At 61.5% G+C, this 44,565-nt stretch carries 48 protein-coding genes; 27 read left to right on the plus strand and 21 right to left on the minus strand.

What is annotated here, in order from left to right:
- Both AC07YV_RS24800 and AC07YV_RS24805 read left to right on the plus strand, forming a co-directional pair.
- On the plus strand, nucleotides 1–115 hold a 115-nt coding region (locus AC07YV_RS24800; RefSeq protein ID WP_494990360.1), incomplete at its 5' end, for a C1 family peptidase.
- 186 nt (nucleotides 116–301) lie between these two features.
- Nucleotides 302–457: a metallothionein gene (locus AC07YV_RS24805; RefSeq protein WP_007971983.1), complete on the plus strand. Its 156-nt coding sequence runs from the start codon at nucleotides 302–304 to the stop codon at nucleotides 455–457.
- 27 nt (nucleotides 458–484) lie between these two features.
- On the opposite strand, the gene AC07YV_RS24810 is transcribed toward AC07YV_RS24805, so the two are convergent.
- Both AC07YV_RS24810 and AC07YV_RS24815 read right to left on the minus strand, forming a co-directional pair.
- The gene (locus AC07YV_RS24810; protein ID WP_102701838.1) at nucleotides 485–763 is read right to left on the minus strand and encodes a hypothetical protein; all 279 of its coding nucleotides are present in this window, start codon (nucleotides 761–763) and stop codon (nucleotides 485–487) included.
- Between the two features lie 33 nt (nucleotides 764–796).
- Nucleotides 797–1,024 (minus strand): DUF6555 family protein, encoded by a 228-nt coding sequence (locus AC07YV_RS24815; RefSeq protein WP_102701839.1) that lies wholly within the window; start codon nucleotides 1,022–1,024, stop codon nucleotides 797–799.
- Nucleotides 1,025–1,170: 146 nt separating this feature from the next.
- Between AC07YV_RS24815 and AC07YV_RS24820 the strand changes: the two genes are divergently transcribed.
- The 5 genes from AC07YV_RS24820 to mnmH all read left to right on the plus strand — a co-directional run bounded on the left by AC07YV_RS24820 (nucleotide 1,171) and on the right by mnmH (nucleotide 5,538).
- Nucleotides 1,171–1,950: an AraC family transcriptional regulator gene (locus AC07YV_RS24820; RefSeq protein ID WP_102701840.1), complete on the plus strand. Its 780-nt coding sequence runs from the start codon at nucleotides 1,171–1,173 to the stop codon at nucleotides 1,948–1,950.
- Between the two features lie 105 nt (nucleotides 1,951–2,055).
- Nucleotides 2,056–2,229, plus strand: coding sequence for a DUF1427 family protein (locus tag AC07YV_RS24825; protein ID WP_007971979.1), 174 nt, complete (start codon nucleotides 2,056–2,058; stop codon nucleotides 2,227–2,229).
- A gap of 27 nt (nucleotides 2,230–2,256) precedes the next feature.
- Nucleotides 2,257–3,213: a quinone oxidoreductase family protein gene (locus AC07YV_RS24830; protein ID WP_102701841.1), complete on the plus strand. Its 957-nt coding sequence runs from the start codon at nucleotides 2,257–2,259 to the stop codon at nucleotides 3,211–3,213.
- Between the two features lie 187 nt (nucleotides 3,214–3,400).
- Nucleotides 3,401–4,435, plus strand: coding sequence for a selenide, water dikinase SelD (selD, locus tag AC07YV_RS24835; protein ID WP_102701842.1), 1,035 nt, complete (start codon nucleotides 3,401–3,403; stop codon nucleotides 4,433–4,435).
- Entirely contained in the window at nucleotides 4,435–5,538 is a 1,104-nt protein-coding gene (gene mnmH, locus AC07YV_RS24840) for a tRNA 2-selenouridine(34) synthase MnmH (protein ID WP_102701843.1), read from the plus strand. The genes selD and mnmH overlap by 1 nt, the downstream gene beginning before the upstream one ends.
- A 138-nt stretch (nucleotides 5,539–5,676) precedes the next feature.
- On the opposite strand, the gene AC07YV_RS24845 is transcribed toward mnmH, so the two are convergent.
- Nucleotides 5,677–6,348, minus strand: a complete 672-nt coding sequence (locus AC07YV_RS24845) for a histidine phosphatase family protein (RefSeq protein ID WP_102701844.1) — start codon at nucleotides 6,346–6,348, stop codon at nucleotides 5,677–5,679.
- Nucleotides 6,349–6,717: 369 nt separating this feature from the next.
- Between AC07YV_RS24845 and AC07YV_RS24850 the strand changes: the two genes are divergently transcribed.
- Together AC07YV_RS24850 and hemB are read left to right on the plus strand one after the other, a co-directional pair.
- Nucleotides 6,718–7,428, plus strand: a complete 711-nt coding sequence (locus AC07YV_RS24850) for a glutathione S-transferase family protein (RefSeq protein WP_102701845.1) — start codon at nucleotides 6,718–6,720, stop codon at nucleotides 7,426–7,428.
- 146 nt (nucleotides 7,429–7,574) lie between these two features.
- Nucleotides 7,575–8,549: a porphobilinogen synthase gene (hemB, locus tag AC07YV_RS24855; RefSeq protein WP_102701846.1), complete on the plus strand. Its 975-nt coding sequence runs from the start codon at nucleotides 7,575–7,577 to the stop codon at nucleotides 8,547–8,549.
- 123 nt (nucleotides 8,550–8,672) lie between these two features.
- Here hemB and AC07YV_RS24860 read toward each other — a convergent pair whose 3' ends face one another.
- Together AC07YV_RS24860 and AC07YV_RS24865 are read right to left on the minus strand one after the other, a co-directional pair.
- A complete protein-coding gene (locus tag AC07YV_RS24860; RefSeq protein WP_102701847.1) occupies nucleotides 8,673–10,208 on the minus strand; it encodes an FAD-dependent oxidoreductase in 1,536 nt (511 codons plus the stop codon).
- 433 nt (nucleotides 10,209–10,641) lie between these two features.
- Entirely contained in the window at nucleotides 10,642–12,852 is a 2,211-nt protein-coding gene (locus AC07YV_RS24865) for a TonB-dependent receptor (protein ID WP_102701848.1), read from the minus strand.
- A 280-nt stretch (nucleotides 12,853–13,132) separates the two neighbouring features.
- Between AC07YV_RS24865 and AC07YV_RS24870 the strand changes: the two genes are divergently transcribed.
- Nucleotides 13,133–14,227: a DUF1615 domain-containing protein gene (locus tag AC07YV_RS24870; RefSeq protein WP_102701849.1), complete on the plus strand. Its 1,095-nt coding sequence runs from the start codon at nucleotides 13,133–13,135 to the stop codon at nucleotides 14,225–14,227.
- A 492-nt stretch (nucleotides 14,228–14,719) separates the two neighbouring features.
- On the opposite strand, the gene AC07YV_RS24875 is transcribed toward AC07YV_RS24870, so the two are convergent.
- On the minus strand, nucleotides 14,720–15,199 hold the full coding sequence (locus tag AC07YV_RS24875) for a phage infection protein (RefSeq protein ID WP_102701850.1): 480 nt from the start codon (nucleotides 15,197–15,199) through the stop codon (nucleotides 14,720–14,722).
- A gap of 261 nt (nucleotides 15,200–15,460) precedes the next feature.
- Between AC07YV_RS24875 and AC07YV_RS24880 the strand changes: the two genes are divergently transcribed.
- A complete protein-coding gene (locus tag AC07YV_RS24880; protein WP_102701851.1) occupies nucleotides 15,461–16,084 on the plus strand; it encodes a glutathione S-transferase family protein in 624 nt (207 codons plus the stop codon).
- Between the two features lie 133 nt (nucleotides 16,085–16,217).
- Here AC07YV_RS24880 and AC07YV_RS24885 read toward each other — a convergent pair whose 3' ends face one another.
- The gene (locus AC07YV_RS24885; RefSeq protein WP_007976812.1) at nucleotides 16,218–16,658 is read right to left on the minus strand and encodes a CBS domain-containing protein; all 441 of its coding nucleotides are present in this window, start codon (nucleotides 16,656–16,658) and stop codon (nucleotides 16,218–16,220) included.
- 332 nt (nucleotides 16,659–16,990) lie between these two features.
- Here AC07YV_RS24885 and AC07YV_RS24890 point away from each other — a divergent pair, with 332 nt between their 5' ends.
- Complete coding sequence (locus tag AC07YV_RS24890; protein WP_173900854.1) at nucleotides 16,991–19,351, plus strand: DNA polymerase II; 2,361 nt, start codon at nucleotides 16,991–16,993, stop codon at nucleotides 19,349–19,351.
- On the opposite strand, the gene AC07YV_RS24895 is transcribed toward AC07YV_RS24890, so the two are convergent.
- Both AC07YV_RS24895 and AC07YV_RS24900 read right to left on the minus strand, forming a co-directional pair.
- Nucleotides 19,316–19,786, minus strand: coding sequence for a DUF1810 domain-containing protein (locus AC07YV_RS24895; RefSeq protein WP_102701853.1), 471 nt, complete (start codon nucleotides 19,784–19,786; stop codon nucleotides 19,316–19,318). The genes AC07YV_RS24890 and AC07YV_RS24895 overlap by 36 nt on opposite strands.
- A gap of 25 nt (nucleotides 19,787–19,811) precedes the next feature.
- The gene (locus tag AC07YV_RS24900) at nucleotides 19,812–20,633 is read right to left on the minus strand and encodes an aldo/keto reductase (RefSeq protein ID WP_102701854.1); all 822 of its coding nucleotides are present in this window, start codon (nucleotides 20,631–20,633) and stop codon (nucleotides 19,812–19,814) included.
- 282 nt (nucleotides 20,634–20,915) lie between these two features.
- Between AC07YV_RS24900 and AC07YV_RS24905 the strand changes: the two genes are divergently transcribed.
- Together AC07YV_RS24905 and AC07YV_RS24910 are read left to right on the plus strand one after the other, a co-directional pair.
- On the plus strand, nucleotides 20,916–21,665 hold the full coding sequence (locus AC07YV_RS24905; protein ID WP_102701855.1) for a hypothetical protein: 750 nt from the start codon (nucleotides 20,916–20,918) through the stop codon (nucleotides 21,663–21,665).
- Nucleotides 21,666–21,882: 217 nt separating this feature from the next.
- A complete protein-coding gene (locus tag AC07YV_RS24910; RefSeq protein ID WP_095967456.1) occupies nucleotides 21,883–22,668 on the plus strand; it encodes a sulfite exporter TauE/SafE family protein in 786 nt (261 codons plus the stop codon).
- A 20-nt stretch (nucleotides 22,669–22,688) separates the two neighbouring features.
- On the opposite strand, the gene AC07YV_RS24915 is transcribed toward AC07YV_RS24910, so the two are convergent.
- On the minus strand, nucleotides 22,689–23,057 hold the full coding sequence (locus AC07YV_RS24915; protein ID WP_102701873.1) for a VOC family protein: 369 nt from the start codon (nucleotides 23,055–23,057) through the stop codon (nucleotides 22,689–22,691).
- Nucleotides 23,058–23,237: 180 nt separating this feature from the next.
- Between AC07YV_RS24915 and AC07YV_RS24920 the strand changes: the two genes are divergently transcribed.
- Nucleotides 23,238–23,789, plus strand: a complete 552-nt coding sequence (locus AC07YV_RS24920; protein WP_102675653.1) for a DUF4174 domain-containing protein — start codon at nucleotides 23,238–23,240, stop codon at nucleotides 23,787–23,789.
- Nucleotides 23,790–23,977: 188 nt separating this feature from the next.
- On the opposite strand, the gene ampC is transcribed toward AC07YV_RS24920, so the two are convergent.
- From ampC to AC07YV_RS24935, 3 genes are all read right to left on the minus strand, one after another.
- Nucleotides 23,978–25,087 (minus strand): class C beta-lactamase, encoded by a 1,110-nt coding sequence (gene ampC / locus AC07YV_RS24925; protein ID WP_494990361.1) that lies wholly within the window; start codon nucleotides 25,085–25,087, stop codon nucleotides 23,978–23,980.
- Nucleotides 25,088–25,263: 176 nt separating this feature from the next.
- Nucleotides 25,264–26,607, minus strand: coding sequence for a glucarate dehydratase (gene gudD, locus AC07YV_RS24930; protein ID WP_102701857.1), 1,344 nt, complete (start codon nucleotides 26,605–26,607; stop codon nucleotides 25,264–25,266).
- 25 nt (nucleotides 26,608–26,632) lie between these two features.
- A complete protein-coding gene (locus AC07YV_RS24935) occupies nucleotides 26,633–27,979 on the minus strand; it encodes an MFS transporter (RefSeq protein ID WP_102701858.1) in 1,347 nt (448 codons plus the stop codon).
- A 280-nt stretch (nucleotides 27,980–28,259) separates the two neighbouring features.
- Here AC07YV_RS24935 and AC07YV_RS24940 point away from each other — a divergent pair, with 280 nt between their 5' ends.
- Nucleotides 28,260–28,970 (plus strand): FadR/GntR family transcriptional regulator, encoded by a 711-nt coding sequence (locus tag AC07YV_RS24940; RefSeq protein ID WP_007976831.1) that lies wholly within the window; start codon nucleotides 28,260–28,262, stop codon nucleotides 28,968–28,970.
- Between the two features lie 146 nt (nucleotides 28,971–29,116).
- Here the strand turns inward: AC07YV_RS24940 and AC07YV_RS24945 are convergent, their stop codons facing one another.
- On the minus strand, nucleotides 29,117–30,028 hold the full coding sequence (locus AC07YV_RS24945; RefSeq protein WP_102701859.1) for a DMT family transporter: 912 nt from the start codon (nucleotides 30,026–30,028) through the stop codon (nucleotides 29,117–29,119).
- A gap of 96 nt (nucleotides 30,029–30,124) precedes the next feature.
- Between AC07YV_RS24945 and AC07YV_RS24950 the strand changes: the two genes are divergently transcribed.
- Complete coding sequence (locus tag AC07YV_RS24950) at nucleotides 30,125–30,988, plus strand: LysR substrate-binding domain-containing protein (protein WP_102701860.1); 864 nt, start codon at nucleotides 30,125–30,127, stop codon at nucleotides 30,986–30,988.
- Between the two features lie 133 nt (nucleotides 30,989–31,121).
- Here AC07YV_RS24950 and trhP read toward each other — a convergent pair whose 3' ends face one another.
- Entirely contained in the window at nucleotides 31,122–32,447 is a 1,326-nt protein-coding gene (gene trhP / locus AC07YV_RS24955; RefSeq protein WP_102701861.1) for a prephenate-dependent tRNA uridine(34) hydroxylase TrhP, read from the minus strand.
- Nucleotides 32,448–32,607: 160 nt separating this feature from the next.
- Here trhP and AC07YV_RS24960 point away from each other — a divergent pair, with 160 nt between their 5' ends.
- Nucleotides 32,608–33,669 carry an AI-2E family transporter gene (locus AC07YV_RS24960; RefSeq protein WP_102701862.1) on the plus strand — a complete coding sequence of 354 codons (1,062 nt, stop codon included), beginning with the start codon at nucleotides 32,608–32,610 and terminating at the stop codon, nucleotides 33,667–33,669.
- Here the strand turns inward: AC07YV_RS24960 and AC07YV_RS24965 are convergent.
- The 3 genes from AC07YV_RS24965 to AC07YV_RS24975 all read right to left on the minus strand — a co-directional run bounded on the left by AC07YV_RS24965 (nucleotide 33,666) and on the right by AC07YV_RS24975 (nucleotide 35,075).
- Complete coding sequence (locus AC07YV_RS24965; protein ID WP_095967442.1) at nucleotides 33,666–33,857, minus strand: hypothetical protein; 192 nt, start codon at nucleotides 33,855–33,857, stop codon at nucleotides 33,666–33,668. The two genes, AC07YV_RS24960 and AC07YV_RS24965, sit on opposite strands and share 4 nt — an antisense overlap.
- Before the next feature lie 115 nt (nucleotides 33,858–33,972).
- Nucleotides 33,973–34,167 (minus strand): hypothetical protein, encoded by a 195-nt coding sequence (locus AC07YV_RS24970; RefSeq protein ID WP_007976845.1) that lies wholly within the window; start codon nucleotides 34,165–34,167, stop codon nucleotides 33,973–33,975.
- A 542-nt stretch (nucleotides 34,168–34,709) separates the two neighbouring features.
- Entirely contained in the window at nucleotides 34,710–35,075 is a 366-nt protein-coding gene (locus AC07YV_RS24975; protein ID WP_102701863.1) for a hypothetical protein, read from the minus strand.
- Between the two features lie 246 nt (nucleotides 35,076–35,321).
- On the opposite strand from AC07YV_RS24975, the gene AC07YV_RS24980 reads away from it, so the two are divergent.
- Both AC07YV_RS24980 and AC07YV_RS24985 read left to right on the plus strand, forming a co-directional pair.
- Nucleotides 35,322–36,140 (plus strand): shikimate 5-dehydrogenase, encoded by an 819-nt coding sequence (locus AC07YV_RS24980; RefSeq protein WP_102701864.1) that lies wholly within the window; start codon nucleotides 35,322–35,324, stop codon nucleotides 36,138–36,140.
- 9 nt (nucleotides 36,141–36,149) lie between these two features.
- Nucleotides 36,150–36,668, plus strand: coding sequence for a cupin domain-containing protein (locus AC07YV_RS24985; protein WP_102701865.1), 519 nt, complete (start codon nucleotides 36,150–36,152; stop codon nucleotides 36,666–36,668).
- Nucleotides 36,669–36,985: 317 nt separating this feature from the next.
- Here the strand turns inward: AC07YV_RS24985 and AC07YV_RS24990 are convergent, their stop codons facing one another.
- The gene (locus tag AC07YV_RS24990; protein WP_102701866.1) at nucleotides 36,986–37,630 is read right to left on the minus strand and encodes a YceH family protein; all 645 of its coding nucleotides are present in this window, start codon (nucleotides 37,628–37,630) and stop codon (nucleotides 36,986–36,988) included.
- A gap of 172 nt (nucleotides 37,631–37,802) precedes the next feature.
- Between AC07YV_RS24990 and AC07YV_RS24995 the strand changes: the two genes are divergently transcribed.
- From AC07YV_RS24995 to AC07YV_RS25025, 7 genes are read left to right on the plus strand one after another with little or no spacing between them, the layout of a single operon-like run.
- Nucleotides 37,803–38,975 carry an acyl-CoA dehydrogenase family protein gene (locus tag AC07YV_RS24995; RefSeq protein WP_102701874.1) on the plus strand — a complete coding sequence of 391 codons (1,173 nt, stop codon included), beginning with the start codon at nucleotides 37,803–37,805 and terminating at the stop codon, nucleotides 38,973–38,975.
- A complete protein-coding gene (locus AC07YV_RS25000) occupies nucleotides 38,972–40,165 on the plus strand; it encodes an acyl-CoA dehydrogenase family protein (RefSeq protein WP_102701867.1) in 1,194 nt (397 codons plus the stop codon). Before AC07YV_RS24995 ends, AC07YV_RS25000 begins: the two co-directional genes overlap by 4 nt.
- 13 nt (nucleotides 40,166–40,178) lie before the next feature.
- Complete coding sequence (locus tag AC07YV_RS25005) at nucleotides 40,179–40,961, plus strand: SDR family oxidoreductase (protein ID WP_095967437.1); 783 nt, start codon at nucleotides 40,179–40,181, stop codon at nucleotides 40,959–40,961.
- 2 nt (nucleotides 40,962–40,963) lie between these two features.
- Nucleotides 40,964–41,422, plus strand: coding sequence for a MaoC family dehydratase (locus AC07YV_RS25010; RefSeq protein ID WP_102701868.1), 459 nt, complete (start codon nucleotides 40,964–40,966; stop codon nucleotides 41,420–41,422).
- 29 nt (nucleotides 41,423–41,451) lie between these two features.
- Nucleotides 41,452–42,654, plus strand: a complete 1,203-nt coding sequence (locus tag AC07YV_RS25015; RefSeq protein ID WP_102701869.1) for an acetyl-CoA C-acyltransferase — start codon at nucleotides 41,452–41,454, stop codon at nucleotides 42,652–42,654.
- The gene (locus tag AC07YV_RS25020) at nucleotides 42,655–43,044 is read left to right on the plus strand and encodes a steroid Delta-isomerase (RefSeq protein ID WP_102701870.1); all 390 of its coding nucleotides are present in this window, start codon (nucleotides 42,655–42,657) and stop codon (nucleotides 43,042–43,044) included.
- The gene (locus AC07YV_RS25025) at nucleotides 43,041–43,475 is read left to right on the plus strand and encodes a nuclear transport factor 2 family protein (RefSeq protein WP_102701871.1); all 435 of its coding nucleotides are present in this window, start codon (nucleotides 43,041–43,043) and stop codon (nucleotides 43,473–43,475) included. The genes AC07YV_RS25020 and AC07YV_RS25025 overlap by 4 nt, the downstream gene beginning before the upstream one ends.
- A gap of 176 nt (nucleotides 43,476–43,651) precedes the next feature.
- Here the strand turns inward: AC07YV_RS25025 and AC07YV_RS25030 are convergent, their stop codons facing one another.
- Both AC07YV_RS25030 and AC07YV_RS25035 read right to left on the minus strand, forming a co-directional pair.
- Nucleotides 43,652–44,149: an SRPBCC family protein gene (locus tag AC07YV_RS25030; RefSeq protein ID WP_102701872.1), complete on the minus strand. Its 498-nt coding sequence runs from the start codon at nucleotides 44,147–44,149 to the stop codon at nucleotides 43,652–43,654.
- Between the two features lie 82 nt (nucleotides 44,150–44,231).
- Nucleotides 44,232–44,565, minus strand: a 334-nt coding sequence (locus AC07YV_RS25035) for an SDR family oxidoreductase (RefSeq protein ID WP_146025404.1), incomplete at its 5' end; no start/stop codon positions are given.

Below are 44,565 nucleotides of genomic sequence, written 5' to 3' on the forward strand. Positions count from 1 at the left end.
GGGGGAGGGTGGTTATATAAAGATGTCCAGGAATAAAGATAATCAGTGTGGAATTGCCTCTTACGCGTCATTCCCTGTTGTTAACAAACGGATAATTTATCAAGGACTCAAGTGAGCGATCGATCGTTCAGTAAAGAGTCGACGGCAACACCTCCCCCCCAATAAGTAACCATCAGTTCCTGCAGCGGCGCGGCGCTTGCATTGAGCGGCGTTCATTGCGCTGTGGCAGTCGAGCCCTACACTGAACAGCACGGGTTGTATTTCATCCCCCCGACGACCACCACTCACAGGAGTCAAACCCATGACTGAGCGTACATGCGATTGTCCGAAGTGTTCCTGCAAACTCGGTGAGCACCCGATCGTGCGTCACGGCAAGCACTATTGCTGTGAAGCCTGCGCCAAGCATCACGAGCATGGCGAGGAGTGCGCTTCCCAAGGCTGCAAGTGTGCCCACTGAACACCACGGCACACGTAAAAGTGGAGCCTAGTCCGGCTCCACTTCCAGTCTGAGGCTGTCATCCTCCAGGCGTTCGCTGTGGCGAACGGTGCCCTGCAAGCGCCGCCCTTCAACCCGCAGCACCAAGGTACTGGCTTGCTCAAGACCTTCCGGCAGTGGCGCCGGGACGCGTACGGCGAAGCAGAACGGGTCATTTTCAACCGCTTCCAGTCCGATCCGGCACTCGGCGCTTCTGGTGATGCGGCCGAACGGCGTGTCCAGGCCGTAGTCCAGCTGTGCAGGGCTGTTGACGGATGTCGCACTCATATCGCTTCCCCCGGACCTGACGGTTGCCAGTGATCAGTTCGCCGGCCGCCACTTGACGTTTTCCACGCCGAATTTTTCAGCCATCGGCTTGCTGGTCTTTTGCACCTTCTCGCGTCCAAAGCGGGGAATTCGCCCCACCCCCGCGTCACAGCTCGCCCAATGCCAGGCTTCTGCGTTATCCATTTTATCCAGTCGGATAATGAATGATTTCGGAGTGCCATGGAGTGTGTACTCGATGACGAATAATTTTGCACTGTTCATAAAGCCCCGGTTCCTCCCTGTTGTACATAAAAGGATCGCGTGCCATCAGGAAAATTCACTCGGATTGTCGGATGCCGCGGGTTGCTGGCGACAAGTTCGGCACCCCGTTACCATGGAATCCTCCCGAACCCCAATGAACATAGACCATGGCCCTCGCTGCACCGCCTGACCTGAGTGACACCGATGTGCCGGTGCAACCGCTGGCTCGCACCTATCCGCGCGGGTTGTACATCGAGCCTCACGAGCACGTCTGGGGCCAGTTGCTGTATGCGATGAGCGGGGTGATGTGGGTCGAGACGCCGCATGAGGCGCTGGTGGTGCCGCCGCAGCGGGCGGTGTGGCTGCCGCCGGGGGTGCCCCACGGGATTCGCGTGGTGTCTGACCTGCAAATGCGCAATATCTACCTGCGGCCGTCCCTGGCAGCGACCCTGGATGACAGTGTGCAAGTCATCGAAGTCGGCGGTTTGCTGCGAGAGCTGATCGTCGGGCTGGTGGAGCAGGGTAACGACGGAGCGCCCGAGTATTACGACGCGCTGGTGGGCCTGGCGCTGCTGGAACTCAAGCGGGCCAGGCGCTCGCTGCTGAAAATCCCGTTGCCGGACGATTCCGACCGGCGATTGATGAATGTGTGTCAGGCGGTCATGGCCTCGCCTTCACTGGATATTCCTTTCGAACACCATGCCGATAACGCCGGTGCCAGCGTGCGGACCCTGGCGCGGCTGTTCAAGGACGGTCTGGGCATGGGCTTCGCCGAGTGGCGGCGTCAGGTGCAACTGGCGACGGCGGCGGCCGGGTTGATCCAGGGCGTTGCGGTCAGCGCGATTGCCCGGGAGCTGGGCTATTCGCCGAGCAGCTTCAGTGACATGTTTCGGCGTGAACTGGGGATTGCCCCTTCGCAGTTTCCTGTGGCGCAACGCCAGGACTGAATTCGCCGACGCCATGCTTTGGCCGACATTCAGAAGCACTTGGCCGATGCTCGAAGGCGTCGGCCTCTAGACTCGGCGCATACCTCAATTGCTGCGGAATCTGCCATGAACTACCTCCTGTCACTGGCTATCGGCCTGGGTGTCGGTCTGCTCTACGGCGCCCTGGATTTTCGTTCCCCCGCACCCCCGGCCATCGCGCTGGTGGGCCTGCTCGGCATGCTCGCCGGCGAAAAGCTCTGGCCGATGGGCCGCGAGCTGGTGGCTGGCTGGATCTCCTGAACCCTTTTCGACTCGATGGATACGCCCATGAAAGCTCTGCAATTCGATAAAACCGGTGATCTCTCGGCCCTGCGCTACGTGGAGGTGCCTACGCCTGTTCCCGGCGCCGATGAAGTGCTGGTCGAGATCAAGGCCGCAGGCCTCAACCCCAGCGATGTGAAGAACGTGCTGGGACGTTTTCCCTACACCACCTTGCCGCGGATTCCCGGTCGGGATTTTGCCGGGGTGGTGGTGGCCGGCCCGCAGGCGCTGATGGGGCAGGAAGTCTGGGGCACGGGCCGCGAACTGGGCTTTTTCGCCGACGGTTCCCATGCCCAGTTCGTCAAGCTGCCGGCCAATGGCGTGGCGCTAAAACCTGCGCACCTGAGCTTCGCCCAGGCTGCCAGCCTCGGTGTGCCGTACACCACGGCGTGGGATGCGCTGGAGCGCAGCCTGGTGACGGCTGAAACCCGGTTGCTGGTCATCGGTGGCGGGGCGGTCGGCAGTGCCGCGCTGGCCTTGGCCAAGGTGCGCGGAGCCCGGGTACTGGCGGCCGCGCGGCGTCCTGAGCAGGTCAAGGACTTGCAGGATCAGGGCTATCAAACCCTGCAACTGGATAAACCCGAGGAGCTCGCGGCCCAGGTCAACGCGGTCTATGCCGGCGGTGCCGAGGTGATTTTCGACACCACCGGATTCTGGTTGCCGGCCTCGGTGCCAGCCCTGGCCGCGTTCGGTCGCATTGCGATCATCGCAGCGCCCGTGGACGGTCACGTGCAACTGCCGGCCCTGGCGTTGTATCGCAAGGGTGGCTCTGTCGTGGGGATCAACTCGCTGCTGTACGGCGTGCAGGCCTGTGCGGCGATGCTTGACCAGTTCGGCAAGTTCTTCGACCAGGACCTGTTGCCGTTGCCACAGGGCTTGTTCGAGTCGCCATTGGCCGAAGGGCTGGAGCGTTATGCCGAAGTGAATCAGGGCAGCGGCGACAAAGTGATTTTACTGCCTTAACTGCGATCAATGTGGGAGCGAGCCTGCTCGCGAAGACGGTCGCACATCCAGCAATGATGCGACTGGCACACCGCTTTCGCGAGCAGGCCCGCTCCCACAGGGGGGCAGTACCCACCACCGCATCTCCTGCAAAGAAAAAGGCTCGTTTGCTGTAGGATTGGTTACCTAGACTCCAAGAGGTGACCCTATGAGCGAGCCGATTCGCCTGACCCAATACAGTCACGGCGCCGGATGCGGTTGCAAAATTTCCCCCCAGGTGCTGGAAGTGATCCTGGCCGGCAGCGGGGCGCAGAATCTCGACCCGAAACTCTGGGTCGGCAACGCCTCGCGTGACGACGCGGCGGTGTATGCCATCGATGAAGAACGCGGTGTGGTCTCGACCACCGACTTTTTCATGCCGATCGTCGACGATCCCTTCGATTTCGGCCGAATTGCCGCCACCAATGCCATCAGCGACATCTACGCCATGGGTGGCGATCCCTTGATGGCGATTGCGATCCTGGGCTGGCCGGTGAACGTGCTGGCGCCGGAAGTCGCCCGGGAAGTGATCCGCGGTGGGCGTTCGGTGTGTGACGCAGCGGGCATCCCGTTGGCAGGCGGACACTCCATCGACGCACCCGAGCCGATCTTTGGCCTGGCCGTCACCGGTCTGGTGGAAAAGCGCCACATGAAGCGCAACGACACCGCCACCGCCGGTTGCCTGCTCTATCTCACCAAGCCCCTGGGCATCGGCATCCTTACGACGGCCGAGAAAAAGGGCAAGTTGCGCCATGCCGACATCGGCCTGGCCCGGGACTGGATGTGCACCCTGAACAAGCCCGGCAGCCGGTTCGGCAAGCTCGATGGCGTGACTGCGATGACCGACGTCACCGGTTTCGGTCTGCTCGGGCACCTGGTGGAAATGGCCGACGGCAGCCAGCTCACGGCGCGCATTGAATATGACCGTGTACCGCGTCTGCCGGGGGTCGAGTATTACCTCGAACAGGGTTGCGTACCGGGCGGTACGTTGCGCAACTTCGACAGCTACGCCAGCAAGCTCGGACGCCTTCAGGAGCTGCACAAACGTGTGCTCTGCGACCCGCAGACCAGCGGCGGCCTGCTGATCGCCGTAACGCCGCAAGGTAACGAGCAGTTTCTTGCCGTGGCCGCCGAACTGGGACTGAGCCTGGAGCCGATCGGTGAACTGATCGAGCGACAGAGCAACGCGGTCGAGGTGTTTTGATGTTCGTCGACTGCACCGATTACCGCGACATCTTCCTCAACGACCGGCCCATGATGGACGCGCGCGCGCCGGTCGAATTCAACAAGGGTTCGTTTCCCGGTGTGATCAACCTGCCGTTGATGAATGACCATGAACGCCAGCGGGTCGGCACGTGCTACAAGCAGCACGGCCAGCAGGCGGCCATCGTGCTCGGGCATCAGCTGGTATCAGGCGCGGTGAAGGCCGAACGTATCCAGGCCTGGGCCGATTTTGCCCGGGCGCACCCCGACGGCCTGCTGTATTGCTTCCGCGGCGGCCTGCGCTCGCAGATTGTCCAGCAATGGCTCAAGGATGAAGCCGGCATCGACTATCCACGGGTGGGCGGCGGCTACAAGGCCATGCGAACCTTCCTGCTGGACACCCTCGATCAAGCGGTTACCCAGTGCGATTTCGTCCTGCTGGGCGGGATGACCGGTACCGGCAAAACCGAGGTGCTCACGCAACTGGGCAACAGCGTGGACCTTGAAGGTCATGCCAACCACCGCGGCTCCAGTTTCGGCAAGCGCGCCACCGGCCAGCCTTCGAACATCGACTTCGAAAACCGTCTGGCCGTGGATGTGCTGAAAAAACGCGCCCGGGGTATCGAGCAGTTCGTATTGGAAGACGAAAGTCGTGCGGTGGGCAGTTGCGCGTTGCCGTTGCCGCTGTACCAGGGCATGCAGCAGTTCCCGATGGTCTGGCTGGAAGACAGCCTGGAAGGTCGGGTCGAGCGGATCCTGCGCGATTACGTGGTGGATCTGTGCGCCGAATTCATCGAGGTGCATGGCGAAGACGGCTTTGCACTGTTTTCCGAGCGATTGCTGGCGAGCCTGAACAATGTGCAGAAACGCCTGGGCGGCGAACGTCATCGGCGCATGCTGGTTTTGATGGAAGAGGCGTTGGCGGAGCAGGCCCGCAGTGGCGCGGTGGATCTGCACCGGGGCTGGATCGAAGGGTTGCTGAGCGAGTATTACGATCCGATGTATGCGTTCCAGCGGGAGAAGAAAGCTGCGCGGATCGAGTTTGCCGGGGAGCGGGGGGCGGTTCTCGAGTATTTGCGCGAGCGGGGCAGTCAGCGAGGGTGATGTAGCTTGTGCCGGCCCCATCGCGAGCAAGCTCGCTCCCACAGGGTTCAGTGGTGCTCATGCCTTCTTGATCACACTGCAAATCCAGTGTGGGAGCGAGCTTGCTCGCGATGAGGCCCGATCAAGCAATGCACAACCTCAGGTCGGGCAGGTTTCAGCACCATTATCCAGACCTTGCTTGTACACATGGCTCTGCAACTTGGCCTTGCCGTTGTGCCAGGTCAGGGTGAGCACATACAGCGAGTCGTAGTCGCTGGATTCCCAGTCGTCGGTGATGGTCGTTTTCTTGCCGGTGGCGTCGCCGGCCACCTTGTTGATCAGCTCCGGCAGGTAGCCGTGCGACCAGGCGGTGTAGATGACCGAGTTGTGATACTTGTCGTGAAGCAGTTCATCGGCCAGGTCACTGGTGTCATTGGCGGAGAAATTGATGTTCACCGGCAGGCCCAGCTTGATGGCGCTGGGGCTGATGGTCATCAGGGGACGGATGTAGCTGTAGGAGTTGTCGAACTCGCCTTCCTCGACGTTACGGGTCGGGTTCGCCGCAAACACGTAGTCGGCCTTGCCGAACTTTTCCGGCAGCAACGTGGACAGGTCGATGGCGCGGTTCAGCCCCTGGCAATTGAGCTGGCCGAGGCCGCCGTCGGGTTTTTCCCCGTGGCGCAGGAAGACCAGCGTCTGGGTGCCGTCCATCGGTTGGGCGCGACTCAGGCCGGATTCCAGCAACAGGAACACCGCGCTGACTACCAGCAATGCGGGCAACAACAGGTAGGCGCGATGTTTAAAGCGGTTGGTAAAACTGAACAAATTCATGAATAAAAGGTTCTTCAGCGCAATTCGGTTAAGGCTGACAAACCTTTACACCACGACTTTCCAGCGTCGGGTGTTTTCCATGTCGTTGAAGCCGGTCCGTTTTCAAAGGGGGTGGTGCTCAGAGTCCCCTGAACCCGTTTGGTTCGATTCCGGCCAAGAGCGCAGCAATGTACCGGTAACCTTCAGCGGATTGCAGTGAAGGTTATCGACAGGATGTTGCGGATTTATGGACAGCCTACACCTGATCGTGGTGAAACCGTCGTGATCTCTTTTGATCTCCTCTATCAGCGAGATTGATGGATCCAAGGGATCGTTGAGCCGATATCTCCATTATGATCGTCACTCTCACTGTCTTCGTGGATCCTGCCCATGACCGATTTGTCCGTCTTCCCCATCACCCGCAAATGGCCTGCCCAATACCCGGAGTGGATTCAGCTGTACTCCTTGCCGACTCCCAACGGCGTCAAGGTCTCGATCATGCTCGAAGAGATCGGCCTGCCGTATGAACCTCACCGGGTAGGCTTCGACACCAATGACCAGATGTCCCCGGAATTCCTGTCGTTGAACCCCAACAACAAGATCCCGGCGATCCTCGACCCCCACGGTCCGGACGACAAGCCGCTGGCGCTGTTCGAGTCGGGAGCGATTCTGATCTACCTGGCCGACAAGAGCGGGCAACTGCTGGCCCAGGAATCGGCCGCGCGCTACGAAACGATTCAATGGCTGATGTTCCAGATGGGCGGCATTGGTCCGATGTTCGGCCAGCTCGGATTCTTCAACAAATTCGCCGGCAAGGACTACGAAGACAAGCGTCCCCGTGATCGCTATGTCGAGGAGAGCAAGCGCCTGCTCAAGGTGCTCGACGGCCGGCTCCAAGGGCGCGACTGGATCATGGGCGAGCGCTATACCATCGCCGACATCGCCACCTTCCCGTGGGTGCGCAACCTGATCGGTTTCTACGAAGCCGGCGATCTGGTGGGGATTCAGAATTTCCCTAACGTCACACGGGTGCTGGAGCGCTTCCTGGCACGGCCGGCGGTGGTGCGCGGGCTACAGATTCCAAGCCCGGTCGCCAGCTGATACACCGCATAACCTGTGGGAGCGGCGGTGCGGCGGTCCGACTTGCTCGCGAAAGCGGTATTCCTGTCACATGGATGTTGACAGTGCCGACGCCTTCGCGAGCAAGCCCGCTCCCACATTCTGTCCTCTGATATCCAGGAATCCCCATGTCCAGCCAGTTCCCCGAAGCACGCCCACGCCGTCTGCGCCGCAATGCGAGCCTGCGCAGCCTGTTCCAGGAGACCGAGTTCAGCCTGAACGACCTGGTGCTGCCGATTTTCGTCGAAGAAGAAATCGACGACTTCGTACCGATCAAAAGCATGCCCGGGGTGATGCGCATTCCCGAGTCGAAGCTGGCCGGCGAGATCGAGCGCTACGCCCGTGCCGGGATCAAATCGGTGATGACCTTCGGTGTGTCCCATCATCTGGACAGCAGCGGCAGCGACACCTGGCGCGACGACGGCCTGGTTTCGCGCATGTCGCGCATCGCCAAGGACGCGGTGCCGGAAATGATCGTGATGTCCGACACCTGTTTTTGCGAGTACACCGACCACGGCCATTGCGGCGTGCTGCACAACCATCAAGTCGACAACGACCAGACCCTGATCAACCTCGGCAGGCAAGCCGTCGCGGCGGCCCGAGCCGGTGCCGACGTGATCGCCCCGTCGGCGGCCATGGACGGGCAGGTCCAGGCGATCCGCCGGGCCCTCGATGACGCCGGGTTTACCCAGACGGCGATCATGGCCTATTCGACCAAGTTCGCCTCGGCGCTCTATGGTCCGTTCCGCGAGGCGGGCGGCAGTGCGCTCAAGGGCGACCGCAAAAGCTACCAGATGAACCCGATGAACCGCCGCGAAGCGGTGCGCGAGTCGTTGCTCGACGAACAGGAAGGCGCCGATGCGCTGATGGTCAAGCCGGCCGGTGCGTACCTGGACATCATCCGCGACATCCGCGAAGCCTCGCGCCTGCCGCTGTCGGCGTATCAGGTGAGCGGTGAGTACGCGATGATCAAGTTTGCCGCCCAGGCCGGGGCCATCGATGAAGACCGCGTGGTGCGCGAGAGCCTGGGGGCGATCAAGCGTGCCGGGGCAGACCTGATTTTTACGTATTTTGCGATGGATCTGGCGTTGGCGGGGATCTGAAAAACAACGCATAACCCTGTGGGAGCGGGCTTGCTCGCGAAAGCGGAGTGTCAGTGACAGATGTATTGACTGACACACTGCATTCGCGAGCAAGCCCGCTCCCACATTTTGATCTGTGTTGAATCAGGGCGTGCCAAAAAACGAGCGGATCCCGTGATCACGGAAGTACCGTTCGATCACTTTCGGGTCCGCGCACGTCTCGGCAATCGCTACATAGGTATCGGGCCGCAACAGATAAAAGCCGTTGCGCCCCAGGCCCGCCGCTTCGAACGCCGGACGCCAGTCGAACACATGCAACGGCAGATGGTGCGCGTGGCACCAGGCGATCATCTCGTCGCTGGTGTCGCCATAGACATGCACCTGCCAGGTCATGCATTTGAGCGATTCAAAGTTGTCCCCCTCACCGTCATGGGCCCAGGGCAGGCGATCACCGCCATGCACGTGCCCGGCAACGCCTGTGCTCAAAGGCATGCCCCGATAATTCAGGGTGATCTGCGACACCGTGCGAAACAGGAATTGGCGGGAGGTTTCGAACGAGGTTATTTTCGGGATCAGGAACGGCGCCAGGCGCGTACGCAGCAAATCGGCCATCGGCCCGTCGGCGGTGACGAACGTGAAGACCCGGTCAGTGGTCGCCACCAGTTTGCGCGCAAACGCAATGCGCTCGGTTTCATAGGTGTCGAGCAGCCTGGCCTCGGCAGCGCCGCTCAGCACGGCCGCCAGTTTCCAGGCCAGGTTGATGGCATCGCCAATCCCGGTGTTCATGCCCTGGCCGCCCGCCGGGCTGTGCACGTGGGCCGCATCGCCGAGCAGAAACGCCCGGCCATTGCGAAAATGATCCGCCACCCGGTGATGGACGCGGTAGGTCGAGAACCAGTTCAGTTGCTCGATCCGCACCTTCATGTGCTCGATGGCCCGGCTGCTGACGTCTTCGAAGCACAGGGTCTCGGCGTGGTCGGCGCGCTCGTCGCGTACGGTGCCGATCAAGCGCGCGCGGCCACTGCCCGCCAGCGGGAACACGGCAAGGAAGTCCGCCTCGTCGAGGTCCACGTGCAGTTCACCGTTGAACGTCGGGCCGCTGCCCTGTACGTCGGCGACGTAGAAAATCTGCTGGTAAGTACCGCCGGGAAACCCGGTATCCAGGGTCTTGCGCACAATCGAACGGGCGCCGTCGCACCCGGCCAGGAAACAGGCCTGACAGATTTCCTTCTGGCCGTCGGGCAGATGCAGCGTGGCGGTGATGCCGTCGGCGGTTTGCTCGAAGCTGGCCAGTTCGGTGTTGCGTTCCACCGAGATGCCGAAGGCTTGCAGGCGCTCGATCAGCAGCCGTTCGTGCTCGTCCTGCGGGAAAATTTCCAGGAACGCGTAGGGTGTCAGTCCCGCGCCGACCTGGGTCAGTGGCAGGTGCGCCACGGGTTCGCCCTTGACCCAGAAGTTGGCGGCCGCCACCCGATGGCCGTATTGCACAACCGCGTCGGCCAGCCCGAGTTGTCGATACAGTTCCAGCGTCCGCGCCTGGACAGCCAGCGCCCGGGACGTGGTGCCAGGGGCCGAGGCCTTGTCGACAATCCGCACGCGCACGCCCAGTTTGCTCAGCCACAACGCCAGGACCAGCCCGGTCGGGCCGGCGCCGATGATCAACACATCGCTTCTGTGCATGAACCTGTCCTCCTCGCTGGGTAGAACAAGTATGGACGACGGCCCCCTAGGAGCGCGCTTGCTCGCGATGAACGACAGAGCGCCGCGTTAATCCTGAAGGTACGCATTATCGTTAACGTCCATCGCGAGCAGGCTCGCTCCCACAGGTGCAGGTACAGGCACTCGGTCCCCTGTAGGAGCGAGCTTGCTCGCGATGGACGAAAGAGCGCCGCGTTAATCCTGAGAGTACGCGTTATCGTTAACGTCCATCGCGAGCAAGCTCGCTCCCACAGGTACAGATACAGGCACTTGGCCCCCTGTAGGAGCGAGCTTGCTCGCGATGAACGAAAGAGCGCCGCGTTAATCCTGAAGGTACGCGTTATCGTTAACGTCCATCGCGAGCAGGCTCGCTCCCACAGGTGCAGGTACAGGTACAGGGCAGGGCAGCCCTCAATCAGAAGTCGATAGTCCCCGACAACTTCGCCGTGCGCGGTTCGCCCTGGGTCAGGTAACCGCCCTGGGCCGATTCCCAGTAGCTCTTGTTGGCGACGTTTTCCACCCCCAGGCGTACGGTCACGTCTTTTTCCTGGACCCTGAACGCGTAGCGGGCGCCGGCATCGAAGCGGTTCCAGGCCGGCAGGCTGAGGTTGTTCGCCGCGTCGGCGTATTGGCCGCCGGTGCGCAACATGCGTCCGTTCAGGGCTGCGCCTGGCACACCCGGCACGTCCCAATCGACACTGGCATTGAACTGGAAGCTCGGCACGCCGATGGCCCGGTTGCCATCGTTGAGGCCGTCCTGGGTGTTCTTCAGTTCGGTGTCCATCACGGTCACGCCGCTGAGCAGGCGCAGGCCGTCAATGGGTTCGCCGAAGACATTGAGTTCCACGCCCTTGTTGATCTGTTCACCGTCATGAACGAACACGGCGGTGGTGTCGTCGATGACTTGGGTGTAGCCGTCAGCCGGTTGTTCGATGCGGTACACACCGAGGGTCGCACCATAGGTACCCATGTCGACTTTGACACCGGCTTCAACCTGTTTGGAGCGCGACGGCGCAAACACTTCATTGCCGTTGACCACGACCCTGGAGCCGGAGGTCGTCGGAGCCGTCGGCCCCTGGGCCAGGCCCTCGATGCGGTTGGCGTAGAAGGACACGTGGTCCCACGGCTTGAACACGATGCCGTACACCGGCGTGGTGATCGACTTGTCGTAGTTGGACGTGCGGTTTTGCGTGTCGTAGTCGTAGCCTTGAACGACCAACTGTTGACGGCGTACGCCCAGGGTGACCAGCAGGCGATCATCGATAAAGCCCAGGGTGTCGGACACGGCGGCGCTGCGCATGAAGGTTTTGCCGGTGATGCCCGGATCGCCCAGGTCACCGCCGGAGAAGCCGCCCGCTGGCGCCGGAACGTCAATCGGGTGGTAGATGTTGTTCGGGTATTGGGTCAGATCGAAATCGAAGGCGTTGCGCTGTTGGGTCCAGATCCCGGCCAGGCCGAAGTTCAGTTTATGGGTCACCGGACCCGTAGCGAAACGGCCATTGAGGCCGGCCATGGCGCTGGTGTTGTCTTCTTCGTGGGGAATGAACGAACCGCTGGTCACCGAGCTGCCATTGTTGCCCACCAGGGTAGTGGAGTCGTAGTTGCCGACTTCACGGGTGTGCTTGGCGCCGCCAGCGGCGTAGGCGGTCCAGCTGTCGTTCAGGTCGTATTCGGCGCGCAGCATGCCGAAGGTGTCCTCGATCTCGCTGAATCCCCACTTCTGCGCGTAGTTGGTGTCGGCGGAGGGCGCATCCGGGATGTGCGTGGCGTCGCCAAGGTTGACCGAGCTGCGGCCGCCGTTGACGCGTTCCTTCGAATAGACGAAATCGCCGGACAGGCGTAGCGCATCGCCGCGGTAGTCGAGACCCAGGGCGAACAGTTTGGAGCGCTGGTTCTCGTCGTCGATGGCGGTGTCGCCCTCACGTTGGGACAGGTTCAGGCGGGCACCGAAGCGGTTGTCCTCGCCAAAGCGCTGACCGATGTCCAGGTGTTCGCCGATGCGCCCGTCGTCGCTGATGTCCGTGGTGAACCGTCGCAGCGGCACATCACTGGCGCGCTTGGGTTGCAGGTTGACGCCGCCACCGATGCCGGAACCGGTAGGGGTGACACCGTTGATGAAGGCATTCGGCCCCTTGAATACTTCCACGCGCTCCAGGGCATCGGTGGAAATGATCTGCCGCGGCAGGATGCCGTACAGGCCGTTGAAGGAAATATCATCGCCGTTCAGGGGCAGGCCGCGAATCATGAAGGTCTGGGCCTGGTTGGAAAAACCGGAAGCCTGACGCACCGAGGCATCGTTGAGCAGCACGTCGCCGACGGTTTCGGCTTGCTGGTCGCGGATCAACTCTTCGGTGTAGGACGTCATGGTGAAGGGAACGTCCATGATGTCCTGGTTGCCCAGGATACCCAGTTGAGCGCCGCGTGCGACCTGACCACCGGCGTAAACCGGGGGCAGGTCGGACGGTGCCGGGGCCTGGGCGTTTACATTGACGTCGCCCAGCACCAGCGGTGTTCCCTGGGCTTCGGTTGTTTCGGGCGTTGCGGCATGGGCCGTCAGGGACAAGGAGCAAAACAGGGCCAGTAGCGTCGGGCGAAAAGGCACGCGGAGTTGTGCTGGAGTGGTCATGATGGGTTCCTGGGCGGCGCGCGGCCGATTGAAAAAAGGGGCGGCGCGGGAACTCCATGCGCAAATGCGACTCCTGATGCAAATGGTAGTTGTTCTCAGTAGCGTTGCGCAATGCGTTTTCTGCAAGGTACACAGGCATTTTCTGCACATGCAGATTTCGGATAACGGGGCTTCAGGGCCGTTTCAGTGGCAAATAGAGGCTCGCGGTGGACAACGGTCTAGCCGCTGCCCTGCCATTGCTCGTATGGTTAAGCCGGACCCAAGGACTAGATGGAACGACATGCAAGCCAATCGATTGATTCTCAGCATCGCCGCTTTGTTGATACTGGCTGGTTGCGGCAGCCAGCGGACCCAGGAGCCGGCGGCGCGTAGTCCGGCCCAGGTGAAGGCTGAGATTGTGCGATTGCTGCCGGCCAAAGCCGCCGATCCCCAGGGGTGGGCCACGGATATCCAGGTGGCGTTTACCGCGCAAGACATCTCGCCGACCACGCAAAACCTGTGCTCGGTGCTGGCCGTGACCGAACAGGAGTCGACCTTTCAGGTCGATCCGAGCGTACCGGGCCTGGGCAAGATCGCCCGTGACGAGATCGACCGTCGCGCCGCCAAGGCACACATTCCCGGCCTGCTGGTGAGCGGTGCGTTGAAGCTCGACTCGCCCAACGGCAAAAGTTACAACGCCCGCCTGAATGCCGCGCGCAGTGAAAAGGAGCTGAGTGGCATTTTCGACGACTTCATCGGCATGGTACCGATGGGCAAAACCCTGTTCGGCGGCTTCAACCCGGTGCATACCGGCGGACCGATGCAGGTCAGCATCGATTTTGCCGAGCAGCAGGCCAAGGGCTACCCGTATCCGGTGCAGGGCTCGATCCGTCATGAAGTGTTCACCCGGCGCGGCGGCATGTATTTCGGCATCGCGCACCTGCTGGGGTATCCGGCGAGCTACCCACAGCCGCTGTACCGCTTTGCGGACTTCAACGCGGGTTGGTACGCCAGCCGTAATGCCGCGTTTCAAAACGCGGTGAGCCGGGCTTCCGGTATCCCCTTGGCGCTGGATGGCGACCTGGTGCGTTACGGTTCGATCATGCCCGGTACCACGGAACTGGCCGTGCGTACCCTCGGCAAGCAACTGGACATGCGCAATCCGACGATCCGCGCGCAACTGGAAGAGGGCAATACCCTGGCGTTCGAAGACAGCAAACTCTATCGACGGGTTTTCGAACTGGCCGAACGGGCCGAAGGTCGGCCGTTACCCCGTGAAGTGTTGCCGGGGATCGTGCTGCAAAGCCCGAAAATCACGCGCAAACTGACCACCGCGTGGTTCGCCAAACGGGTCGATGAACGTTACCAGCGCTGCATGGCGCGGGCAGGGAAGTAATCGGTTCTTCACACAATCCCGGGTAACTACTGTAGGAGCCAGCTTGCTGGCGATGGACTCCAGTGCGCCGTGTTTATCCAGCTCACCCGCGTTATCGTTAACGACCATCGCTGGCAGGCCAGCTCCTACAAGGGAACGTGCCCACGCTAAAACTGTAGGAGCCAGCCTGCTGGCGATGGACTCAAGTGCGCCGCGTTCATCCAGCTCACCCGCGTTATCGTTAACGACCATCGCTGGCAAGCCAGCTCCCACAGGGGGCCATGCCCACGCTGAAACTGTAGGAGCCAGCTTGCTGGCGATGGACTCCAGTGCGCCGCGTTTATCCAGTTCACCCGCGTTATCGTTAACGATCATCGCTGGCAAGCCAGCTCCCACAGGGGGCCATGCCCACGCTGGAAATGAAGCGATCTCCAAAACAGTGAAAGCTCCAAGCATAAAAAACCCGGCGGGTGAGGCCGGGTTTTCGTCGAGTCCTGCGGTAAAGCCCTGCATTCAGACAGCGCGGCTTTCGATCAGACGATCCGAACCGCCTTCAGCGACGCGGTTTTGCAGCAGTTTGTCGGAACCACCTTCAGCGACGCGGTTTTGCAGAAGTTTGTCCGAACCACCTTCAGCAACGCGGTTTTGCAGCAGTTTGTCGGAGCCACCTTCAGCAACGCGGTTTTGCAGCAGTTTGTCAGAGCCACCTTCAGCGACGCGGTTTTGCAGCAGTTTGTCGGAGCCACCTTCAGCGACGCGATTTTGCAGGAGCTTGTCAGAGCCGCCTTCGGCAACGCGTTTTTCCAGCAGGCGATCCGAACCACCTTCGGCCACACGATTCTCGATCAGGCGATCGGAACCACCCTCGGCCACACGGCTTTCAATCAGACGATCCGAGCCGCCTTCAGCGAACACAGGTTGAGCAGAGGTAGCGGCAAAAGCGTTAACTGCGAAAACCGAGAAAGCGATGCTGAGGAGGGTTTGGCGTTTCATGATGGTGTGCTCCGGGGTGCTTATGGGTGGGTATGGAGCAGATGTTACGCCGCGGATTTTTTAAGAGAACTTCATTGAGGTGATGGTGAACATCGATGGCAGTGATAGGACCTGCGCCATACCTCTTGCGAGCTTGATGGTGCGATCGTCGGATGGTCGCTGCATGGCAGGTGGCGGCTTCTACACTGGAAAGCTGGCGCGTTCCTCTGCCGGGACGGATGATGAGGCACTGCAGAGATCGCGGTGTGCAAGGAGACGATCATGTACCAGCTCTACGGCCATCAGAACTCCGGGGCCGCGGCCATCGAAGCCGCCCTTGAACTCTGTGATGTTCCTTATCGCTTCATCGATGTCGAGGCGTCCGCGGAGGCGGCCCATGCGCTGGAGAAACTCAATCCGCTCAAACAGATTCCGACCCTGCAACTCCCCGATGGCGCTGTCCTGACCGAGAGCGTGGCGATCCTGATTCACCTCGGGCTGAGCTTTCCCGCGTCGAGGTTGTTGCCCCAGGACCCGGCCGAGCGGGACCAGGCCATTCGCGCCATGGCGTACATCGTCAGCAATTGCTATGCGGCCATCGGCATCATCGATTACCCCGAACGCTGGCTGGCCGGGGCGGATGAGTCGTCCAGGCAGAACCTCATCGAGGGAACCCGCCGGCGCCTGCACTGGAGTTGGGAGGTGTTTGCCGACCAGTTTTCGGGCGAGCTGTATCTGGGCAGCGAGAAGCCAGGGGCCCTGGATGTGCTGACGGCGGTGATCTCGCGATGGGCGGGCAGTCGGGAACATTTGCGCACTGCGCGGCCCGGGTTTTTCGCCTGGCTGGAACGAATCGACCGTCACCCGGCTCTGGCACCGGTGTTCGCCCGGCATTGGCCGGCTTGAAAGCACCACTTACCCTGTGGGAGCGAGCTTGCTCGCGATGGGGCCATGTCGGTCGACATCTATGTTGAATGTCTGGCCGCTATCGCGAGCAAGCTCGCTCCCACAGGTTTTGGGGTGAATGTTGTGTCCGGATTTACTCCCCGCGAATGTACTGCTCCAGCTGGCGAATCAGCTCCGCCTGTTCGGCAATCGCTTCCTTGACCAGGTCACCGATCGACAGCAGGCCGATCAATTTGCCGCCTTCGACCACCGGCAAGTGACGCAGGCGTCTATCGGACATGATGCCCAGGCAGGTATCCACGGTTTGATGGGTGTCGACGGTAATCACCGGTGACACCATGATGTCGCGCACGGGCGTGCCCACCGAAGAGCGGCCGTGCAGCACCAGTTTGCGCGCATAGTCCCGTTCGCTGATGATGCCCAGCACTTCATCATTCTCCACCACCAACAAGGCGCCGACGTTTTTCTCGGCCATCTTCATCAGCGCTTCGAGCACCATGTGATCGGGTTTGATCTGGTGCACTTCCTGATTCTTCTGATCTTTGAGCTTGAGCAGTTGGGCGACGGTTTTCATGGTGGTTACTCGGGTGTTGTCGTTGTCCTTGAAGAATCGTAGACGCAAGCGCTCAGGGCAAGGGCGAAAGCGGCAGATAACACGCAAAAAACGTCATTCGGCGGTTTTTCTTCGGTAAACCCCTTATTTCCGGCCAGCACCTTACCTGTGGGAGCGGGCTTGCTCGCGAAAGCGGTGGGTCAGTCAATATTAATGCTGCCTGACACTACGCCTTCGCGAGCAAGCCCGCTCCCACAAGGTTCGGTGTCAGCCTGTTAGGCCTGCGGCAAACGCGCTATCGCGACGGATGACAGGTAGAATCCCCCTCTGAATCAACGTTGAGGTTTGCAGTGGTGGATCTACAGCAGGGCTTCGTCCTGACCCGGCATTGGCGCGACACCCCGGCCGGTACGGAAGTCGAGTTCTGGCTGGCGACCGACAGCGGTCCCCGGCGCATCCGCCTGCCTTGCCAGCCCTCGGTGGCGTTCATCCCTGCTGCGCAGCGTCTGCAGGCCGAAAGCGTCCTGCATGACGAGAAGAACGTCGAGCTCAAGCCCCTGGCCCTGCAGGATTTCGACCATCGTCCGGTCCTCGGACTCTACTGCCGGCAACATGGTCAGTTGATGCGCCTGGAAACCGCATTGCGCCGAGCCGGCGTCGACGTGTTCGAAGCCGACGTGCGCCCGCCGGAACGCTACATGATGGAGCGCTTCATCACCGCGCCGGTGCGTTTCAGTGGCACGCCGAATGCCGAGGGCCTGCTGCTCGACGCACAGATGAAACCCGATCCCGACTATCGGCCGAGCTTGAAACTGGTGTCCCTGGACATCGAGACCACGGCCCAGGGCGAGTTGTATTCCATTGCCCTGGAAGGCTGCGGCGAGCGTCAGGTGTACATGCTCGGCGCGCCCAATGGCGACGATAGCCAGGTGGATTTCCAGCTCGAGTACTGCGATTCGCGGACCCTGTTGCTGAAAAAGCTCAATGACTGGTTTGCCCGGTTCGACCCCGACGCGATCATTGGCTGGAACGTCGTGCAGTTCGACTTGCGGGTGCTTCACGAACACGCCCGGCGCCTGGCGGTGCCCTTGAAACTGGGGCGTGGCGGCGAGGAAATGCAGTGGCGCGAACATGGCAACGGCAACCATTACTTCGCTTCAGCCGCTGGCCGCCTGATCATCGACGGTATCGAGGCCCTGCGTTCGGCGACCTGGAGTTTCCCCTCGTTCAGCCTGGAAAACGTCGCGCAAACCCTGCTCGGCGAGGGCAAGTCCATCGACAACCCGTACCAGCGCATGGACGAAATCAATCGTATGTTCGCCGAGGACAAACCGGCGCTGGCCAAATACAACCTCAAGGATTGCGAACTGGTCACGCGGATCTTCGCCAAGACCGAGTTGCTCACCTTCCTGCTGGAGCGGGCCAGCGTCACGGGACTGCCGGCCGATCGCATGGGCGGTTCGGTGGCGGCATTCACCCACCTGTACATGCCGCTGATGCACCGTCAGGGTTTCGTTGCGCCGAACCTCGGTGGCAAGCCACCTGAAGCCAGCCCGGGCGGGTTCGTCATGGATTCGCAACCGGGACTGTACGAGTCGGTGTTGGTGCTCGATTACAAGAGTCTCTATCCGTCGATCATCCGCACCTTCCTGATCGACCCCGTGGGGCTGATAGAAGGGCTCAAGCACCCGGACGACAGCGAGTCGGTGCCGGGTTTTCGCGGCGCACGCTTTTCCCGCACCCGGCATTGCCTGCCGTCCATCGTCGCCCGGGTCGCCGAAGGCCGGGAAACCGCCAAGCGCGAACACAACGCACCGCTGTCCCAGGCGCTGAAAATCATCATGAACGCGTTCTATGGGGTGCTCGGCTCCAGCGGTTGTCGCTTCTTCGACACGCGCCTGGCGTCCTCCATCACCTTGCGCGGGCACGAGATCATGCTGCGCACCCGCCAGTTGATCGAGGCCCAGGGGCATGCGGTGATCTACGGCGACACCGATTCGACGTTCGTCTGGCTGCGTCGCGCCCACGGCCAGCAGGAGGCGGCACAGATCGGCCAGGCGCTGGTCGCGCACGTCAATCAGTGGTGGCGCGAGCATGTGCAGCAGGAATACGGCTTGCAAAGCGTTCTCGAATTGCAGTTCGAAACCCACTACAAGCGCTTCCTGATGCCGACCATTCGCGGTGCCGAAGAAGGCAGCAAAAAGCGCTACGCCGGACTGGTGACCCGCGCCGATGGCAGCGACGAAATGGTCTACAAGGGCCTGGAGACCGTGCGCACCGATTGGTCGCCGCTGGCCCGGCAATTCCAGCAAGAGCTGTATTCGCGGATCTTCCTGCGCAAGCCCTATCAGGATTACGTGCGTGACTACGTGCGCAAGACCCTGGCCGGCGAGTTCGATGACCGGCTGGTTTATCGCAAACGCCTGCGCCGCACCCTCGATGACTACCAGCGCAACGTCCCGCCCCACGTACGCGCGGCGCGCCTGGCCGATGAGTACAACGACAGCCAGGGTCGCCCACGGCAGTACCAGAACGGCGGCTGGATCAGCTACGTGATCACCGTCGCCGGCCCCGAACCGCTGGAAGTGCGCAGCGCGCCCATCGATTACGACCACTACATCACCCGGCAACTGCAACCGGTGGCGGACGCGATACTGCCGTTTGTCGACGACGACTTCTCAACCCTGATTGGGGGGCAGCTGGGCCTGTTTTGAGTCCATCAGCGACAAGGTCCAGTCATCCAGGATGCCGTGGAAGTACTGGTTCAAGGCTTGCTGGAAAAGGCTGTCGGCGGTATCGACCTGGGCGAACAGGGTCATCGAGGAATGAAATTTCAGGTCGTCGGGATGACCGAAAATCCCGGCCACCGAGCGCTCCCGGATGTTCAGCACTTCCTGGGTGCAGGTGCGCAGACGGGCGCCGAGCAACGGATGCTCAAGGTAGGCCAGGGCCTCCTCCCGCGAGCGGATGGCAAAGCGGCGCGACATCTCGCTGTCGCCGAGCCCGGCGAACTGCGGAAAAATGAACCACATCCAGTGACTGCGCTTGTGTCCGTTGTTCAGCTCGTCTTGAACCCGGTCGAATACCGGGTCCTGAGCCTGGAGAAAGCGTTGCAGATTGAACGGGTCCAGGTGGTCGGTGCTTCTCATGGCGAAGCTCTCTGACTGCGTTGGCTCAGACCATGGCCAGTCGCTGTTTGCGTTGTGGCGCATGAAACGCGTGGTCCAACGCCTCCAGATCCCCGGGTTCAAGTTGCAGCGTGGCGGCTTGGGCATTGAGTCGCACATGCTCGGGCCGGACTGCTTTGGGGATGGCGATCACGCCATCCTGGCGCATTATCCATGCCAGCGCCACCTGTGCTGGCGTCACGCCGTGCCGGGCGGCCACCTGCTTGAGCGTGGCATTGGCGAGCATTTTTCCACCCTGGCCGATCGGGCAGTAAGCCATGACCGGCAGCCGCTGCTGTTGGCTCCAGGGTAACAAATCAAATTCTATGCCGCGCTGCTCCAGATTGTAGAGCACCTGATTGGTGGCGCAGGCCGGGGCATCCAGCTCCAGCAGGTCGTCGAGGTCGAAGTTGGACACGCCCCAACGACCGATCTTGCCGGCTTCGCGTAGGCGCTCGAAGGCGTCGACGGTTTCCTGCAGCGGGTACTGGCCGCGCCAGTGCAGCAGATACAGATCGATGTAATCGGTGCCGAGCCTGCGCAGGCTGCGCTCGCACGCCTGGGGAATGCCCTGGCGGCTGGCGTTGTGCGGGTACACCTTGCTGACCACAAAGACGCTGTCGCGCTGGCCGGCGATGGCATCGCGGACCACTTCCTCGGCGCCGCCTTCGGCGTACATTTCAGCGGTGTCGATCAGGGTCATGCCCAGCTCGATGCCCAGGCGCAGTGCCGCGACTTCTTCCCTGTGCCGAGAGCGGTCCTCGCCCATCTGCCAGGTGCCCTGGCCAATGACGGGCACCTGGGCGCCAGCCAATTGAAGCGTGCGCATGCAAACCTCCTGTGTGTATACGGTGTTGTAGGAGCTGCCGCAGGCTGCGATCTTTTGATCTTGAACAATCAACAATCAACGTCAAAAGATCGCAGCCTGCGGCAGCTCCTACAGGGAGTGTGGACCGTTTTCATGATGTTCTGATCCGTTTTTTCTTTGAACATTCCCCTGCCAGTGATCGATTGGTGTCGCCCGATACTGCACTTTTTCGAAATGTCCGGCTCTATCCATGGCAGCCTGCGGCGATCCCCACCGTCGGCCCATGCCCAAGTTCAAGAACCCATGGCTCGAGTTTCACCCGCGAACAGCACAAAAATCCGCCGTCATTGCCTGCTGCTGGCAGGTCTGTCGATGTTCTTCGTCACCGGTTGCAGCCAGCAGCAGGGCGGCGACATCATCACCCAGATGCGTGAAGGCAAACCCCAGGAGTTCCTGCAGACCAGTGTCGACCGCATGGCCACCCTGACCATGCGCGACAACCTCGACAGCCTTTACCTGCTCATGGGCAAGCTCTACCTGCGCAACCCCGATGAGCTGAAAAAGTCCGGTTTCCTCGATGCCCGTACGGCCGGCAAGCAAGTGCGCATGGCCATTGAACAGCAGCAGCCATTACCGACCCTGGGCGGCAAAAAAGACCTGGCGGCCCTGCGTTTTGCCATGAGCCCGGAATTTCTCGGCGATCGGGTCGGAGCGTTCATCTATGCCATTGGCAGCATGCTGGTGACCGCCCATGGCAATCGCACCGAGTTCTACATGACCGATACGATCAACCCGGTATTCGTCAGCAATGCCGCACGCAACATCGAGATTGCCACCTGGATCCTCAGCCAGCGCCAAGACAAGCAAGGCCAACCCCTGCTGTTTTCCAACGAAATCTCGGAGGAGGGCAGCAACCTGAGCTTTGCCGTCGAGTTCGGCAAGATCGTCGCCCGCCTGGACCTGCTGACCCAGATGCTCGACGAACGCTACCGGCGCATCGGCCTGAACTATGCCCAGAGCCTGCTGTTCCTGAATTTCCTGCCGGTGCAGTGAGTCCGACACGGAACCCTGTGGGAGCGAGCTTGCTCGCGATGACTGAGTGTCAGTCGCCATTGATGCCAACTGACACACCGCTATCGCGAGCAAGCTCGCTCCCACAGGGTTACATGATGGTTACGGAATAAAGATAGATCGCATCGATATAACTGGTTATAAGAAATATCGCTATGCTGCGGGCCAGATTTCCCCTGCGATCTTTGTGGACGTATCAATGGATTTAGTGAACATCGGGTTGGTCGTGGCCGGGTTGGTGGTTGGCTTTATTGTCGGCATGACTGGCGTCGGTGGCGGGTCGCTCATGACCCCGATCCTGCTGTGGTTCGGTATCAACCCGGCGACGGCAGTCGGTACCGATCTGCTCTACGCGGCGATCACCAAGTCCAGCGGTGTTCTGGTTCACCGAAAGAACAACAACATCGACTGGGCGATTACCGGTTGGCTGACCCTTGGCAGCGTGCCGGCGGTGGCACTGACGTTGTGGTTCCTGAGCAGCCTGCACTCCAGCCCCGATGCGATGAACGCGATCATCAAGCAGGCCCTCGGCTTTGTGTTGTTCGCCACGGCGCTGGCGATTCTGTTCAAGAAGCGCCTGCTGGATTTCGCCCACAAACGTGCTGGCGGCCACTACAACCCCAGCGGCTCGCGTCTCAATGTCCTGACGGTCATCACTGGCCTGGTCCTTGGCACCATGGTCGCGCTGACGTCCATCGGCGCCGGTGCACTGGGCACCGTGGCCCTGTTCATTCTCTATCCGATGCTGCCGACCCGCCGCCTGGTCGGCACTGAAATCGCCCACGCCGTGCCGCTGACCCTGGTCGCCGGCCTCGGCCATGCGAGCATGGGCAACATGGACTGGCAGGTCCTGGGTTACTTGCTGGTGGGGTCGTTGCCGGGGATTTACCTGGGCAGCCACCTGACCGGGCGCATCTCCGACGAACTGCTGCGCCCTTGCCTGGCGACCATGCTGTTGCTGATCGGCTACAAACTGGCGTTCTGATCCGGGCCGCCACGCCAGCTTCACTCGCGGGTGAATATTTCCAGCAGATGCCCGTCCGGGTCATCGAAATACACCCGCCGTCCTCCCGCGTAATCATTGATCTCCCTCAGGCGCTGCTTACCCGGGTCGGCCCACCATGGCTGACCGTTGGCCAGCAGGCGGGCGAAGGCCGCATCGAAGTCCTCGTCGCCCATCAGGAATGCGTAGTGCTGGGACGCTATCGGCGGGTCGTTGTCGTAGAAATCCAGTGACACGCCGTTATCCAGTTTGACGATCAGCATCGGCCCGAAGGGCTCCGGGGCGGGCAGGCCAAGGAGGCCGGTCAGGAAATTCGCCGAAACCTGCTTGTCCCGGCACCAGACGATGGTGTGGTTCAATTGAGTGCTCATGCCCAGGTCCTCACGACGGATCAGGCGGGTTGTCATGAGTCTTCAGATTAGCCCAGCCTGTTGCGCAATGACCGCCCTGACCTAAGCTTGGGACAAGGCGAAAAAATTTGCGGTACGTCACCCGGAACAATCGCCGCGATGCGCAATCATTAGAGCGTGGATATCAAAAAGGAGATGCGCATGCTCATCAGGTCACTGACCATGGCTATCTTGCTGGCGATTGCCGGCACCTCGTTCGCCGCCGATGGCGACTCACCGCTGGACATGGACAAGGGCAGGGCCCGGCCACTGATTGTCATCGCTCCAAGCACTGTGGATCCGACCTGGGTCAGCCTGAAAAAGTCGCTGGATGAGCCGGCCAATCGCAAGGGGTTCACCGACCGCAACATGGTGCTCTACACCGTGCTCAACCTGATGGGCCAGCGCGACGGCAAAGACCTCGGGCCACAGGACACGGCGGCGCTGATCCGCTCGCTCAAGCTGGGTGCCGGCGCCAAGACCAAGGTGATTCTGGTCGGCAAGGACGGCGAAAAGAAACTGGAACAATCGGACGCCATCAAGCTGGACGAGATCTTCAGCGCAGTCGATCAGTTGCCGGCGGCCGAGAAAGAATTTACCGCGACAGTGGCCGCTCCCGTCGCTGAAGCCGAGCCGGCGGCCAAAGGCGCCAAGCCCGGGAAAAACAGCAAACCGGCCAAACCCGCCAAGCCGCCGGAAATGCCGGATGATTGATCCGGCCCTGAATCCTGGTGGTAAGCAATTAACCTGTGGGAGCGAGCTTGCTCGCGATGGGGACCTGACATTCAACATTTATATTGACTGTTGCGACGCCATCGCGAGCAAGCTCGCTCCCACAGGTTTCGTGTGTTAACTGATCAGTATTAACCTCCAGTTTTTTTCTCTGGGAGCGCGAACCAGACTTATTGGGCAAGGGCACTCAAAATCTGATGCGCAATCCTGACCCGCTGCGCATTCGGGAAGTTTTTGTTGGCCAGCATCACAATGCCGATCTCCTTCGATGGCACGTACGCCACGTAAGCGCCAAAGCCACCGGTTGAGCCTGTCTTGTTGATCAGCACGTTCTGCGGTTGCGCTTGCGGCGGGTTCAGCCACTGGACTTTGTGCGCCTCCATGGCCATCGGCGTGGAGTTGCCGTCCAGCAAGCGATCCAGTGTGATCGGGTAGCGATACATCTCCCAGCCCAGGCCCTGGGTCATATCGCCAACGCTGTAGTAGGCGCTATGAGTCAAGGCGATGGCTTGCTGCAACGGCTTGTCCAGAGACGCCGGCTTCATGTTTGCGCCGACGTAGGCCAGCAAGTCAGAGGCGCTGGTCTTCACCCCGTACGCCTCGGAATCCAGCGCCCCCGGAGTGACCCGCACCGGCTTGCCGTCCTTGTTGTAGCCCTGGGCGTACAGCGCCATCTGGTCCTGCGGTACATGCACATAGGTGTGCTTGAGGCCCAGTTTCGGCAGCAGGTTTTTCTCCATCAGGTCATCGAACGGCTGGCCCATGCTGTGGGCGGCGAGGTAGCCGAACAGGCCAAGGCTGGGGTTCGAATACAGTCGGTGGCTGCCGGGGGCGTAGAGCGGTTTCCATTGTTTGTAGTAGCCGAGCATTTTGTCGGCCGAATCATATTCGGCAGGAAATTGCAGCGGCAGGCCGCCGGCGCTGTAGGTACCCAGTTGCAGCACGCTGATGTGGTCGAAAGCGCTGCCACGCAAGGCCGGCAGCACTTGGCTGGCCTTGTCCGACAGTGACAGCTTGCCCGTGGCCTGGGCGTAGGCGGCGAGGGTGGCGGTGAAGGTTTTGCTGACGGAGCCGATTTCGAACAGGGTGTCCTGTGTGACGGGGCTGCCGGTTTCCTTCGAGGCGACGCCATAGTTGAAGTAGTGCGCTTGGCCGTTGACGGTGACCGCCACGGCCATGCCGTGGATACCTTCGGCCTGCATCACCGGTTGTACGGCGGCGTTCACCAGCGTCTCGATTTGATCCTGTGCCACGCACTGGCCTGCGGCAAATATCGCCATGCCGGCGGCGATGGTTTTCAGCCTGTCCATGTGGGTTTCATCCGTCGTTGATTCAGTTGCGCGCCATTTTAGGGGGTTAAGCGCTATGCTCCGAGCGCTTTTTAACCCGGCCGCCAACAGGCGGCCACGCGCAACCCTTGAATCAACTCACTTGGCGATTCAACCCACTGGGCGTTTCAACGCACCAGGCACGGCCGCTTGTTGTCGAACTTCCAGCCCGGAATCAAAAACTGCATCGCCACGCTGTCATCCCGCGCCCCCAGGCCCATGCCTTTGTACAGTTCATGAGCTTTGGCGACCTGATCCATGTCCAGCTCGACTCCCAGCCCCGGTTTCTGCGGCACCTGCACGCAGCCGTCGACGATTTGCAGCGGGGCCCTGGTCAGGCGCTGGCCGTCCTGCCAGATCCAGTGGGTGTCGATGGCGGTGATCTCGCCCGGCGCGGCTGCCGCGACATGGGTGAACATCGCCAGGGAAATGTCGAAGTGGTTGTTGGAGTGCGAACCCCAGGTAAGGCCCCATTCGTGGCACATCTGCGCCACGCGCACCGAACCCTGCATGGTCCAGAAGTGCGGATCGGCCAGGGGAATGTCAACCGACTGCAACTGGATCGCGTGGCCCATCTCCCGCCAGTCGGTGGCGATCATGTTGGTTGCGGTTTTCAGCCCCGTGGCCCGGCGGAATTCAGCCATGACTTCGCGTCCCGAGTAACCGTTTTCCGCCCCGCACGGGTCTTCGGCGTAGGCCAGCACGCGGTGCTGATCGCGGCACAGGCGGATGGCTTCCTTCAGTGACCAGGCCCCATTCGGGTCGAGGGTGATTCGCGCATCGGGGAAACGTTCGGCGAGGGCGGTGACCGCTTCGATTTCGGCGTCGCCGCTGAGCACGCCGCCCTTGAGTTTGAAGTCCTTGAAGCCATAGCGCGCGTGAGCCGCCTCGGCCAGGCGGACCACCGCCTCGGCGGTCATGGCTTTTTCGTGACGTACGCGGAACCAGTCGTTGTCGGCGTCTGGCTCGCTGCGGTAGGCGAGGTCTGTTTCGTTGCGATCGCCGACATAAAACAGATAGCCCAGCATCTTCACTTCATCGCGCTGCTGGCCTTCGCCAAGCAGGGCGGCGACCGGCACGTCCAGGTGCTGGCCGAGCAGATCGAGCAGCGCGGCTTCGAGGCCGGTGACGGCGTGGATGGTGATGCGCAGGTCGAAGGTCTGCAATCCGCGACCGCCGGCATCGCGGTCGGCAAAGGTCTGGCGTACCTGGTTGAGAATCTTCTGGTAAGTGCCGATCGGGCTGCCGACCACCAGGCTGCGTGCGTCTTCCAGGGTCTGGCGAATGCGCTCGCCACCCGGTACTTCGCCGACGCCGGTGTGGCCGGCGTTGTCCTTGAGGATCACGATATTGCGGGTGAAAAACGGGCCGTGGGCGCCGCTGAGGTTGAGCAGCATGCCGTCGTGGCCGGCCACCGGAACAACCTGCATGCTGATGATGATCGGGGCTTTGGCGATGTCGTGTGCGGTCATGTTGTTATCCTTTTAAACCAATGATTCAGGCGTGGTGGGGCGCTGGTTTGCCCGGTGCGGTGACGGGGGCGACCTTGGGTTTGTTGCGTGCGGCAAAGACGATGATTGCGGCGATGATCGAGGTCGCGGCCAAGCCGTAGAGTCCGCCCTGGATGGAGCCGGTGCGTTCCTCCAGCAGGCCGAACGTGGTCGGTGCGACGAAGCCGCCGAGGTTGCCCACCGAGTTGATCAGCGCGATGACACCGGCGGCGATGCGTGCGTCCAGGTAAGCCTGGGGAATCGGCCAGAACAGCGACGAGGCCGATTTGAACCCCAGCGCCGCGAAGCAAATCGCGACGAAGGCGAAGACCGGCCCGCCGGTGGTGGACATGAACATCCCGGCAGCGGCGATCAGCAGGGCCGCGGCGACCCAGGCTTGCTGATACTTCCACTTGGCCGACAACGAGGCGAAGGCATACATGCCGACAATCGACAGCAGCCACGGAATCGAGTTGAACATTCCGACCTGGAAGTCGCTGAGGTCGCCCATCTTCTTGATGATGCTCGGCAGCCAGAAGGTCGCGGCGTAGATGGTCAGCTGGATGAAGAAGTAGATCACGCAGAACAGGATGATCTGGCGATCCTTGAGCAATTTGCCCAGTGACGGCTTGATCGGTGTGGCGGCTTCGCGGGCCAGTTGTTCGTCGTCGATGGCCTTGACCAGCGCGTCCTGCTCGTCGCGGCTCAGCCATTTGGCATCGTGGGGTTTGGAATCGAGCCAGAACCAGACAAAAACACACAGACCCACCGAGAACATGCCTTCGATGAAGTACATCCATTGCCAGCCATGCATCCCGAATCCACTGATTTGCAGCAGCAAACCGGACAGGGGGCCGGAGATCAGCGAGGCAATCGCCGAGCCGCTGAGGAAAATCGCAATCGCCTTGCCGCGCTCCACGCCAGGTAGCCAGCGGGTGAAGTAGTAGATCACCCCGGGAAAGAATCCGGCCTCGGCCACGCCCAGCAGAAAACGCAGGATGTAGAAGTGGGTTTCGTTCTGGATGAATGCCATGCCCGCGGCGACCAGGCCCCAGGTCAGCATGATCCGCGTCAGCCAGATACGTGCACCGACTTTTTGCAGGAGGATGTTGGAGGGCACTTCGAACAGCGCATAACCGATGAAGAACAGGCCGGCACCCAGGCCGTACGCGGCAGCGCCAATGCCCAGGTCGTGTTCCATGTGGGCGCGGACGAAACCGATGTTCACTCGATCAATGTAATTGACGATGAACATGATGACGAACAGCGGCAAGACGTGACGTTTGACTTTGGCGATGGCGGACTTCAGCGCTGAATTGGCGTCGTCGTGCATCCCGGAGACGGATGTATTCACTGCGTTTTCTCCCACTCGTTATTTTTATGCGGGGTGAAGCTGAGTGCTGCGTTGTTGATAGACATCATACAACTAGGTTTTTTGATCTTGCAACCGCCTTTGTTCAATGAAATGGCGCCGTTCTAGAGGTTTTTTATTCTGTTGATGGTGGGTGGTGGCCTTTTAAATGAATCAATATGGGCTGATTGTTGAGTGTTGTCATACAAGTTGAGCAAGATTTTTCAGGATTCCCGCCCGGCGCGGTGCTACGATTCGATAGCCTTGATTTCCGGACACCTTCATGCAAGAAGACCTCGAAGCACCCGCCCGCAAGCGCAGCCACAACCTGGCCCATGACCTGGTGGAGAAACTGACCCAGCGCATCCTGCTCGGCCAGATGTTGCCCGGCGACAAGCTGCCGTCGGAAAACACCATCGTTCAGGAGCACGGGGTCAGTCGCACGGTGGTGCGCGAGGCGATCTCGAAGTTGCAGGCCTCGGGGCTGGTGGAAACCCGGCATGGCATTGGCACGTTCGTGATCGAGCGCGCACCGGAGCAGGGGCTGCGGCTGAATGTCGACACTGCGTTGGGAGTGCGCAGCATTCTGGAATTGCGCATGGGCCTGGAAACCCAGGCGGCGGCGCTGGCGGCAACTCGCCGCACCGATCTGCAACTGGCGCAGATGCGTGAAGCGCTGGACGACTATCAAAGCCTGCTGGCCAACAACGACAGTTGTGTCGAAGCGGACCGGCGTTTTCATCTGCTGATCGCCGAAGCCACCGGCAACGTCTGCTTCACCGAAATCATGCAGCACCTGGGCAGCGCCATGATCCCGCGCACCCGGGTCAATGCCGCCGAGCGGGGGGCCGTGGACTTGAGCAAGCTCGGCGAGTTGGCCAATCTTGAGCACGAGGCGATCCTCAATGCCATCAAGCGCCAGGACCCGGACGCGGCGCGGGCGGCGATGTGGTTGCACCTGACCAACAGTCGTGACCGGTTTTCGGCTAGCTGATAGTCAGTGACACCGTGTCATCGTTCTTCGCGAGCAAGCCCGCTCCCACAGGTTCTGGGGCGTGCTCAGGAACCGCGGAAACCATAAAACCCTGTGGGAGCGAGCTTGCTCGCGATAGCGCCAGACCTGACAGCGCAAAACCTGAATCAGCCCCTGACAGCCTGAACAACCACAGCCCGCCGCTCCAGATTCAACGCCAGCACACTCGCCAACACCACCAGCCCGCCGACCACGATCATCAACGTCGGCCGTTCGCCGAGCGCATAAGACGCCATCACCATCGCCGTCGGCGGCGTCAAATACAGCGTCATGGTCGCCCGGCTCAAATCGACATGCGCCAGCACATAGGCCCAGGCCAGGTACGCCAGGGCACTGGGGAATATCCCCAAGGCAATCACTGCCCACTGCACGCGCATCGGCGCCAGGGCGACTTGATCCACAAGGCCGGGCAGAAAAATCAACAGCAGCACCGTACCGGACCACACCGTGTAGCACACCAGCGTCAGCCCGTCGTAACGCCCGGTGTGATGTTTTTGCAGGGCAAAGTAGAGGCTCCAGGACACCGCCGCCAGCAGGATCAACAAGCCGTGGGCGTCAATGCTGCCCAGGCCATGATCGCCCGCTACCACTATCACCACGCCAAACAACCCGAGCAGCACACAACCCCAGCGCCACAGGCTCACCTGATCCTTGAACACGAAGCGCGCGATCAATGTGCTGAACAGCGGCGTGGTCTGGGCCAGGACGCTCGAAGCGCCTGCGCTGACTCCCTGCTGCCCGAAGTTGATCGCTACGTGATGCAGGCTCACGGCAAAGAAACCCAGGCCGAACATCAGCGGCAAGTCTCGCAGGCTGGGCAGGCGGATGCCTTTGATGACCGCGACCACGGCCATGAACACGGAGGCCAGCAGGAAGCGCAGCAGTGCCAGGTGCACGGGGTCGTAGGCCTGCAAACCGATATGGATGCCGGTCGGGGAATAACCCCAGCACGCCACGACAAACGCCATGGCCAGAATGATTTTCCAGGGTGAAACGGGGGAGGGTGTGAGCGGCGTCATGGTCGTGCACCTGTGGGCTGATGCACGGAGTATCAGAAAGCGCATCGTTCGCCACAACTGACTTATACTGCGCTAACCGTTCACTATTGGTGATGTATGGAGCTGGCGCAGATTCGCATGTTCAAGACCGTGGCCGACGTCGGCAGCATTGCCCGCGCGGCCGAACTGCTGCATTGCGTGCCGTCCAACATCACGGCACGGATCAAGGCCCTCGAGGCTGAGCTGGGTGTCGCGCTGTTCCTGCGCGAAGGCCGAGGGCTGCGCATCAGCCCGTCAGGGCAGACCTTCCTGGTCTACGCCTCGAAAATTCTCGCCCTGACCGCCGAGGCCAAGCGGGCGGTCGATCCTTCGGCCGAACCCTCAGGGCCGTTGCGCATCGGCGCCATCGAGTCGTCGGCCACCGGGCGATTGCCGCGCCTGCTGGCGAAATTCCACAAGCGTTTCCCGCAGGTGGCGCTGGAGCTGACCACCGGCGCCTGGGGGCAACTGCTCGATGACACGCTCAATCACAAGCTCGACGGCGCCATCGTGGCGGTGGATGTCGAGCGTTCGCACCTCAAGCGCACGCCGATGTATCGCGAAGAATTGCTGCTGATCGCCTCGACATCCCTGGGGCCATTGCGCGACATCAGCGATTTGCAGGACCAGACCGTGTTCATGTGGCCCCAGGGCTGTCCGTACCGGGCGGCGCTGGAGCATTGGTTGTTGCGACAGGGGCAGGCACTGCCGATTGTCAGCCTGGCCAGTTATGGCGCGATTGTCGGTTGCGTCAGCGCCGGGGCCGGCGTGGCGCTGGTGCCCAAGGGGATCTTCGACCAATACGCCAAAGGCGCGGGATGCGCGGGGTTTGAGTTCCCTGAGCTGACCGCCGTCGACAACCTGTTTTACTGGCACGAAAACGCCGGGGTGCACCCGGCGCGTGAGGCGTTCGTGGCGATGCTCCGCGAAGAATTTGCCTGACGCAGTACCTGTGGGAGAGCCTGTGGGAGCGAGCTTGCTCGCGATGACGGAGTGTCAGTCGCCAACAATATTGACTGATACACCGCTATCGCGAGCAACCTCGCTCCCACAGGGTTTTGTGTGTATTTGAAGGTCAGTTCACACCTACGTCCCGCATCAGCAAACCAAACTGCAGATCCACCGCATCCGGTATCGGCAAATACACCGTGTGCCCATCCCCCGGTGCAACGTCGATCGCTCCACCCTTGGCGTTCTGCAACTGATGCAGGTCGAAGTGGAAGTTGCCCTTGGGCGTCATCAGCTCCATGTGGTCGCCCACGCCGAAGCGGTTTTTCACCTTGACCTCGGCCAGGCGATCCCGACGCTGCCCGGTCAGCTCACCGACAAACTGTTGCCGTTCCGACACCGAGCTGCCGTTCTGGTAGTTCTGGTATTCGTCATGCACATGCCGGCGCAGAAAACCTTCGGTGTAGCCGCGCTGGGCGAGGGATTCCAGGTCGGTCATCAGGCCGCGATCGAAGGCCCGGCCCGCCACCGCATCGTCGATGGCCCGGCGATAAACCTGGGTGGTGCGCGCGCAATAAAAGTGCGATTTGGTCCGGCCTTCGATTTTCAGCGAGTGCACGCCCATCCGTGTCAGGCGTTCGACGTGCTGCACGGCGCGCAAGTCCTTGGCGTTCATGATGTACGTGCCGTGTTCGTCTTCGAAGGCGGGCATCTGTTCGCCGGGACGATTGGCTTCCTGCAACAGGAACACCTGATCGGTGGGCGCGCCGATGCCCAGGGTCGGTTCGGGATCGAATGCCTGCACGATCTCGCCGAGCTGGTTTTCCGTGGCCGGTTGCGCCGAGTATTTCCAGCGACAGGCATTGGTGCAACTGCCCTGATTGGCGTCGCGCCTGTTCATGTACCCCGACAGCAGGCAGCGCCCGGAATAGGCCATGCACAATGCGCCATGCACGAACACTTCCAGTTCCATGGCTGGCACTTGCTCGCGGATTTCGGCGATCTCTTCCAGCGACAGCTCCCGCGACAGGATGATCCGGCTCAAGCCTTGCTGCTGCCAGAACTCGACACTTGCCCAGTTCACGGTATTGGCCTGCACCGAAAGGTGGACCGGCATCTGCGGGTAGTGCCGGCGCACCAGCATGATCAGGCCGGGGTCGGACATGATCAGCGCATCGGGGGCCATGGCGATCACCGGTTCAAGGTCCTTGAGGAAGGTCTTGAGCTTGGCGTTGTGCGGCGCGATGTTCACCACCACGTAGAAGCGCTTGCCCTGCGCCTGGGCCTCGCGAATGCCGAGGGCGAGGTTGGCGTGGTCGAATTCGTTGTTGCGCACCCGCAGGCTGTAGCGCGGCTGGCCGGCGTACACGGCATCGGCGCCATAGGCGAAGGCATAACGCATGTTTTTCAGGGTGCCGGCGGGGGCGAGCAGTTCTGGCGCGGTGAGGTTCATGGCGGTGTCGGTCGCAAAAGCCGCGCAGGGTAAACGCTCGGCACGGAGCGTTTATTGACCTGGATCCATGTCTGATCAACAAAGAGATGGCACTCGCGCGAGCCGTAGCGGACTAAACATCAGGGCCCAAGTGTTGCGTCCCGGCAGGCATGGATCGGATATGAACGAAGAAACCCTGAAAGACAGATCGCTGACCGTCCTTCTGGCCCTGGTGAGCGTCGCCTTCATCTGGATCCTGCTGCCGTTCTACGGCGCTGTGTTCTGGGCGGTAATCCTCGCCATCCTCTTTGCTCCGCTGCAACGACGGCTGCAGCTGAAGTTCGGCTGGGAGCGCAACCTTACGTCACTGCTCACGCTGAGCATCTGTCTGTTGGTCGCGATCCTGCCAGTGATAGTCCTCAGCAGCCTCCTGGTCCAGGAGGGGGTCGCGCTCTACAAGAACATCGAGAGCGGCGAACTGGACATCGCCGGGTACGTGACGCAGTTCAAGCACATCCTGCCGCCGTATTTCCAGCAACTGCTGGACCGCTTCGGTATGGGCGAGCTGAACGGGCTGCGAGAGAAAATCGTCAAGAGTGCGATGACCGGCGGGCAGGAACTGGCCGCCAAGGCCTTCATTTTTGGCCAGGGCACGTTCGAGTTCATCGTCAGTTTCTTCATCATGCTGTACCTGTTGTTCTTCTTCCTGCGCGACGGCGCGGAACTGGCGCGCAAGGTGCGTGCGGCGGTGCCGTTGGAGGAACAGCAGAAACGTCGTTTGCAGCTCAAGTTCAATCGTGTGGTACGGGCCACGGTGAAGGGCAACCTGCTGGTGGCGATCACACAAGGCGCGCTGGGTGGCCTGATTTTCTGGTTCCTGGACATTCCCAGCGTATTGCTCTGGGCGGTGTTGATGGCGTTTCTGTCGCTGTTGCCGGCGGTGGGGGCGGGGATTGTCTGGGTGCCGGTGGCGGCGTTTTTCCTGCTCACCGGGGCGATCTGGCAGGGCGTGGTGCTGGGATTGTTCGGGATCTTCGTGATCGGCCTGGTGGATAACGTGCTTCGACCGATTCTGGTGGGCAAGGACACCCGGATGCCGGACTACATGATCCTGATCTCGACCCTCGGCGGCCTGGCGATTTTCGGGCTGAACGGCTTTGTCATCGGCCCGTTGATCGCGGCCCTGTTCATGTCCAGCTGGGACATTTTCATCGAAACCAAACCGCGGGTGCAGCTGCCCTAGGCGCTGAGCCTGCCGGACTGGCCGGTGCCGATGCGTTGCGACAGCTCCCGGGCGGCGGGCAGCGAAGTGAGCGGGCCGCTGATCTGCACACCGTCCTGCACCAGATACCAGCAGGCGAGCATGCCCAGCTCTCTGAGCTGTGCGGGGACGGCGCTGCCGATAACGGACATGATCTGAACCTGGGACATGAAAAGTACCTCCATCAATCTGTGGAGCTACTTTAAAGTCCGGGTGCCTCGAGGAGTAATCAACACTCTCAATAGTGGTCATTGATGCCAGCGGGGGCAATCGACCGTTGGTCGGTCAGTTGACCACCTGATCGAGCATGTTCACCACTTCCTGCTCGTTGAGCAGGCCCTTGCGCACCAGGTTTTGCGTCAGCAGCGAGAGAAACTTGGCGCTGCGATGACCTTCCAGGTGCTTGAGTTCGGTCAGTGCGTTGTACACCTTGCTGGAGGTGCACAGACCGACGATGCGGTGCGGGTTTTGCGTTGGCATGTGGTCGTCCTTGTTGTTATCAACCTGTTTTCGACGGACAGCACCGAGCTTGCGGATCTGTCATGACAAAAATATGACCGTTTTTTGCCACGCGGCAGAAAACCGGTCGAGTCCATCTTGCCCGATTCTGCCGCGCGCACTGTCCCGATAGCGACCTTGGCGAGATTTATCCAGACCTGCACCGATCAACGGGCATAAAAAAGGTTGTTCACGCACCGCGGGGGAACACCGATACCTGTAGGAGCGAGCTTGCTCGCGATGGCGGTCAACGATGATGCGGGGGAGCCTGACACCCCGCGGTGCTCTCAGGTTTTTCGTCGGAACGCCGCCCGGAGCAAGCTCGGCCTAGTTGCTTGGTGGTGCACGTGTTCCCCTGTAGGAGCTGCCGGAGGCTGCGATCTTTTGATCTTGATCTTCAGCAATCTCCAGATCGCAAAAGCAATATCAAAAGATCGCAGCCTTCGGCAGCTCCTACAGATGCCCGGGATTCCGTGAAGTCCCATAAAAAAGCCCCGCTGTTTCAGCGGGGCTTGATGAGTTCGTTACCAGCGGCCGTGTCGCGGGCCGTAGTAGCCGCGTGGCGGGCCGTAGTAGCCACGGGGTGGCCCATAGTAGACCGGGGCCGGGCGGTAGTAGATCGGTTGCTGCACGTAGACCGGGGCCGGCTGGTAGTAAACCGGGGGCGGTGGCGCGTAATAAACCGGAGGCGGTGGGGCGTAGACCGGTTGCGGCGCGACATAGACCGGGCGGTTGGCATTGATCAGAGCCGAACCTACGATGGCAGTACCGACAATCGCGCCAAACACCGCCGGACCCTGCCAGTAATTACCACCACCATGGGCTTGCGCCTGTCCCGCGATAGCGAGGGCGCCGATCAGCAAGGCTACTGTGGGGATTTTACGGATCATGATAGTTCCTCGGTTCTTCAGCCCGGCGCCTGTGCCTGCAATAGACCCAGGGATTGTCGCGGGGATACTACTAAGACAGCGTTTTTTCGAAAAACAGCACGGCCGCCAGGTAAATTTTGTGTAAGGTCTGTACCGACTTTCTTACCGACCTGGTCAAGCCCGTGCGTCCAGGCTTTCATGATCGATCAGATCCAGATGGACGGCTAATCCCGTCCATCCGAAAAGTGCATTTGAAGGAGCTTTGCCATGCAGATGAACCCCAACAAAGACACCCAACTGTGCATGTCCCTTTCAGGGCGCCCCGGGAACTTTGGCCTGCGTTTTCATAATCATCTGTATGAACAACTGGGCCTGAACTTCTACTACAAGGCCTTTGCCAGCCAGGACCTGCCGGGCGCCGTCGCCGGCATTCGCGCCCTGCGCATTCGTGGTTGTGGGGTGTCGATGCCGTTCAAGGAAGCCTGCATTGCCCTGGTGGATGAACTCGACGCCTCTGCCGCCGCTATTCAATCGATCAACACCATCGTCAACACCGACGGTCATCTCAAGGCCTACAACACCGATTACATCGCTGTTGCCCAGTTGCTGGAAAAACACCAGGTGCCCAAGGACTCGACCTTTGCCCTGCGCGGCAGCGGCGGCATGGCCAAGGCCGTGGCGAGTGCCTTGCGCGATGGCGGCTATGAGAACGGCCTGATCGTGGCCCGCAACGAGCGCGCCGGGCAGGCGCTGGCGCAGTCGTTGGGCTATGAGTGGCAGGCAGAGCTGGGCAGTCGTCGCCCGCAGATGCTGGTCAATGTCACCCCGATCGGCATGACGGGAGGGCCGGAGGCCGAGCAACTGGCCTTTGAGGGCGATGTGATCGAAAAAGCAGACACCGTCTTCGATGTGGTAGCGATCCCCTCGGAAACACCGTTGATCGTGCGTGCCCGTGCCGAAGGCAAGCGGGTCATCACCGGGCTGGAAGTGATCGCGATCCAGGCGCTGGAGCAATTTGTGCTCTATACCGGTGTACGGCCGACGGATGAGCAATTCCAGAAGGCCGTGGCGTTTGCCCGCAGCTAGGAGGTGTCCATGCATCCCCCCATTCTCAATTTGAACACCGTCGAGCTTGAACCGCTGCCCGAAGCGTTTGCACCGACCGGTGAAACCGCCGGTCGCTATCAGCAGCGTCTGGCCCGTGTCGGTCAACTGCTGGGGGCAAAAAAGCTGGGTTATCGCCTGTATGTGCTGGAGCCGGGCATGCGCGGCAGTCCGTTTCACAGCCATCGGGTCAATGAGGAAATGTTCTACGTCGTGGCCGGGGAAGGGCAGGTGCGCCTGGGAGACGAGCGATTTCCAATCCGCGCCGGTGATGTAATCGCCTGTCCACCGGGGGGGCCTGAAAAGGCCCATCAGATCATCAATACCAGCAACGGCGAGTTGCGGTATCTGGCGGTCAGCACCCAGCAATCACCGGAGATCTGCGAATACCCGGACTCCGGCAAATATGCCGTGATGGATGACTTCAAGGTCGATGCCGAGGGCAATGCATCCGGATTTGTTGCGGTGGCCCGGCAGGCGGATGGGGTGGATTACTGGGACGGGGAGTAATCAATCACACATGCCAGCCAGCCCATAGATCCACTGTGGGAGCGAGCCTGCTCGCGAAAACGTCGGCACATCCAACATTGATGTGACTGACAATCCGCTTTCGCGAGCAGGCTCGCTCCCACAGGTTCAGTGTCGATCACACATGCCAGCCAGCCCACAGATCCACTGTGGGAGCGGGCTTGCCCGCGAAAGCGTCGGCTCATCCAGCATTGATGTGACTGACAATCCGCTTTCGCGAGCAAGCCCGCTCCCACAGGTTTTGTGTCAATCACACATGCCAGCCAGCTCACAGGTTTTGTGCCTGGCAAACCTCCAGGCTATTCGAGCCGAGCCAGTCTTTCTTCCAGCGCCGCAATCCGCGCTTCCAGTTCTTCGATCCGTTCTACCGAAACCCCGCTGTTGCCACGTTCGACCGGGTTTTGCCGTGCCGCCATGATCGCCTCGATATCCGCCGGGTCGCCCAGGGCGTGGGTATAGCGGTCTTCGCGCTGGCCGGCCTGACGCGGTATCAGCACGGCCAGGCCCCGGGCAATCAGGCGTTCGAGTTGATGCACAACCTGTTCGGCGTCTTCGAATTCATGCATGCGGCCGCTGCGGGTCAGCAGTTCATTGACGGTCTGCGGGCCGCGCAGAAACATCAGCCCGGTCAGGATCACCTGCGCCGGCACCAGTTCCAGGGCCTTGTCGACCTTGTGTTCCCAACGGTCGGCACGGCTGCCCATCACCAGCCTGGCGAAGCCGCGCCCTTCGAGCGCGCGCAGGCTCTGGCCGACCTGGCCCGGCGTCAGGTTCATCACCGGCTCGCGGCTGGTTTTCTGGTTGCAGGCGATCACCAGGGCATTGAGGGTCAGGGGATAGGTTTCCGGGCTGGTGGCCTGTTTCTCGATCAACGAACCCAGAATGCGAATTTCCGTACTGTTGAGCCGCGGTTCGTCGAAAGTCGTCTCTTGCTCAGTGCTCATGGTTCTGCATCCTTAGCTGATTCATGTTTTTCACTTGCGTGAGCGCACTTTGACATCGCCCGTTCGGACTAGGCAAGGCTAACGATTCTGCCGCGACCGGCTGGCGCCAGACTTCATGCTCAAAGGGGTGTTGCGCCACGCGCGCCCCGCCAAACGAGCAGAAGGCGCCGCGATGGAGTTTGCATTCAGCGACGAACAGGAAATGATCCGCGCATCGGCCGAGGGCTTCCTCGCCGATGTCTCGGATTCTGCCGCCGTGCGCGCGGCAATGGTCAGTGAGCGGGGCTTCGACGAAGCCCTCTGGCAGCGGTTGTGCCAGGAAATGTACTGGCCCGCCATTCATATCCCCGAAACCTACGGTGGCCTTGGCCTCGGCTTTGTCGAGCTGACGATCCTGCTGGAACAGATGGGCCGGCGTTTGCTGTGCTCGCCGTTTTTCGCCACCGCCTGCATGGCCACACCCGCGCTGTTGCTGGCCGCCAATGATGAACAGAAACAGCGCTGGTTGCCGTCGATTGCCGATGGCAGCGTGACCGCGACCCTGGCGTTCAGCAGTGCCAACGGCTGGTCAGCCGACGATGTCCAGGCAACCGTGGTGGCCGAAGGCGACGGGTTCATCCTCGATGGCACCCTCAAGCATGTACTCGACGGCCATGGCGCTGATCTGTTGATCATTGCCGCACGACAGCCCGGAACCACTGGCGAAAAGGGCATCAGCCTGTTTGCCGTGAACGCCGGAAGCGCAGGCATCGAACGGCAAATGCTGCCAACCATGGACCAGACCCGGCGCCAGGCGCGGATTCAGCTCAAGGGCCTGTACCTTGAAGCTGACGCGCTGCTGGGTGAGTTCGGTCACGGCTGGCCGCACCTTGAGCGCGTCCTGCAACTGGCCTGCATCGGCCTGGCTGCCGAGCAGACCGGCGGCGCGCAGCAGGTGCTCGACCTCAGCGTGGCCTACATGCAGGAACGCCAGCAGTTCGGTCGCCCGATTGCCAGTTTCCAGGCCCTCAAACACCGCGCCGCGGACATGATGCTGCAAGTCGAATGCGCGCGATCGGCCAGCTACTACGCCGCGTGCGTGGCCCAGGAAGTTCTAGATCCCCAGGGTGATCCGCAGGTCGCGGCCGAACTGCCGTTGGCGGCGGCGCTGGCCAAGGCGCAGTGCTCCGAGACCTATTTCCACTGTGCGTCCGAGTCGATCCAGTTGCACGGCGGCGTCGGTTTCACCTGGGAATACGACCCGCACCTCTACTTCAAGCGCGCCCGCGCCAGCGAGAGTTTCCTCGGGCTACCGGCCTGGCATCGCGAGCGCATTGCTTCGGTGATTCTTGGAGAGCAGCCATGAAAATCAGTTTCAGCGAGCAGGACGAACGCTTCCGCCAGGAAGTGGCCGACTGGATGAGCGCCAACCTTTGCGGTGAGTTCGAGGCCCTGCGTTTTCGCGGCGGTCCGGGCGACGAGCACATGTTTCCCGAAGAGCGCAAAGCCTGGGAGCGCAAGCTCGCCGAAGGCGGCTGGACCTGCGTCGGCTGGGCGCCGGAGCATGGCGGGCGTGGCTTGTCGATCACCCGGCAAGTGATTTTCCACGAAGAATATGCCCGCGCCGGCGGCCCCGGTCGCATGGGGCATATCGGCGAAGGGCTGGCCGGGCCGACCATTGCCGCGTTCGGCACGGTTGAACAGCAACAGCGCTTTTTGCCGGGAATCGTTAGCGGCACGTCGTTCTGGTGCCAGGGCTATTCGGAGCCGGGCGCCGGTTCCGACCTGGCCAACGTCAAGACCCGCGCCACGCTGGATGAGGCGAGCGGCCAATGGGTGATCAATGGCCAGAAAGTCTGGACCTCCCTGGCCCACGAGTCGGACTGGTGCTTTGTCATCGCTCGTACTGAACCTGGCAGCATCGGCCATCGCGGCCTGTCGTTCCTGCTGGTGCCGATGGCCCAGGCGGAAATCACCGTGCGGCCTATCGAGCAACTGACCGGCACCTCGGAGTTCAACGAAGTGTTCTTCGACGATGCCCGCACTGACGCCGCCAACATCATCGGCGCGCCGGGCGACGGCTGGAAGATCGCCATGGCGCTACTGGGTTTCGAGCGCGGTGTGTCAACCCTCGGCCAGCAGATGCAGTTTCAGAACGAACTCAACGAAATCATCGCCATCGCGAAAGCCAACGGTGCCGACCGCGATCCGATCCTGCGCCAGCGCCTGGCCGAAGCCTGGAGCGGGTTGCGGATCATGCGCTACAACTCGCTGCGCATGCTTTCGGGTAGCCAGGACGGTTCGCTGCGCAAGGAGGCGACCATCTACAAGCTGTTCTGGTCGACCTGGCACGCCAGCCTCGGCAAGTTGGCGATGGACGTGCTCGGCGCCGAAGCGGAGTTGCTCGAAGCGGCGCCCTACCAACTGACCCGTTTGCAGTCGCTGTATCTGTTCAGCCGCGCCGACACCCTGTACGGCGGCAGCAACGAAATCCAGCGCAACATCATCGCCGAGCGTGCCTTGGGCATGCCCAAAGAGCCGCGTCCGCGCGCCTGAAAGGAGAGAGTTCATGTCTGTACCTCAATATGTTGAAGGTCGCGGCCTGCTGCGCGGCAAGTCGGTACTGATCACCGCGGCGGCGGGTGCCGGGATCGGTTTTTCCGCCGCCGTGCGTGCTGCCGAGGAAGGTTGCCGGGCACTGATGATCAGCGACATCCATGAAGGTCGGTTGGCCGAGGCGGTGCTGAAAATTCGCGAAACCACCGGGCTGCAGCAGGTCTTCGGCCAGGTCTGCAACGTCGCCGACGAAACCCAGGTGCAGCAGCTGATTGCCTGCGCCGAGCGCGATCTGCAAGGCGTCGACGTGCTGATCAACAACGCCGGCCTCGGCGGCTCGCGCCTGCTGGTGGAGATGGGCGACGAAGAGTGGAACCGGGTGCTGGATGTGACGCTCACCGGCACCATGCGCATGACCCGCGCCATGCTGCCGAAAATGATGGAGCGGCGTGCCGGGGTCATCGTCAACAACGCCTCGGTGCTGGGCTGGCGCGCACAGAAAGAACAGTCGCACTACGCCGCGGCCAAGGCCGGCGTCATGGCGCTGACTCGCTGTGCAGCGGTCGAGGCCGCCGACTACGGCATCCGCATCAACGCGGTCAGCCCGAGCATCGCCCTGCACGATTTCCTGCGCAAATCCGCGCCCCAGGCGGTGCTCGATCAACTCGCCGCCAACGAAGCCTTCGGCCGCGCCGCCGAAGTCTGGGAAGTGGCCAACGTGATGATGTTCCTGGCCAGCGACTACAGCTCCTACATGACCGGCGAAGTGTTGTCGGTATCCAGCCAGAGGGCGTGACCATGCCACGAATTTTCGACACGCCGATGGCTCTGTTTGAGGCCGTTGGCCAATCGCTCGGCGTCAGCGACTGGCTGCTGCTGGAGCAGGACCGCATCGACCTGTTCGCCGACGCCACCGGCGATCACCAGTGGATTCACGTCGATCCGCTCAAGGCCGCCGATGGCCCGTTTGGTGTTTGCATTGCCCATGGCTACCTGAGCCTGTCACTGGTCAACCTGTTCCTGCCGCAGATCGTCGAAGTCCGTGGCCTGGCCATGGGCGTCAACTACGGCTGCGAGCGGGTGCGCTTCCCCTCGGTGGTGCGCGTCGGTTCGCGGGTACGCGGCAGTGCGCAATTGATCGCGGTCGAGGAAGTGAAGGGCGGCGTGCAGGCGACCATCCGCGTCAGCGTCGACATCGACGGCGAGGAACGTCCCGGCTGTGTGGTCGACACCATCAGTCGCTATTACCCGGCCTGACCTTCAACAGCATTTTCGAGGAATCCAGCATGAAAGAAGCCGTCATCGTTTCGACCGCCCGCACTCCGATCGGCAAGGCCTTTCGCGGTGCGTTCAATGACACCGAGGCGCCGCAACTGGGCGGCCATGTGGTGCGCGAAGCCGTGCGTCGCGCCGGCATCGAGCCGGGTGAAGTGGACGACGTGATCATTGGCGCCGCGGCGCAGCAGGGTACGCAGTCCTACAACCTGGGGCGCCTGTGCGCGATCGCCGGCGGTTTGCCGGCATCGGTTGCCGGGATGGCCGTCGAGCGCCAGTGCTCGTCGGGCCTGATGAGCATCGCCATGGCCGCCAAAGGCATCATGTGCGACGAAATCGACATCGCCGTGGCCGGTGGCCTGGAGTCGATTTCCCTGGTGCAGAACAAGCACAAGAACCTCTATCGCAACCAGTCGGCTTCGGTGATCGAACTGGACCCGCACGCCTACATCCCGATGATCGAAACCGCCGAGATCGTCTCCGCGCGCTACGGCATCTCCCGCGACGAGCAGGACGAATACAGCTACCAGAGCCAGCTGCGTACCGCACAGGCCCAGAGCGCCGGGCGCTTCGACCACGAGCTCGCGCCGCTGGCCAGCCGCAAGGCACTGTTCGACAAGGCCACCGGCGAAACCGGTTATGAATCCGTGACCTTGCTGCGCGACGAATGCAACCGCATCGACACAACCCTGCAAAACCTGAAAGCGCTGGAGCCGGTATGGCCGGGCGGTCAGTGGAGCGACAAGGGGCGTTTCATCACCGCCGGCAATGCCTCGCAGTTGTCCGACGGTGCGTCGGCCTCGGTGTTGATGAGCGCGAAAATGGCCGAGAAGCGTGGCCTGGAACCGCTGGGGATCTATCGCGGCATGGCCGTCGCCGGTTGCAACTCTGACGAGATGGGCATCGGCCCGGTCTACGCCATTCCCAAGCTGCTCAAGCGCCACGGCCTGACCATGGACCACATCGGCCTCTGGGAGTTGAACGAAGCGTTCGCCTGTCAGGTGCTGTACTGCCGCGACACCCTGGGCATTCCCGCCGAGCGCCTGAACGTCAACGGTGGGGCGATTTCCATCGGTCATCCGTTCGGCATGTCCGGGGCGCGGATGGTTGGCCATGCGCTGATCGAAGGCCAGCGTCGCGGTTTGCGGTATGTGGTGGTGAGCATGTGCATCGGTGGCGGCATGGGCGCCGCCGCCCTGTTCGAGGTGGTCTGAATGATCAGCGCAGAGCAGATCCAGGCGACCATGGCACGTTATGTGGAGCTGGTGGATGCCGGCGACATCGAAGGCATCCTCGCGCTCTACGCCAAAGACGCCACCGTTGAAGACCCGGTCGGCCAGGCGCCGTTGCAGGGCATCGACGCCATCGCGCGTTTTTATCGTGAAGGCCTGGGGGTGATGAAGGTCTCGGCAACCCGGACCGGCCCGGTGCGCGCGACGCTCAACGGTTGCGGGGCGATGCCGTTCCGGGTCGACATGGAGTGGGGCGGCCAACCGTGCTCGCTGCATGTGATCGACGTGATGGAGTTCGATGCCGACGGCCAGGTCCGCTCGATGAAAGCCTACTGGAGTGAAGTTAACGTAACTGCGCGAGGTGAAGCATGAACCTGGAACAGCGGATCGCCCGCCTGGAAGCGCTGGAGGACATCCGCCAGCTCAAGCATCGCTACCTCAATGCCTGCGACCTCAAGCAGGTCGAGGTGATTGCCGACTGCTTTGCCGACGGTGAAGTGCTGATCGATTACGGTCCGTTGGGGATCTTTCGTGAGCGCGACAGTTTTGTCGCGCTGTACCGCGAACTGGCCTGCCATGAGCGGGTGATCGACCTGCATCACGGCGCCAACCCGGAAATCGAGGTGCTGGACGAGGATCAGGCCCAGGGCCGTTGGGCCCTGTGGTATTTCAACCTGGATGGCGAGAGCGGGGCGACGCGGCAGTTAGGTGGATTCTATCAGGACCGTTACCAGCGTATCGCCGGCCAATGGAAGATCGTCGCCACCCGTTTTACCGCTCACTCGGAAGTGGTGCGTTCCTGAGGTGGCCCCTGTGGGAGCGAACCTGCTCGCGATGGCGGTGTGTCAGACGGCATTAATGTTGGATGTGCCGACCTCTTCGCGAGCAGGCTCGCTCCCACAGATTTTTTTTGGTGAGCCTGGCATTAGCGTACAGCCCCATCCCCTGTGGGAGCGAGCCTGCTCGCGAAGACGGCATGTCAGGCAACATTGATGTTGGATGTGCTGACAGCCATATCCGCATTCTGCGTCCGGCCGGTTTCGTAGTACGCCTTGAGATTCTCCGCAATCTGCCTCACGACCTTGTTGAAGGCCTTGGCCAGCAACCACTCTGCCAACCGGCCACCGCGCAGGCTGTAACGCATTTGCAGGGTGATGCGGGTCGTGTCGCCTTCGGCTTGCAGGGCATAGCTGAAGCTGGCCTCGCGGAACGGAAAGGGCGAACCATTGCTGCCTTTGTGCAATAGCAGCACGAACCCCGTGCCTTCCTGCCACTGCATCACGCTTTCATCCAGGTACTGACCGCCCCTGCGCAACACCCGGCGACTGGTGCCGAGGCCTTCTTTCGGCCCAGGATGAAACAGGCAGCCGGTCAGCCCCGGAACATAGTGCGGGGCGAGGCTCAGGTCGCGCAGTTTGGTCCAGGCGGCTTGTAGCGTGAGGTCGAGCGGGACGCTGTGGCTGGCGATTGCGGGCATGTCGGAACTCCTTTTGTTATTCGAATGCTTGAAAGATCGCAGCCTCGTTTCACTGTAGGAGCTGCCGCAGGCTGCGATCTTTTCAGGATTGTGCCGCGTCGAGAAACGCCGGTCGCTCGCCGGCACCGTGCACCGCAATGTCCGCGCCGCTGACATAACGGGCTAAAGACGACGCCAGGTACAGGCAGGTATCGCCAATGTCCTCCGGGGTCGCCAGACGTTGCAATGGAATGGTCGCCGCCACCCGGGCAATGCCCGCGTCGTCACCATAATGCATGGCCGCCTGCTCGGTGAGAATCAGCCCGGCGGTGACCGCATTGACCCGCACCTTCGGCGCCCATTCCACCGCCAGCGAGGTGCTCAGGTTCAGCAGACCGGCCTTGGCCGCGCCATAGGCGGCGGTGCCGGGGGAGGGG

The organism is Pseudomonas sp. GW456-E7 (assembly GCF_059424105.1).

Excerpts from the sequence above, each read along its gene's own strand:
- AC07YV_RS24805 (WP_007971983.1), top strand. The coding sequence starts at position 302 with ATGACTGAGCGTACATGCGATTGTCCGAAGTGTTCCTGCAAACTCGGT.
- AC07YV_RS24810 (WP_102701838.1), bottom strand. The coding sequence starts at position 763 with ATGAGTGCGACATCCGTCAACAGCCCTGCACAGCTGGACTACGGCCTG.
- AC07YV_RS24815 (WP_102701839.1), bottom strand. The coding sequence starts at position 1,024 with ATGAACAGTGCAAAATTATTCGTCATCGAGTACACACTCCATGGCACT.
- AC07YV_RS24820 (WP_102701840.1), top strand. The coding sequence starts at position 1,171 with ATGGCCCTCGCTGCACCGCCTGACCTGAGTGACACCGATGTGCCGGTG.
- AC07YV_RS24825 (WP_007971979.1), top strand. The coding sequence starts at position 2,056 with ATGAACTACCTCCTGTCACTGGCTATCGGCCTGGGTGTCGGTCTGCTC.
- AC07YV_RS24830 (WP_102701841.1), top strand. The coding sequence starts at position 2,257 with ATGAAAGCTCTGCAATTCGATAAAACCGGTGATCTCTCGGCCCTGCGC.
- selD (WP_102701842.1), top strand. The coding sequence starts at position 3,401 with ATGAGCGAGCCGATTCGCCTGACCCAATACAGTCACGGCGCCGGATGC.
- mnmH (WP_102701843.1), top strand. The coding sequence starts at position 4,435 with ATGTTCGTCGACTGCACCGATTACCGCGACATCTTCCTCAACGACCGG.
- AC07YV_RS24845 (WP_102701844.1), bottom strand. The coding sequence starts at position 6,348 with ATGAATTTGTTCAGTTTTACCAACCGCTTTAAACATCGCGCCTACCTG.
- AC07YV_RS24850 (WP_102701845.1), top strand. The coding sequence starts at position 6,718 with ATGACCGATTTGTCCGTCTTCCCCATCACCCGCAAATGGCCTGCCCAA.
- hemB (WP_102701846.1), top strand. The coding sequence starts at position 7,575 with ATGTCCAGCCAGTTCCCCGAAGCACGCCCACGCCGTCTGCGCCGCAAT.
- AC07YV_RS24860 (WP_102701847.1), bottom strand. The coding sequence starts at position 10,208 with ATGCACAGAAGCGATGTGTTGATCATCGGCGCCGGCCCGACCGGGCTG.
- AC07YV_RS24865 (WP_102701848.1), bottom strand. The coding sequence starts at position 12,852 with ATGACCACTCCAGCACAACTCCGCGTGCCTTTTCGCCCGACGCTACTG.
- AC07YV_RS24870 (WP_102701849.1), top strand. The coding sequence starts at position 13,133 with ATGCAAGCCAATCGATTGATTCTCAGCATCGCCGCTTTGTTGATACTG.
- AC07YV_RS24875 (WP_102701850.1), bottom strand. The coding sequence starts at position 15,199 with ATGAAACGCCAAACCCTCCTCAGCATCGCTTTCTCGGTTTTCGCAGTT.
- AC07YV_RS24880 (WP_102701851.1), top strand. The coding sequence starts at position 15,461 with ATGTACCAGCTCTACGGCCATCAGAACTCCGGGGCCGCGGCCATCGAA.
- AC07YV_RS24885 (WP_007976812.1), bottom strand. The coding sequence starts at position 16,658 with ATGAAAACCGTCGCCCAACTGCTCAAGCTCAAAGATCAGAAGAATCAG.
- AC07YV_RS24895 (WP_102701853.1), bottom strand. The coding sequence starts at position 19,786 with ATGAGAAGCACCGACCACCTGGACCCGTTCAATCTGCAACGCTTTCTC.
- AC07YV_RS24900 (WP_102701854.1), bottom strand. The coding sequence starts at position 20,633 with ATGCGCACGCTTCAATTGGCTGGCGCCCAGGTGCCCGTCATTGGCCAG.
- AC07YV_RS24905 (WP_102701855.1), top strand. The coding sequence starts at position 20,916 with ATGGCTCGAGTTTCACCCGCGAACAGCACAAAAATCCGCCGTCATTGC.
- AC07YV_RS24910 (WP_095967456.1), top strand. The coding sequence starts at position 21,883 with ATGGATTTAGTGAACATCGGGTTGGTCGTGGCCGGGTTGGTGGTTGGC.
- AC07YV_RS24915 (WP_102701873.1), bottom strand. The coding sequence starts at position 23,057 with ATGAGCACTCAATTGAACCACACCATCGTCTGGTGCCGGGACAAGCAG.
- AC07YV_RS24920 (WP_102675653.1), top strand. The coding sequence starts at position 23,238 with ATGCTCATCAGGTCACTGACCATGGCTATCTTGCTGGCGATTGCCGGC.
- ampC (WP_494990361.1), bottom strand. The coding sequence starts at position 25,087 with ATGGCGATATTTGCCGCAGGCCAGTGCGTGGCACAGGATCAAATCGAG.
- gudD (WP_102701857.1), bottom strand. The coding sequence starts at position 26,607 with ATGACCGCACACGACATCGCCAAAGCCCCGATCATCATCAGCATGCAG.
- AC07YV_RS24940 (WP_007976831.1), top strand. The coding sequence starts at position 28,260 with ATGCAAGAAGACCTCGAAGCACCCGCCCGCAAGCGCAGCCACAACCTG.
- AC07YV_RS24945 (WP_102701859.1), bottom strand. The coding sequence starts at position 30,028 with ATGACGCCGCTCACACCCTCCCCCGTTTCACCCTGGAAAATCATTCTG.
- AC07YV_RS24950 (WP_102701860.1), top strand. The coding sequence starts at position 30,125 with ATGGAGCTGGCGCAGATTCGCATGTTCAAGACCGTGGCCGACGTCGGC.
- trhP (WP_102701861.1), bottom strand. The coding sequence starts at position 32,447 with ATGAACCTCACCGCGCCAGAACTGCTCGCCCCCGCCGGCACCCTGAAA.
- AC07YV_RS24960 (WP_102701862.1), top strand. The coding sequence starts at position 32,608 with ATGAACGAAGAAACCCTGAAAGACAGATCGCTGACCGTCCTTCTGGCC.
- AC07YV_RS24965 (WP_095967442.1), bottom strand. The coding sequence starts at position 33,857 with ATGTCCCAGGTTCAGATCATGTCCGTTATCGGCAGCGCCGTCCCCGCA.
- AC07YV_RS24970 (WP_007976845.1), bottom strand. The coding sequence starts at position 34,167 with ATGCCAACGCAAAACCCGCACCGCATCGTCGGTCTGTGCACCTCCAGC.
- AC07YV_RS24975 (WP_102701863.1), bottom strand. The coding sequence starts at position 35,075 with ATGATCCGTAAAATCCCCACAGTAGCCTTGCTGATCGGCGCCCTCGCT.
- AC07YV_RS24980 (WP_102701864.1), top strand. The coding sequence starts at position 35,322 with ATGCAGATGAACCCCAACAAAGACACCCAACTGTGCATGTCCCTTTCA.
- AC07YV_RS24985 (WP_102701865.1), top strand. The coding sequence starts at position 36,150 with ATGCATCCCCCCATTCTCAATTTGAACACCGTCGAGCTTGAACCGCTG.
- AC07YV_RS24990 (WP_102701866.1), bottom strand. The coding sequence starts at position 37,630 with ATGAGCACTGAGCAAGAGACGACTTTCGACGAACCGCGGCTCAACAGT.
- AC07YV_RS24995 (WP_102701874.1), top strand. The coding sequence starts at position 37,803 with ATGGAGTTTGCATTCAGCGACGAACAGGAAATGATCCGCGCATCGGCC.
- AC07YV_RS25000 (WP_102701867.1), top strand. The coding sequence starts at position 38,972 with ATGAAAATCAGTTTCAGCGAGCAGGACGAACGCTTCCGCCAGGAAGTG.
- AC07YV_RS25005 (WP_095967437.1), top strand. The coding sequence starts at position 40,179 with ATGTCTGTACCTCAATATGTTGAAGGTCGCGGCCTGCTGCGCGGCAAG.
- AC07YV_RS25010 (WP_102701868.1), top strand. The coding sequence starts at position 40,964 with ATGCCACGAATTTTCGACACGCCGATGGCTCTGTTTGAGGCCGTTGGC.
- AC07YV_RS25015 (WP_102701869.1), top strand. The coding sequence starts at position 41,452 with ATGAAAGAAGCCGTCATCGTTTCGACCGCCCGCACTCCGATCGGCAAG.
- AC07YV_RS25020 (WP_102701870.1), top strand. The coding sequence starts at position 42,655 with ATGATCAGCGCAGAGCAGATCCAGGCGACCATGGCACGTTATGTGGAG.
- AC07YV_RS25025 (WP_102701871.1), top strand. The coding sequence starts at position 43,041 with ATGAACCTGGAACAGCGGATCGCCCGCCTGGAAGCGCTGGAGGACATC.
- AC07YV_RS25030 (WP_102701872.1), bottom strand. The coding sequence starts at position 44,149 with ATGCCCGCAATCGCCAGCCACAGCGTCCCGCTCGACCTCACGCTACAA.